Origin of the sequence: Sphaerisporangium sp. NPDC088356 (genome assembly GCF_040685555.1) — a bacterium.
Classification (GTDB): domain Bacteria; phylum Actinomycetota; class Actinomycetes; order Streptosporangiales; family Streptosporangiaceae; genus Sphaerisporangium.
Genome location: NZ_JBFBIK010000031.1, coordinates 1 through 57,671 on the forward strand (window position 1 = coordinate 1; position 57,671 = coordinate 57,671).

Annotated in this window: 55 protein-coding genes and 1 pseudogene (1 of these 56 running past the window's edge); 20 read left to right on the plus strand and 36 right to left on the minus strand. The window is 69.3% G+C overall.

The window, feature by feature from the left end:
- Nucleotides 1–493: 493 nt before the first annotated feature.
- Nucleotides 494–991, minus strand: a complete 498-nt coding sequence (locus AB0O34_RS14335) for a GNAT family N-acetyltransferase (RefSeq protein WP_363915790.1) — start codon at nt 989–991, stop codon at nt 494–496.
- Nucleotides 988–2,358: an XRE family transcriptional regulator gene (locus AB0O34_RS14340; protein WP_363915791.1), complete on the minus strand. Its 1,371-nt coding sequence runs from the start codon at nt 2,356–2,358 to the stop codon at nt 988–990. Before AB0O34_RS14340 ends, AB0O34_RS14335 begins: the two co-directional genes overlap by 4 nt.
- Before the next feature lie 514 nt (nt 2,359–2,872).
- Here AB0O34_RS14340 and AB0O34_RS14345 point away from each other — a divergent pair.
- From AB0O34_RS14345 to AB0O34_RS14360, 4 genes are all read left to right on the plus strand, one after another.
- Complete coding sequence (locus AB0O34_RS14345) at nt 2,873–3,142, plus strand: hypothetical protein (protein ID WP_363915792.1); 270 nt, start codon at nt 2,873–2,875, stop codon at nt 3,140–3,142.
- A gap of 440 nt (nt 3,143–3,582) precedes the next feature.
- Complete coding sequence (locus AB0O34_RS14350) at nt 3,583–4,587, plus strand: mechanosensitive ion channel family protein (protein WP_363915793.1); 1,005 nt, start codon at nt 3,583–3,585, stop codon at nt 4,585–4,587.
- Nucleotides 4,588–4,600: 13 nt separating this feature from the next.
- Nucleotides 4,601–4,990, plus strand: coding sequence for a globin (locus AB0O34_RS14355; protein WP_363915794.1), 390 nt, complete (start codon nt 4,601–4,603; stop codon nt 4,988–4,990).
- A 30-nt stretch (nt 4,991–5,020) separates the two neighbouring features.
- Entirely contained in the window at nt 5,021–6,562 is a 1,542-nt protein-coding gene (locus AB0O34_RS14360) for a glycoside hydrolase family 13 protein (protein WP_363915795.1), read from the plus strand.
- A gap of 60 nt (nt 6,563–6,622) precedes the next feature.
- On the opposite strand, the gene ettA is transcribed toward AB0O34_RS14360, so the two are convergent.
- The 17 genes from ettA to AB0O34_RS14445 form a co-directional block, all read right to left on the minus strand.
- Entirely contained in the window at nt 6,623–8,287 is a 1,665-nt protein-coding gene (gene ettA, locus AB0O34_RS14365; protein ID WP_363915796.1) for an energy-dependent translational throttle protein EttA, read from the minus strand.
- 10 nt (nt 8,288–8,297) lie between these two features.
- Nucleotides 8,298–9,560: a GGDEF domain-containing protein gene (locus AB0O34_RS14370; protein WP_363915797.1), complete on the minus strand. Its 1,263-nt coding sequence runs from the start codon at nt 9,558–9,560 to the stop codon at nt 8,298–8,300.
- Nucleotides 9,561–10,385: 825 nt separating this feature from the next.
- Nucleotides 10,386–11,174: a single-stranded DNA-binding protein gene (ssb, locus tag AB0O34_RS14375; RefSeq protein WP_363915798.1), complete on the minus strand. Its 789-nt coding sequence runs from the start codon at nt 11,172–11,174 to the stop codon at nt 10,386–10,388.
- Between the two features lie 127 nt (nt 11,175–11,301).
- Nucleotides 11,302–12,951, minus strand: a complete 1,650-nt coding sequence (locus AB0O34_RS14380) for a GTPase (RefSeq protein ID WP_363915799.1) — start codon at nt 12,949–12,951, stop codon at nt 11,302–11,304.
- Complete coding sequence (locus tag AB0O34_RS14385; RefSeq protein WP_363915800.1) at nt 12,948–15,758, minus strand: GTPase; 2,811 nt, start codon at nt 15,756–15,758, stop codon at nt 12,948–12,950. The genes AB0O34_RS14380 and AB0O34_RS14385 overlap by 4 nt, the downstream gene beginning before the upstream one ends.
- On the minus strand, nt 15,755–16,990 hold the full coding sequence (cobA, locus tag AB0O34_RS14390; RefSeq protein WP_363915801.1) for a uroporphyrinogen-III C-methyltransferase: 1,236 nt from the start codon (nt 16,988–16,990) through the stop codon (nt 15,755–15,757). The genes AB0O34_RS14385 and cobA overlap by 4 nt, the downstream gene beginning before the upstream one ends.
- A gap of 55 nt (nt 16,991–17,045) precedes the next feature.
- Complete coding sequence (gene speB / locus AB0O34_RS14395; RefSeq protein WP_363915802.1) at nt 17,046–18,086, minus strand: agmatinase; 1,041 nt, start codon at nt 18,084–18,086, stop codon at nt 17,046–17,048.
- A 174-nt stretch (nt 18,087–18,260) separates the two neighbouring features.
- On the minus strand, nt 18,261–19,562 hold the full coding sequence (locus AB0O34_RS14400) for a nicotinate-nucleotide--dimethylbenzimidazole phosphoribosyltransferase (protein ID WP_363915803.1): 1,302 nt from the start codon (nt 19,560–19,562) through the stop codon (nt 18,261–18,263).
- A gap of 3 nt (nt 19,563–19,565) precedes the next feature.
- Nucleotides 19,566–20,699 (minus strand): sirohydrochlorin chelatase, encoded by a 1,134-nt coding sequence (locus AB0O34_RS14405; RefSeq protein ID WP_363915804.1) that lies wholly within the window; start codon nt 20,697–20,699, stop codon nt 19,566–19,568.
- Nucleotides 20,700–20,871: 172 nt separating this feature from the next.
- Nucleotides 20,872–21,981, minus strand: a complete 1,110-nt coding sequence (locus tag AB0O34_RS14410; RefSeq protein WP_363915805.1) for a GNAT family N-acetyltransferase — start codon at nt 21,979–21,981, stop codon at nt 20,872–20,874.
- Nucleotides 21,982–22,155: 174 nt separating this feature from the next.
- Complete coding sequence (locus AB0O34_RS14415) at nt 22,156–23,328, minus strand: ABC transporter permease (RefSeq protein WP_363915806.1); 1,173 nt, start codon at nt 23,326–23,328, stop codon at nt 22,156–22,158.
- Nucleotides 23,325–24,248: an ATP-binding cassette domain-containing protein gene (locus AB0O34_RS14420; RefSeq protein WP_363915807.1), complete on the minus strand. Its 924-nt coding sequence runs from the start codon at nt 24,246–24,248 to the stop codon at nt 23,325–23,327. Before AB0O34_RS14420 ends, AB0O34_RS14415 begins: the two co-directional genes overlap by 4 nt.
- Nucleotides 24,241–24,558 carry a transcriptional regulator gene (locus tag AB0O34_RS14425; protein ID WP_363915808.1) on the minus strand — a complete coding sequence of 106 codons (318 nt, stop codon included), beginning with the start codon at nt 24,556–24,558 and terminating at the stop codon, nt 24,241–24,243. The genes AB0O34_RS14420 and AB0O34_RS14425 overlap by 8 nt, the downstream gene beginning before the upstream one ends.
- Nucleotides 24,555–24,752, minus strand: a complete 198-nt coding sequence (locus AB0O34_RS14430; RefSeq protein ID WP_363915809.1) for a hypothetical protein — start codon at nt 24,750–24,752, stop codon at nt 24,555–24,557. The genes AB0O34_RS14425 and AB0O34_RS14430 overlap by 4 nt, the downstream gene beginning before the upstream one ends.
- A gap of 134 nt (nt 24,753–24,886) precedes the next feature.
- Nucleotides 24,887–25,540, minus strand: a complete 654-nt coding sequence (locus tag AB0O34_RS14435; RefSeq protein ID WP_363915810.1) for an LUD domain-containing protein — start codon at nt 25,538–25,540, stop codon at nt 24,887–24,889.
- 46 nt (nt 25,541–25,586) lie between these two features.
- Nucleotides 25,587–26,975, minus strand: coding sequence for a lactate utilization protein B (locus tag AB0O34_RS14440; RefSeq protein WP_363915852.1), 1,389 nt, complete (start codon nt 26,973–26,975; stop codon nt 25,587–25,589).
- A gap of 35 nt (nt 26,976–27,010) precedes the next feature.
- Nucleotides 27,011–27,787, minus strand: a complete 777-nt coding sequence (locus AB0O34_RS14445; RefSeq protein ID WP_363915811.1) for a (Fe-S)-binding protein — start codon at nt 27,785–27,787, stop codon at nt 27,011–27,013.
- Nucleotides 27,788–27,875: 88 nt separating this feature from the next.
- Here AB0O34_RS14445 and AB0O34_RS14450 point away from each other — a divergent pair, with 88 nt between their 5' ends.
- From AB0O34_RS14450 to AB0O34_RS14480, 7 genes are all read left to right on the plus strand, one after another.
- On the plus strand, nt 27,876–28,568 hold the full coding sequence (locus tag AB0O34_RS14450; RefSeq protein WP_363915812.1) for an FCD domain-containing protein: 693 nt from the start codon (nt 27,876–27,878) through the stop codon (nt 28,566–28,568).
- Between the two features lie 69 nt (nt 28,569–28,637).
- Entirely contained in the window at nt 28,638–29,657 is a 1,020-nt protein-coding gene (locus AB0O34_RS14455; protein WP_363915813.1) for an LLM class F420-dependent oxidoreductase, read from the plus strand.
- A gap of 91 nt (nt 29,658–29,748) precedes the next feature.
- Nucleotides 29,749–30,060 carry a hypothetical protein gene (locus AB0O34_RS14460; protein ID WP_363915814.1) on the plus strand — a complete coding sequence of 104 codons (312 nt, stop codon included), beginning with the start codon at nt 29,749–29,751 and terminating at the stop codon, nt 30,058–30,060.
- Nucleotides 30,057–30,497 (plus strand): type II toxin-antitoxin system VapC family toxin, encoded by a 441-nt coding sequence (locus AB0O34_RS14465; RefSeq protein WP_363915815.1) that lies wholly within the window; start codon nt 30,057–30,059, stop codon nt 30,495–30,497. The genes AB0O34_RS14460 and AB0O34_RS14465 overlap by 4 nt, the downstream gene beginning before the upstream one ends.
- 318 nt (nt 30,498–30,815) lie before the next feature.
- Nucleotides 30,816–31,052: a hypothetical protein gene (locus AB0O34_RS14470; RefSeq protein WP_363915816.1), complete on the plus strand. Its 237-nt coding sequence runs from the start codon at nt 30,816–30,818 to the stop codon at nt 31,050–31,052.
- 320 nt (nt 31,053–31,372) lie between these two features.
- Nucleotides 31,373–31,624: a hypothetical protein gene (locus tag AB0O34_RS14475; RefSeq protein ID WP_363915817.1), complete on the plus strand. Its 252-nt coding sequence runs from the start codon at nt 31,373–31,375 to the stop codon at nt 31,622–31,624.
- Nucleotides 31,625–31,957: 333 nt separating this feature from the next.
- Nucleotides 31,958–32,191: a hypothetical protein gene (locus AB0O34_RS14480; protein WP_363915818.1), complete on the plus strand. Its 234-nt coding sequence runs from the start codon at nt 31,958–31,960 to the stop codon at nt 32,189–32,191.
- Nucleotides 32,192–32,337: 146 nt separating this feature from the next.
- Here AB0O34_RS14480 and AB0O34_RS14485 read toward each other — a convergent pair whose 3' ends face one another.
- From AB0O34_RS14485 to AB0O34_RS14495, 3 genes are all read right to left on the minus strand, one after another.
- A complete protein-coding gene (locus tag AB0O34_RS14485; protein ID WP_363915819.1) occupies nt 32,338–32,628 on the minus strand; it encodes a hypothetical protein in 291 nt (96 codons plus the stop codon).
- Between the two features lie 340 nt (nt 32,629–32,968).
- Nucleotides 32,969–33,205 carry a DUF397 domain-containing protein gene (locus tag AB0O34_RS14490; RefSeq protein ID WP_363915820.1) on the minus strand — a complete coding sequence of 79 codons (237 nt, stop codon included), beginning with the start codon at nt 33,203–33,205 and terminating at the stop codon, nt 32,969–32,971.
- A complete protein-coding gene (locus AB0O34_RS14495) occupies nt 33,202–33,549 on the minus strand; it encodes a hypothetical protein (protein ID WP_363915821.1) in 348 nt (115 codons plus the stop codon). Before AB0O34_RS14495 ends, AB0O34_RS14490 begins: the two co-directional genes overlap by 4 nt.
- 131 nt (nt 33,550–33,680) lie before the next feature.
- Here AB0O34_RS14495 and AB0O34_RS14500 point away from each other — a divergent pair, with 131 nt between their 5' ends.
- On the plus strand, nt 33,681–33,950 hold the full coding sequence (locus AB0O34_RS14500; RefSeq protein ID WP_363915822.1) for a winged helix-turn-helix domain-containing protein: 270 nt from the start codon (nt 33,681–33,683) through the stop codon (nt 33,948–33,950).
- 82 nt (nt 33,951–34,032) lie between these two features.
- On the opposite strand, the gene AB0O34_RS14505 is transcribed toward AB0O34_RS14500, so the two are convergent.
- The 4 genes from AB0O34_RS14505 to AB0O34_RS14520 all read right to left on the minus strand — a co-directional run bounded on the left by AB0O34_RS14505 (nt 34,033) and on the right by AB0O34_RS14520 (nt 37,405).
- Nucleotides 34,033–34,212: a helix-turn-helix domain-containing protein gene (locus AB0O34_RS14505; protein WP_363915823.1), complete on the minus strand. Its 180-nt coding sequence runs from the start codon at nt 34,210–34,212 to the stop codon at nt 34,033–34,035.
- Between the two features lie 278 nt (nt 34,213–34,490).
- On the minus strand, nt 34,491–36,047 hold the full coding sequence (locus AB0O34_RS14510) for an ABC transporter substrate-binding protein (protein ID WP_363915824.1): 1,557 nt from the start codon (nt 36,045–36,047) through the stop codon (nt 34,491–34,493).
- Nucleotides 36,048–36,237: 190 nt separating this feature from the next.
- The gene (locus tag AB0O34_RS14515) at nt 36,238–37,269 is read right to left on the minus strand and encodes an ABC transporter substrate-binding protein (RefSeq protein ID WP_363915825.1); all 1,032 of its coding nucleotides are present in this window, start codon (nt 37,267–37,269) and stop codon (nt 36,238–36,240) included.
- Nucleotides 37,211–37,405 (minus strand): putative leader peptide, encoded by a 195-nt coding sequence (locus AB0O34_RS14520; protein WP_363915826.1) that lies wholly within the window; start codon nt 37,403–37,405, stop codon nt 37,211–37,213. Before AB0O34_RS14520 ends, AB0O34_RS14515 begins: the two co-directional genes overlap by 59 nt.
- A 190-nt stretch (nt 37,406–37,595) precedes the next feature.
- On the opposite strand from AB0O34_RS14520, the gene AB0O34_RS14525 reads away from it, so the two are divergent.
- The 3 genes from AB0O34_RS14525 to AB0O34_RS14535 all read left to right on the plus strand — a co-directional run bounded on the left by AB0O34_RS14525 (nt 37,596) and on the right by AB0O34_RS14535 (nt 40,319).
- A complete protein-coding gene (locus tag AB0O34_RS14525; RefSeq protein ID WP_363915827.1) occupies nt 37,596–38,501 on the plus strand; it encodes an MvdC/MvdD family ATP grasp protein in 906 nt (301 codons plus the stop codon).
- A gap of 258 nt (nt 38,502–38,759) precedes the next feature.
- Complete coding sequence (locus AB0O34_RS14530; RefSeq protein WP_363915828.1) at nt 38,760–39,404, plus strand: response regulator transcription factor; 645 nt, start codon at nt 38,760–38,762, stop codon at nt 39,402–39,404.
- 237 nt (nt 39,405–39,641) lie between these two features.
- Nucleotides 39,642–40,319 (plus strand): hypothetical protein, encoded by a 678-nt coding sequence (locus tag AB0O34_RS14535; RefSeq protein WP_363915829.1) that lies wholly within the window; start codon nt 39,642–39,644, stop codon nt 40,317–40,319.
- Here the strand turns inward: AB0O34_RS14535 and dnaE are convergent.
- Both dnaE and AB0O34_RS14545 read right to left on the minus strand, forming a co-directional pair.
- Nucleotides 40,213–43,965, minus strand: a complete 3,753-nt coding sequence (gene dnaE / locus AB0O34_RS14540; RefSeq protein ID WP_363915830.1) for a DNA polymerase III subunit alpha — start codon at nt 43,963–43,965, stop codon at nt 40,213–40,215. The genes AB0O34_RS14535 and dnaE overlap by 107 nt on opposite strands.
- On the minus strand, nt 43,965–44,231 hold the full coding sequence (locus AB0O34_RS14545) for a DUF6504 family protein (RefSeq protein ID WP_363915831.1): 267 nt from the start codon (nt 44,229–44,231) through the stop codon (nt 43,965–43,967). The genes dnaE and AB0O34_RS14545 overlap by 1 nt, the downstream gene beginning before the upstream one ends.
- A gap of 269 nt (nt 44,232–44,500) precedes the next feature.
- Here AB0O34_RS14545 and AB0O34_RS14550 point away from each other — a divergent pair, with 269 nt between their 5' ends.
- From AB0O34_RS14550 to AB0O34_RS14570, 5 genes are all read left to right on the plus strand, one after another.
- Nucleotides 44,501–45,664, plus strand: coding sequence for an extracellular solute-binding protein (locus AB0O34_RS14550; RefSeq protein WP_363915832.1), 1,164 nt, complete (start codon nt 44,501–44,503; stop codon nt 45,662–45,664).
- Between the two features lie 11 nt (nt 45,665–45,675).
- Nucleotides 45,676–46,569 (plus strand): ABC transporter permease, encoded by an 894-nt coding sequence (locus AB0O34_RS14555; protein ID WP_363915833.1) that lies wholly within the window; start codon nt 45,676–45,678, stop codon nt 46,567–46,569.
- Nucleotides 46,570–46,600: 31 nt separating this feature from the next.
- Entirely contained in the window at nt 46,601–47,470 is an 870-nt protein-coding gene (locus tag AB0O34_RS14560; protein ID WP_363915834.1) for an ABC transporter permease subunit, read from the plus strand.
- Entirely contained in the window at nt 47,467–48,540 is a 1,074-nt protein-coding gene (locus AB0O34_RS14565) for an ABC transporter ATP-binding protein (protein WP_363915835.1), read from the plus strand. Before AB0O34_RS14560 ends, AB0O34_RS14565 begins: the two co-directional genes overlap by 4 nt.
- Before the next feature lie 69 nt (nt 48,541–48,609).
- Entirely contained in the window at nt 48,610–50,460 is a 1,851-nt protein-coding gene (locus AB0O34_RS14570) for a protein kinase (protein ID WP_363915836.1), read from the plus strand.
- A 6-nt stretch (nt 50,461–50,466) separates the two neighbouring features.
- Here the strand turns inward: AB0O34_RS14570 and AB0O34_RS14575 are convergent, their stop codons facing one another.
- The 8 genes and pseudogenes from AB0O34_RS14575 to AB0O34_RS14610 form a co-directional block, all read right to left on the minus strand.
- Nucleotides 50,467–51,801, minus strand: coding sequence for an MFS transporter (locus AB0O34_RS14575; protein ID WP_363915837.1), 1,335 nt, complete (start codon nt 51,799–51,801; stop codon nt 50,467–50,469).
- A gap of 393 nt (nt 51,802–52,194) precedes the next feature.
- On the minus strand, nt 52,195–52,881 hold the full coding sequence (locus AB0O34_RS14580; protein WP_363915853.1) for a Mut7-C RNAse domain-containing protein: 687 nt from the start codon (nt 52,879–52,881) through the stop codon (nt 52,195–52,197).
- A gap of 105 nt (nt 52,882–52,986) precedes the next feature.
- Nucleotides 52,987–53,244: a hypothetical protein gene (locus AB0O34_RS14585; protein ID WP_363915838.1), complete on the minus strand. Its 258-nt coding sequence runs from the start codon at nt 53,242–53,244 to the stop codon at nt 52,987–52,989.
- A 363-nt stretch (nt 53,245–53,607) separates the two neighbouring features.
- The gene (locus AB0O34_RS14590; RefSeq protein ID WP_363915839.1) at nt 53,608–54,462 is read right to left on the minus strand and encodes a hypothetical protein; all 855 of its coding nucleotides are present in this window, start codon (nt 54,460–54,462) and stop codon (nt 53,608–53,610) included.
- Nucleotides 54,463–54,610: 148 nt separating this feature from the next.
- Nucleotides 54,611–55,114: pseudogene (locus AB0O34_RS14595) on the minus strand (RNA-guided endonuclease TnpB family protein); the annotation flags it as partial.
- A 134-nt stretch (nt 55,115–55,248) separates the two neighbouring features.
- A complete protein-coding gene (locus tag AB0O34_RS14600) occupies nt 55,249–55,650 on the minus strand; it encodes a DNA-binding protein (protein ID WP_363915840.1) in 402 nt (133 codons plus the stop codon).
- Entirely contained in the window at nt 55,647–55,850 is a 204-nt protein-coding gene (locus AB0O34_RS14605) for a hypothetical protein (RefSeq protein WP_363915841.1), read from the minus strand. Before AB0O34_RS14605 ends, AB0O34_RS14600 begins: the two co-directional genes overlap by 4 nt.
- Nucleotides 55,851–56,093: 243 nt before the next feature.
- Nucleotides 56,094–57,671 carry the 3' portion of a GH1 family beta-glucosidase gene (locus AB0O34_RS14610; protein ID WP_363915842.1) on the minus strand. 873 nt of this gene lie beyond the right edge of the window, so the window shows 1,578 of its 2,451 coding nt (coding positions 874–2,451); its start codon lies off the right edge, out of view; it ends in the stop codon at nt 56,094–56,096.

Below are 57,671 nucleotides of genomic sequence, written 5' to 3' on the forward strand. Positions count from 1 at the left end.
GGCCGGGGCGCGCCGCGCCCTGGGGGGGGGGGGGGGGGGGGGGGGGGGGGGGGGGCGCCCCGCGATCGCCTTCCGCCCCCCCCCGCCGCTCTGATCTCGATGTCGTGCTCCGCGACCACCTCAGGAAAGCGCTCCAACGCCGGGGGAACCAGAGCGCACAGAAGGGCTCCCCCAAAGGTGTACGGCCCCCGGAGACGACGGTGCGCGTCGAAGACGGGAGCCGGCCAGGAGGCAAGGCCCAGCCCGGCGAGGACGTTCCGGCGGTCCTCCGAACGTCCTCCATAAACCCAGAGGTGGTCGGGGCGGACGATCACCCCTTGTGGATGGCACTGGCGGTACCGGTCAGGTGCACCATGCCGGGCTTGCGGACGATGATCTTCTTCATCGCTTTGCCTCCTCAGGTCTTCAGCTACAAAGACCTAATTATTCGGACAAATCGATAATCCGCAAGCATTGAACGCTGATTGCTCCGCATACCAGAGATGCATTTGATCTAACGAAGCAGTTGCGACGACGGTTGGTCGACTAGCTGCTTCTCGCCGTAAACAACGACAAGCCCCCCTCTGTCCTCCCTGCGGACTTCGCGCCAGCCGTACTTGCGGTAGAGCTCAAGAGCGGCGCCCTGAGCCAGGGTCGTGTCACCGCGGAGCCTGCGGTACCCCAGCCTGGTCGCGGCCGCCTCGAGGGCGTCGATCACCACGGTGCCGAACCCGCGCCGCTGGTAGTCCGGATGGACCCGCAAGCGGCACATCTCGGCCGTCTCATCGTCGACGCGCCGCAACCCCCCCATGGCCACGATTTCGGAGCCATCGACCTCGCCGACCAGGAACTCCCCCCGATCGGCGATGTAGATCTGGTTGATGCGCGGGATGTCATCCTCGTAGTAGACCTCGTCACCCTCGGTGATACCGACCTGTGCGAGGCATGTGCGGTGCAGCTCCCAGACGCCTTCCCGATCCGACCAGCGATACCGCCTGAGCAGAAGCGTCATGCATCGCCCTCCGGCGCCGGTGCCGAGGGGGCCGGCGTGGCTAGCATCTCCGTGAACTCCCGCAGACCTGGGATGTCACCGCATTTCGCTCTGATCGCCTGGACGAGAGCGTCGGCGCGGCGCGTGATGATGTCCGTGCGGAAGTCCCCGCCTACCTGCCTCACGGCCTCCTGGCCCATCCGCAGCGCCTCATCGCCGTCTCCCTCCAGCAGCCTGCACTGCGCCTGGTCGAACCGGATGAGCGTCTGGTCGAGCAGGTCGCCTTCGTACTTCTCCAGCGCCTGTTCGAGGATCAGGTCGGCCTCTATGGTCTGACCGAGCCGGGTGAGCGCGTCGCCCTGGTGGAAGTAGAGCTGGCGCTCGGTGTAGCCGAAGACCGTGTCCTCCTGCTGGGCGGGGGTCATCTGGGCGAACGCGGCCCGCGCCCGTGACAGCGCCCTCTTGGCCTGATCGACGACGTCCTTCTTGCCTCCGGAGTTGGCGAGCATGGACAGCGCGCGGGCCTCCACGACCGGGGCCATGGCCTTGGCCGCGCACGGCGTCTGCCCGGCCATGTCGCGGCTCTTCTTGGCGAGGCTCAGGGCCTCGCGGGGGTCGCCGTAGAAAAGGGGCACGAGGGCCTCGCGGGCCGTGACCCAGGCGCGCAGCGCGCGGTCGCCGGTCTCGTCGGCGGCCGTGCGGGAGGTGCGGAAGAACGAGCGGGCCATCCGCTGGTCTCCGAGATCGATCATGATGATGCCGGCCAGGCCGGAGAGCCGGGCGGCGAGCGCGCAGAGACGCTCCTGGAGATCCATCGGCTGGTGGCGCTCCATCGCCTGGCGGACCGTGCTGAACTCCAGGAGCACGTCGCACAGTTGCCGCAGCGGCGGCGTGTTCATGTACTGCCGGCCGAAAGAGGCCGCCGCCTCTTCCCAGTGATCGAGCATGGCCGGCGAGACCGTGGTCGACACCAGGGTTTCGTCCATGCGCCTGCGGATGCCATCGGCGGCACCGAGCACCGACTCGTTCATCAGCACGGTGTTGCCCGCGATCAGTTGCAGCAGCGTCCTTCGTAACACGTTCTCCTCCTCCTCACCCCCGTCCACAGAGGGGTCGCTGGGCGGCTTGATCCACAGCTCGCGCGATTCGGGGGAATTGTCCGGTTTGACCTCTTGCAGGCCGCCCCGCACGACGCCCGGCATCCTGTGGCCATGACCACAGATGCACGGGCCGTCGTAGCCGAGAGCGGGCGGTTCGACCCGGTAGACGGAACAGAGGTAGTGGAGGTACTCGGGACCGGGGCGCTTCAGCCCGCTCTCGTAAGCGCTCAAAAGCGTTTCCCCGATGCCGGGCGCCGGTTTGCCGTCACGCTCGAACAAGGCGCGCACCTGTTCGATGACATCGGCAAGAGCGATGCCATGGGCGAGACGGTGAGATTTGATTCGAGTTGTCCCGAAATGGGGTGTGCACTCTTCAAAAATCTCTTCGGCGATTCGGGGAGTACTACGCCCGACCGCCAGGCCACGCGCCCGGGTTCGCCGAGCTAACTCCGTTTCCTTGTGCTGTCTGCCGGACATACCGGCCCCTCTCTCGCGGCCAGCGGCTCGTCCTGGTCAGGTATCCGACCGGTCCCACCTGCGCCGACGCGGCATCGCGTTCGCGCTACGCTGCGTCTATTGAGAATGATGGACCAGCTAAGACGAGACGTGAATGGAGTATTGAAGCTGCTGGCATAGAATCGTCCCCCGCCGGGGGTGTTCTTTCAACCCACTTGAAATATCCGCTTACCCGGCAGGCCCCTAAGGTTCGTTGACCTGGTCGGCCGAGGTGAGTCAGATTTGGCCAACCAGCCCCGATTCACCGGCATCATCGCCGCCGAATCGGACTAGAGGAAGGCTCGAAGTGGACGACGGCTTCCAACACCTGGAACGACTGGTCGACGAGCTCGACGCTCGGGGGCTGCTCGCCCGGGTGGTGCACACACAGTCAGGACGGGTGTTCGTCCGCGTGATCAACCCGAACGCCACCAGCCTCGCCGAGAACGTCACGTGCCGGCCGCAAGCGACCCCCGCCTACTACTGGTGGTCATGGGGCGAGCGCATGCACCAGGTCGACGATCCGGCGGGAGCGGCGACCAAGGTCGCCCGAGTGCTGGCCGCGGTGAGCCAGTAAGTCACAGGCGGACACGGTGCAGCGCAGTCACCGCGTCCACCTGTGTCCACCGCGGCTCTCCGGAGCCGGCGGGGTGACCGGTGCGGAGCGCTCAGGCCTCGTGGAGACACGACCGCCTGGACGCTGGGCACCCCGCCGGCTCCGCAAGAACGGCCACCGGCCCCGGATCTCGTCCGGGGTTCGGTGGTGATCGGGGACCTCCCCGATCGGAAACGGTGCGGGACACGCTTCCGGGTGCGTGTCCCGTCCCGGGCCGCCCGTCACCGGGGTGTCCGGGTCCGCCCTCCGCGGCCCCGGACCCGGGCACTCCCGTCTTCCCCGGCGTAACGTGACGGCGGCCGGGCCGGTCGGCGAACTCAGTTGGGTCAAGTACCGTTCCGTCTAGGTCAAGTACCGATAATTGTGTTCGCCGACCGACCCGATCCGAAGGGGATCACTGAGTGTTCCTGTCCGTTCTAGATCCCTCGCCCGCGCCGACCCCCACCGGTCTGTCCGATATCGCGGGCCAAGCCGCGGACGCCGTGATGGCCACGTGCGGAGGCGGCGGCGGCAAAGACGACGTGCTCTGCGTGGCACTCTCGAACGTGCTCCCCGCGGGCTGGGCGTCGCCGGTGGCCTGGGTGATCAGCCTGGTCCTCATCGTGGTGGCCGCCCTCATCGTGCGCGCGATCCTGCACCGGCTGATCGGCCGCGTGATCCGGAGGGCCGCCGACGGGGTGATGCCGGAGCGCCTCCGCGTCAAGACCGTCACGATCTTCGACGGCACCTCGGCCGTGCTCAGCGAGCGCCGCCGCCAGCGGGCCGAGACCCTGGGCTCCGTGCTCAGCAGCCTCCTCTCCGTGGTGATCTTCGGTACCGCCGCGCTGATGATCCTCGGCCGCTTCGGCATGGACCTCGCCCCCGTCCTGACCAGCGTCGGCATCCTCGGCGTGGCCGTGGGCTTCGGCGCCCAGGAGCTCGTCAAGGACTTCATCGCCGGCATGTTCATGCTGATGGAGGACCAGTACGGCGTGGGCGACCTGATCGACACGGGAGCGGCCGTCGGCACCGTCGAGGCCGTCACCCTGCGCATCACCCGCCTGCGGGACGCCGACGGCCGTGTCTGGTACGTCCGCAACGGCACCATCACCCGCATCGGCAACGAGTCGCAGGGCTGGTCCCGGGCGCTGGTGGACGTCCCGGTGGCCTACAACGCCGACATCTCCGGCATCCGCGACCTGCTCAAGAAGGTCGCCGAGGAAATCTGGGAAGACCCCGACTTCCGGGATGTCGCGATGGTCGAGGAGCCCCAGGTGTACGGCCTTGAGCAGATCTCCGACAAGGCGATGATCTTCAGGATCACCGTGAAGACCGTCCCCGCGCACCAGGCCGAGGTGGCCAGGGAGCTGCGCCTGCGGGTCAAGTCCGCGCTGGACCACGCAGGCGTCGCCCTCGCCGGGGTCTGAGTAGGCTGGGAACGTGTCCGCTACTCCTCCGGAATCCCTGTCCTTCTACGACGCCGTGGGCGGCTCCGAGGCCTTCGAGCGCCTCGTGCACCGCTTCTACCAAGGCGTCGTGGAAGATCCCCTGCTGCGCCCGCTCTACCCCGAGGAGGATCTCCACGGGGCCGAGGAACGGCTGCGCATGTTCCTCATCCAGTACTGGGGTGGCCCGAACACCTACGGCCAGCAGCGTGGCCACCCCCGGCTGCGCATGCGGCACGCGCCGTTCGTCATCGGCGAGGCCGAGCGCGACGCGTGGCTGAAGCACATGCGTGACGCCGTCGACTCCCTGGAGCTGCCCGAGGAGCTGGAGACCAAGCTCTGGACCTACCTGCTGTACGCGGCCCAAAGCATGGTCAACGCATAAGTCCCCCGATCAGGGGGCAGCCAAGGACATGTGAATAGCTCCCCTTGGTGGCGAGACGCCGTCGTTTACGAAATCTACGTTCGAAGCTTCGCCGACGCCTCGGGAGACGGGGTCGGCGACCTGGAGGGGATCCGTTCCCGCCTGCCCTACCTGGCGGAGCTGGGCGTGGACGCGGTCTGGCTGACCCCCTTCCAACCCTCCCCCATGGCCGACGGCGGGTACGACGTCGCCGACTACCGCGGCGTCGAACCGCTGTTCGGCACGCTCGCCGACTTCGACGCGCTGGTCGCCGACGCCCACTCCCACGGCCTGCGGCTGATCGTCGACATCGTTCCCAACCACAGCTCCTCGGCCCATCCGTGGTTCCAGGCGGCCCTCGCCTCGCCGCCGGGCAGTCCCGAGCGTGACCATTACATCTTCCGGGACGGCGAGGCGCCGCCCAACAATTGGACCTCTGTGTTCAGCGGGCCCGCGTGGAGCCGCCTGCCCGACGGCCAGTGGTACCTCCATCTGTTCGCGCCCGAGCAGCCGGACTTCAACTGGCGCAACCCGGAGGTCCACGAGGAGTTCCTCGACGTCCTGCGGTTCTGGCTCGACCGGGGTGTCGACGGCTTCCGCATCGACGTCGCGATGGGCCTGTACAAGGACGCCGAGCTCGCCGACGTTCCCCCCTCGGGTGAGGGGTTCATGTCCCGGTCGCCGATCTGGAGCCAGCCGGAGGTACACGAGGTCTACCGCGAGTGGCGGAAGGTCCTCGACTCCTACCCCGGGGACCGCGCCGCGGTGGGAGAGGTGTGGACGGACACACCCGAGGACCTCGCCCTGTACGTACGGCCCGACGAGCTGCACCAGAGCTTCAACTTCGCCTGGCTGGAGGCTCCGTGGTCGGCCACGGCCTTCCGTAAGATCATCGAAGACACGCTGGCCGCCGTCACGGCGCCGACGTGGGTGCTCTCGAACCATGACGTGGTCCGCCACGTCACCCGTTACGGCGAAGGGTCCCTGGATCCGGAGGCCGGGCTCGCGCGCGGTCGCGCCGCCCTGCTGACGATGCTCGCGCTGCCCGGGTCGGCATATCTCTACCAAGGAGAGGAACTGGGCCTCCCCGAGGTGAAGGATCTTCCCCCGGAGGCGCGGCAGGACCCGATCTTCAAGCGCTCCAAGGGTGAGCTTCCGGGGCGTGACGGGTGCCGGGTGCCCATCCCCTGGTCCGGCACCGCCGAGCCGTACGGGTTCTCCCCGGAGGGCACGCGTCCCTGGTTGCCCCAGCCCGCGGCGTGGGCCGCGCTGACCGCCGAGCACCAGGCCGGCGACCCCCGCTCCACGCTGTCGTTCTACCGCCGGGCGCTGGCGCTGCGCCGGTCGCTGCGGGCGTCCCTGCCCGGCTCCGTCAGCTGGCTCGACGCTCCCGGCGACGTGCTGGCCTTCTCACGCGGCGAACTGGTCTGCGTGATCAACTGCGGCCAGGAGCCCGTACCGCTGCCGCCGCACGGCGGAATCCTGATCTCCAGCGGTGAGCCGGACGAGGCGTCCCTGGCCCCCGACATGGCCGTCTGGCTGCGGGCCGTCTAGGGGCGGGGCGAACGGATGGGGCGAGCACGGTGACCGTGCCCGCCCCGCCGGTGTTCTCGATCAGTCGCGCGTGAGCTTGCGGTAGGTCACGCGGTGCGGACGTGCCGCGTCGGCGCCCAGCCGCTCGACCTTGTTCTTCTCGTAGTCGGCGAAGTTGCCCTCGAACCAGAACCAGTTCGAGCCGCCCTCCCACGCGAGGATGTGGGTCGCGATGCGGTCGAGGAACCACCGGTCGTGCGAGGTGATCACCGCACAGCCCGGGAACTCCAGCAGGGCGTTCTCCAGGCTGGACAGCGTCTCGGTGTCGAGGTCGTTGGTGGGCTCGTCGAGCAGGAGGACGTTGCCGCCCTGCTTGAGCGTGAGAGCGAGGTTAAGGCGGTTGCGCTCTCCACCTGACAGGACGCCCGCGGGCTTCTGCTGGTCGGGTCCCTTGAAGCCGAAGGCCGCGATGTAGGCCCGGGACGGCATCTCGACATGGCCGACCTTGATGTGGTCGAGCCCGTCGGAGACGACCTGCCAGACGTTCTTCGCCGGGTCGATGTTGCCCCGGCCCTGGTCTACGTACGAGATCTTGACGGTCTCGCCGATCGTGATGTCACCCGTGTCGGGCGTCTCGGCACTCATGATCATGCGGAACAGGGTGGTCTTGCCCACACCGTTCGGACCGATGATGCCGACGATGCCGTTACGGGGCAGGTCGAAGGAGAGATCCTCCATGAGCAGCCGGTCGCCGAACCCCTTGGCGAGGCCCGTGGACCGGATTACCGTGGTGCCGAGACGGGGCCCCGGCGGGATCTGGATCTCCTCGAAGTCGAGCTTGCGGAACTTGTCGGCCTCGGCGGCCATCTCCTCGTAGCGCTGGAGACGCGCCCGGCTCTTGGTCTGGCGGGCCCGGGCGTTGGAGCGCACCCACTCGAGCTCCTCCTCCAGGCGCTTCTTGCGCTTGGCGTCCTTCTGGCCCTCGACCTTGAGACGGGCCGCCTTCTGCTCCAGGTAGGTGGAGTAGTTGCCCTCGTAGGGGTAGCAGCGGCCGCGGTCGAGCTCGAGGATCCACGTCGCCACCCGGTCGAGGAAGTAGCGGTCGTGTGTGACGGCGAGGACGGTGCCGGGATACTTCTCCAGATGCTGCTCCAGCCACTGGACGCTCTCAGCGTCGAGGTGGTTGGTGGGCTCGTCGAGCAGCAGCAGGTCGGGCTGCTCCAGCAGGAGTTTGCACAGCGCCACCCGGCGGCGCTCACCACCCGACAGCGTGGTCACGTCGGCATCCGGCGGGGGGCAGCGGAGGGCGTCCATCGCCTGCTCTAGCTGGCTGTCGACATCCCACCCGTTGCGGTGGTCGAGCGCGTCCTGCAGCTTGCCCATCTCGGCGAGCAGCTCGTCGCTGTAGTCGGTCGCCATGAGCTCGGCGATCTCTTCGAACCGGGCGCGCATGGCGAGGGTCTCGGCGACGCCCTCCTGGACGTTGCCGAGCACGGTCTTGGACTCGTTGAGCGGGGGCTCCTGCTGCAGCATGCCGACCGTGAAGCCGGGCATGAGCCGCGCGTCACCATTGGACGGCTGCTCCAGGCCGGCCATCATCTTGAGAAGCGTTGACTTACCAGTGCCATTGGGGCCCAGCACACCAATCTTGGCTCCGGGCAGGAAATGCAGCGTGACGTCGTCGAGGACGACCTTGTCGCCATGCGCCTTGCGCACGCGCTGCATCGTATAGATGTACTCGGGCATGCTCCTAAGACTAGGGGATAGCGCCGTCGGAGTTGTCCGCTCGCGCGGGGGGCCCGTGCGCCGGGGCGACCGGAAGGCAGATGCGGTCGCGGCCGAGCTCCTTGGCCCGGTAAAGAGCCAGGTCGGCCGCGGCGAGCAACTCGATCAGGTCATCGCCGTGAACGCTCATGATCGCCACTCCGGCGGAGATCGTCACCGTGATCATCGCGTCGTCCACGGGAATGGCCATTCGGCCGACGCGGGACCGCAGCCGCTCGGCGACCCTGCGAGCCTCGGTGACGTCGGCGCGCGGCAGCAGCACCACGAACTCCTCGCCGCCGAACCTGCCCACGACGTCGTAGTCGCGGAGCTGGCTGCGAAGGGCCGTGGCGACGCCCGCGAGGACCTGGTCGCCGACCAGGTGGCCGTAGGTGTCGTTGACCCGCTTGAAGTGGTCGATGTCGACGATCAGGAGGGCGAGGGTGTCGCCCGTGCGACGGGCCCGGACGATCTCGGTGTCGGCCTCCCGCTGCCAGGCGGTGGCGTTGAGCAACCCGGTCTTGGCGTCGGTGCGGGCGGCGGCCTTGAGCTGGGCGTGAAGCAGGCTGCGTTGCAAGAGCACCACCGGAGGAAGCGTCAGCGCCAGCAGGACGGGGCTCAGCCCACAGGCCATGGCCACCAGCACTCCGAGGCACAGCTCGACGACGTCGAGGAGAACCCGCTCGCGGTCCCACAGGACGTCGTGCCAGCGGGTGTCGGGATCGGCCATGTGAAGCGCCACGGCGATCAAGGCGGTGTTGAGCACGGTGAACAGCACCGCGCATCCCACTGCCAGCGCCATCGGGCCGCCCGACCCGAATGACCGCCCCGTCGGATCACGCACGAGGGAGTGGAAGATCACCGAGGCGACACCGGCCGCGAGCCCGATCGCCGCCGCGCTGAACACCCGGCGGTAGACCACGGTCGCCCGGACCCGGATCTGCAGCAGGAACTGCAGGGGCAGGGGCGCCAGCAGGGCATAGACCGGCGGAAGCAGTAGAGCGACCGGGAGCCACCACGCGGACAGCAGGTCGCGGGACACACCGGCCGGCATGCCGAGTCGACGGGTCGCCTCGATGCAGACCGCTCCACAGGCCATCAGCGCCACGAATGTCATGAGCTCTGACCAGCGGAACTCGGTGTGCGCGGCGAGGAACCCCGCCGCGGACAGGGCGAGCCCCACGGTGGCGCACAGATAGACGACCAGGGCGGTGGGCTGTGCCAGCAGCGGCCATCGGTCGGCTAGCGAAAGCATGCCGCCGCGTGGATCGACCGAGATTTCACCGGACGCCGTCATCACATCCCCCAACGAGCGCTTCCATCGGGACTGGTTCGCTGTCTCGACTCTACGTCTCACGATGTGTAACACAATAGTCGCGGAGTGTGCGGCTCGCGATGGGAACCGCTACGTTGTGCACTGCGGCCGTCTCGGTCCGTTGGCCATGAAGTGACCGCTGTCTGTTGAGCGGCCCCCCTGCGGGAAAGGAGCAGCCATGGTGCGAGGCATCATCTGGACCTGATCACGCGCACGAACACCCCAGCCCAAGACGGCCGCGCCTGGCTCGACACAACCCGGATCACCGCAGGGTGGAGCCCTCCGAGAAGGCCACCGCCCAACCCGGCGGCCCGAGCCCTCCCACGAGGCCACCAGCCACCCAGCCCGAGCCCCTTCCACCCCGCTGTGGGTCGAACCCCACGAAGCCGGCACGCCGACCACCCGACGGGGGGTCAAGCCCCGAGGAAGCCGGCACCCCGACGACCCTGCGCAGGTCGAGCCCCTGAAGTCGGCGCGCCGGCCACCCGGCACAGGCATGATCCGTTGAGCTGGGTGCGCCCCTCAACCGGGCCGAGGGCAGGACCGTCGAGGCGGGTCCACCACCCAACCCGGCACAAGGCAGGACCGTTGAGGTGGGTGCGTCGGCCGCGCTTCGGGCGTGGGGCACGGCCGACACGTTCCCACTGGATGGCGCGGCCGACACGTCCCCCTGGATGCGCGCGGCCGCCACATTCCGCTCGATGCGCGCGGCCGCTACGTCCTCCTGGATGCGCGCGGCTGACATGTCGCGCGGGATGAGAGGGCTCAGGCGGCCAGACGCCCGGCGGTCTCGCCATCGGGCCACGACTCCGCGCCAGTCGGATCTTCTGCCGTGTCGCCCCCGCCTTCCGCGTGAGAGAGCAGGGAATCACCGTCTCCAGCTGATCCACTGAGCGAGAGCTCGGACTCGTCCGACTCGGCGAGGGCCAGACCCGCTCCCGGGAACTGGTCTCCGGTGGAGCTGGATGCGGCAGAACCGGCGAGGGCGAACCCTGAGGACCCGCCGACCGGGCCGTCGGCGCCACTGATCGAGCCCACGCCCTCACTGATCGAGCCCACGAGCTCACTCATCGGGCCCACGAGCTCCCAATCTCGGGTGCTGGAGGCGAGCCGCTCCCGCGCCACGTCGTCGAAGGCGGGTGTCGAGGCTCTGCGCTGGGCCTTCTCGAAGCGGCTCACGCCACGCCTCAGATCGTGGCCGACCGATGTGGCCTCGACCTCGGCGAGGAACCGCCGCTCGCCGTCACGCTCGTACGAACGGATGCGCAGCTTGCCGTGGACGACGATCGGCTGCCCGATCTTGATCGACTGGGCCACGTTTTCGGCCAGCACCCGGTAGCACCGGACGGCGTAGAAGGTGGTCTCGCCGTCGTGCCACGACTGGGACGCCTTGTCGAACACGCGTCGCGTCGAGGCGAGCCGCAGCGATGTGACACGGGTGCCGTCATCGAAGTGGTACTGCCGGGGGTCGGCGGCGACGTTGCCGTTCAGCGTGATGTAGATGTCGTTCATCGTGCCTCCCATGGCGGGCCGGCGGACGGTCTCCGCCGACATGGGAGCCAGCTTGTCCGGCCCGCCGCCCACCACGACCGCCGAACGGCGTTCTGTGGACTACCCGCCACACACCACGACCCACCTGTGGACAACCCACGGCCGAGGCCGGGGGTTGCGGGGGCGTGGGTTAGCGGCGGCCTGCGGTCAGAGCGGCGAAGAAGTCGTTGTAGCGCCTGAGCTCCTGCTCCACAGGCTTGATGACCATGTCCTTGGAGACCGCCGAGATGCGCCGGCGCATCTCCCGTTCGAGATGGTCACGCTCCTGGCCGGCGCCCAGCACTACGAAGTTGCGGCTGGCGATGGCCGACAGCAGGCCCAGCCCGAGCACGCTGACCATCATCAGCCCCAGCCACGGCAGCGCCGAGACGTCACCCATCAGGCCGGTAGGCTCGCGGCCGACCTTGAAGACCCCGTACAACAGGATCGCCCCGGCCCAGCCGACCCCGGCGGCGAACAGCACGACCAGGAAGTACTGCCAGATCTTCAGCAGCCACCACCAACCGGGCACCCGGTCGAGTCGCGGGGCGATCTCGGTCAGCTCTCCGGAAAGGACCTGCGGCACCCTGTTCAGCTGGGAGCGCGCGGCGTCGCGGACACCGTTCCGCCAGGCCTCGGGCATGCCGGAGCTCAGACCGTCGGCCAGCGCCTGCACGGCGTTCTCCACCTCGGCGGGCTGGGCGCTGACCGAGGCCGCGGTCACGGCCTTGACCTCGTCACGTATGTTGCCGAGGCGAAGGCTGTTCATGGGGTCGGGCCGCAGCCGTGAGGCCCAGCGGGCGTACGGCCAGCCCACCCAGTCGATGGAGCGCACGCCGTAGACGTTCTCCATCGCCTCCCCCACGGCCGGCACGCCGACCGCGTCGCACAGGGAGTCGGTCAGCCCCTCCTGCCTGGCGAGGTCGACGGTGGGCTGCACGGCCATGGACTCGGGCGCGGGCATGACCTTGGTGAGCTTGCCCATGATGCGGTCGAGATCGGCCTCCAAGCGCTGCACGGCGGCCCGCCGGTTGGAGACGGACTCGGCGAGCACGCTCTTGAGGCTGTTCACGCCCCTGCCCGTGGTCGCCGACGTGGGGACGATGCGCGGGTGCTGCACGCCTTCCCGCTTCAGCAGGTCGGACAGGTCGACCACGCACTCGGCCAGCTCCTCGGGAGCGAGCCGGTCGGCCTGGTTGAGCGCGAACACGGTGATCGCCTCGTGCCCGGCCAGTTCGGCGACGTACTTGCTGTGCGTGGCCGCGTCGGCGTACTTCTGAGGGTCGAGCACCCACACGATCAGGTCGACCACCTGGATCAGGCGGTCGGCCTCGTGGTCGGTGATGGCCCTGATGGAGTCGTGGTCGGGCAGGTCGAGCAGGATCAGGCCGTGGAGCTGGCTCTCTCCCCTGTCCAGGGCGCTGGCGCGGGCGAAGCGGTGCCGCCACTGGATCTGGAGCCAGTCGAGGAGCGGCCCGGCGCCGTCCAGACCCCACACGCACGCGTGGGTACGCGCGGTCGTCGGCCGGCGCACGCCCGTCGGAGACAGCTCCAGCCCGGAGATGCGGTTGAACAGTGAGGACTTGCCGCTGCCCGTGCCGCCGGCGAGGGCGACCACGGTGTGGTCGCCGGAGAGCTTGAGACGGTCGCCCGCGCGGAGCAGCAGCTGCCCGGCCTCGGCGATCAACGCGGGATCGACCCTGCCGGGGCCGAGCTCCACGATCCTCGCGAGGGCCGAGAGCCGGTGGCCCAAGTCGCTGCGCGTATCCATCGTCCCGGCACGAACGCCGCTGACACTCATCGGGCGACCTCAAGGTTGTACGTTGCCTGGTAAAGCCGCTTGGCGGCGGCCTCGTCGGGGATCCCCGCCTCGTCGAGCACCTGGACGTATCGCAGCGTCTCCTCGTCGAAGAGCACGCTGATGCGGGCTCGCAGGTCGCTGCGGGCCCTGGTGCCGATGGCGCGCAGCGACTCGGCGCCGAGCACCCCTCGCAGCAGGCGCTCGGGCAGGGTGCCGGTGCCGGAGGACGCGGCGACGTCGGAGCTTCCGTAGCCGAGCAGGCCGATCATGAAGACCAGCGAGAGCGACTCCTCGTCGAAGGCGACCAGCTTGGCGACCGATCGCTTGGCCACGCCGCCCGAGTGGATCAGCGCCACGACATGCTCCTGCCAGGCCCCGATCGTACGGCCCACCCGGCGCACGAACTCGTCCGACGGACACCCGAGGCCGGGAGCGGCGGCAAGGCGGTCGCCGACGCCGTCGCGCTGACGCCACCGGACGACGACCTCCTCGGCGGCCCGCTGACCCGCGGAGACGATCACGGATTCGAGCCCGGAGCGGAGCGCGGTTTTGAACGCGCGCAGCCGCGCGGGGGCCTGCTGGCTGGTCTTGGTGCCCATCCGGCCGGGACGGCGCAGGTGGAGGGTCTTCATCAGGTCGCCGGAGCCCGCGAAGTCCTGCCAGCGGGCGAGGACCTCACCGCGCAGCAGCGATCCGTCGGTCGTCGCCTCGTCGATCTCCGCCAGCGCGCCCATATAAGCGGCGTCCACGTCGGTACGGAGCTCTGCCCGGAAGGCGACCTGGGCCTCCAGGTGCCGTGCCAGCGCGGGGACGCGGCTGCGGAAGCTGTTCAGGACGCCGTCGAGGGTCACCTGGACCGCCTGCGAGCGGCGCTGGTCGTCGACCGACAACTCCGTCAGCCACATGCGCAGCTCGGCGACCTCCTCCTCGGGAAGGCGCCCCGCGGTCACCGTCGACTCGTTGATGACGAACCGCTCGACGTCGCCGAGGCCGTACTCCTGGAGCATCCGGGAGAAGTGTTTGTCGATCACCTCGCGGGACCTCACCGGCACGCGCGAGAGCACGATGGCCAGGCGGGCGCCGCGTTCTTTGGCCAGGCGTAGCAGGTTCCACGCGGGCGCGTCGGCGTAGCGTGTCGCGGTGGTGACGAAGACCCACAGGTCGGCGGCGTCGAGCATGCGGTGGGCGACCTCATGGTGGGTCTCCACCACCGAGTCGATGTCCGGAGTGTCGAGCAGGGCCACACCCTGGGGAAGCCGCTCGGTCGAGGCGAGGACGAGGGTGTCGAGGGACCCGTCGGGAGTCGGCCGGTCGACACGGATCATGCCGCCGAGCACGTCGCCCTTGGCGAACCAGTCGCGGTCGTCGGGGTGGCAGGCCAGTACGGGGGTGCCTGTGGTGGGCCGGCGCACTCCCGTGGCGCTGACCTTCGCGGCGGCGAGGGTGTTGACCAGGGTCGACTTGCCCGCCCCCGTGGAACCGACGACGGCGATCAGAGCCGGCGCGGTGCTCATGTGCACGCGCGGGATCACGTAGTCCTCGATCTGGGCGAGGATCTCGACCTGGGCCTTGCGCGCCTCCTCGACCCCGGGCACGTCGAGGCCGAGCCGCAGCCCGGTGACGCTGTCCTTCAGGCCCGAGAGCGCGGCCGTCAGCTGCCGCGAGACGGGCTTGGGCAGCGGAACCTCTCGTACGTGCTCCGACGTCTGGAAGCCCTCTTCGCCCTCTTCACCGTCATCGGAATCGAGGGAATCGCTGGATCCGTCCGCGTCGGCCGCCTGCTCGGACCCTGCCGGCTCCCACCCACCCCGCGACCCCGGGTCACCGGGGCTCGACTGCGGCTCACCATTGGCACTCTGGGGCTGCGTCTCCTTGAACGGATCGAACGAAACGCCTTCGGGCTCCGGTAGGACGTCCTCACGGTCCACGGGGACGTCCTGCGGAACCGGCGAGACGTCCTCAGGACCGGCGGATACGTCCTCCGGGTCCACCGAGACGTCCTCAGGACCGGCGGAGACGTCCTCCGGGGCAGCGGAGACGTCCTCCTGCACGGGTAAGACGTCCGGTGGGTCGGCGGAAACGGTCTCCGGCGTGGACCAGACGTCCCGTGTCTTGGTAGGAACATCCTCTGGCGGCGAGGAAACGAGGTTCTCCTTGGCAGAGGGGGTGTCCTGCGCTGATGAGACGTCCTGTGTCTCGGTGGAGACGTCCTGTGTGGGCGGGAAGTCCTCGGCCTTGGTAGAGGCGGCCTCGGTGGAGACGGCCTCGGTTGCGGCCCAGATGTCCTCGCGTGTGGAGGAGGCGTTTCCCGCGTCGGAAGAGACGTCGGCCGCTTCCTCGGTTGTGGACGAGTGCTGATGAGCTTCGGTCTCGGGTGACGCCGCGCCGTACGCGCCTGCGTCACCGGTCGCGACCTCAGTGGTCTGAGCCTTGATCGGAGCGAAAGCATTGAACCCGGGCCGGTCAGGGGCGGCGTCAGTCGTACCGGTGTCGCCGGTCGCCACCTCGGCGGCCTGAGCCTTGACCGGGGCGAACACGTCGAACCCAGCCGCTCCGCTATTCGTGGCGCCGTCACCACCTGTCGCGTCGCCGGAACTCGTCGCGTCGTCGTCGGCCGCGGTGTCGGTGTGGCCTGTCGCAGGATCGCCGGCATGGCGGAGGTCGTCGTCGCCGGCGTTGATCGCCTGGAACGACATCGTCTGCTCCTCCGGGGTCTCGGGGACGCTGTCCTTCCCCTCGATCACCGCGTCACCCGACTGCTCGGTGTGCTCATCGGCGCACTCCGTCTTCTTCGCAGTCGACTTCACGGAACCCGCTCCGCTCGAACCATCTCGATCTCCTGGCCGACCCTGACGACGTCACCGACGACCACGATCGCCGGCGGCCGCGTCCCAGCGGCGATCACGCGCTCCGCCACCGTGGAGAGGCTGGCATAAAGAGCTCGCTGGGTCGGAAGAGTACCGTCCTGTACCACCATCACGGGGGTTTCCGGCGAACGTCCGTCTCGTATGAGCGTGTCAGCGATCATGGCTATTCGTTCAACAGCCATCAGAAGTACCAGGGTTCCCGGTGATCTCGCCAGTCCCGCCCAGTCAACAGTTGATTTCGGATCATCCGGCGCCACGTGAACGGAGATGACGTGGAACTCCTGGCTCACTCCGCGGTGGGTCACCGGCACCCCGGCGGCGGCGGGCACGGCGACCGCGCTGGTGACCCCGGGCACCACCACGACGGGGATGCCGGCCCGCGCGCACGCGAGCATCTCCTCGCCGCCCCGGCCGAAGACGAAGGGGTCGCCGCCCTTGAGCCGCACGACGAACTTGCCCTGCCTGGCGTGCTCGATCAGCAGCTCGTTGATCTTCTCCTGCGCGAGGTAACGGCCGTAAGGGATCTTGGCGGCGTCGATCAGCTCGACGTCGGGCGCGAGCTCGTCCAGCAGGGCGCGGGGCGCGAGGCGGTCGGCCACGACCACGTCGGCCTGGGCCAGGAGCTGGCGCCCGCGCACGGTGATCAGGCCGGGGTCACCCGGGCCGCCGCCGACCAGCGCGACGCCGACCGGCTTGGTGCGGTTACGGCGGGCGTCGACCGTGCCGTCGCGCAGGGCGCCCACCACGGCGTCGCGGATGCCGGCCGCGCGGCGCGGGTCGCCACCCGCGGTGACGGCCACGCTGATCTCGTCGACCCGCCCGCTGGCGGGAGTCCAGGCGGCGGAGGCGTCGCGGTCGTCGGCGCGTACGCACCAGATGCGTTTGGCCTCGGCCTCGGCGGCGATGGCCGCGTTGACGGATCGGCTGTCGGTGCACGCCTGGACCAGCCATGAACCGTCGCAGTCACCGACCTGGTAGGACCGGCGTTCCCACGTGATCAGGCCGTCGGCGATGAGATCGTCAAGAGCCGGGGTCACGCTCGGGGAAACGAGGGTGACCGACGCACCCGCGTCCAGCAGGGTGGGGACCCTGCGCTGGGCGACACGGCCGCCGCCGACGACGAGCACGCGCCTGCCGTTGAGCCGAAGACCGAGCAGGTAGGGCGACGACATGGGACGGTGTTCCCTTTCCCGGGAAGAGGCAAAACCCGTTGTCCGTGAGGTAAACCTACAGGCCCTCCGCCGTTGGAGGCGCAGTCAGCCTTCCTTCCAGAAGGGGCTTGCGGGGATCCCAGGGCTCGCCCCCCGCCTCCACCTCGCGCTTGCGCGCGATCGCCGACAGTGCCTCGAGGATCACGCGGTTCCCGAGGTAGGCGGTGATCTCCGCGTGGTCGTACGGCGGGGCGACCTCGACCACTTCCAGGCCGACCACCGGCAGCTCGTAACAGATGCGCCGGACCGAGTCCAGAAGCTCCCGCGCGGACAGGCCACCGGGCTCGGGGGTGCCCGTGCCGGGCGCGTGGGCGGGGTCGCACACGTCGATGTCCACGGAGAGGAACACGCCGTCGCACTCGTCGGTGGCGATGGCGAACGCCTCTGTCAGGCATTCGGTGAGACCGCGCTCGACGATCTCGGTCATCTCGTACGAGCGCATGTTCTGCTGGGCCATCCAGCCGAGGATCTTCGGACCCGGCCAGTAGCCACGCAGGCCGATCTGCAGGAACCTGTCCCCGCGGATCGCCTCCGACTCGATGAGCCGCCGCATCGGCTGGCCGTGCCCGTACAGGTGGCCGAACTCGATGTCGCCGGTGTCGGCGTGGGCGTCGAAGTGGATCATGGACACCCGTCCGAACCCGTGGTGGCGGGCTACGCCGCGGGCGTCGGGCAGCGCGACGGTGTGGTCCCCGCCGAGGACGAGCGGGATCGCCCCGGACGCGGAGATCGTGTAGACGGCCTCCTCGATGTTCCTGATCGAGCCTTCGATGTCGCCCGAGTAGCACTCCACGTCACCGGCGTCCAGGACCTTGAGATCCCGCAGGGCGTCCACGCGCAGGGCCATGCTCGGCCGGGAACCGTCGTGGGGCAGGTAGCAGGCCTGCCGCAGAGCCATCGGGCCGAAGCGCGCGCCGGGCCGGTTGCTGGTGCCCCCGTCGAAGGGCGCTCCGACGATCACGACGTCCGCTCCCGCGAAGGTGTCCGGATCGCTCAGGTCGCAGCGTTCCACACCGAGGAAGGTGATGTCGGGTCCGAACATCGGGCCGTAGCGCATCAGGGTCCAATCATGCTCTGTAGCAGAATGTCACCATTTAACCGCATTCACACAAAATGGAACGCGTACGAGGTCATCGCACTACACGGCCTGGTTTCAGGCTCGATGTCCGGGAGCACCGCGTTCGAGGTGTTCGATGCTCCCCGGACGACTCTCTCGCCGCAGGGACGGGCGCTAAACGGCGTCGAGGCCGGCTTGGGCGTCCTTGTCGGTGACGCCCGCGGAGTCGAAGGTGGCCACGTCGTGCATGACCCGTACGGCCGCGCTCACCAGCGGATACGCGAGCAGTGCCCCCGTGCCCTCGCCGAGCCGGAGCTCCAGATCGACCAGGGGACGGAGGCCGAGGTGGTCGAGTGCGATGGCGTGCCCGGGCTCGGCCGAGCGGTGCCCCGCCACGCAGTAGTCGACGGCGTCGGGTGCCAGCGCGGCGGCGGCCAGCGCGGCCGATCCGGCGATGACCCCGTCGAGGATGACCGGCACGCCCGCCGCGGCGGCGCCGAGGACGAACCCGGCGATCGCGGCGTGCTCCAGCCCGCCCACCGCCGCCAGCCTGCGCAGAGCGTCATCCACGGCGGCCGACCCGTGCGCGACCCGCTCAGCGGCATCCGCCATGCCGAACGCCGGACCCTGCCCGGCCGGACCCGCGCCGTCCACCGTCTCGGACGCCGAACCATGACCGGAGGCACCCGCGCCGTCCACCGTCTCGGACGGCGAACCATGACCGGAGGGACCGGCGCCGTCCACCGTCTCGGACGGCGAGGCGGCACGGCCGGGTGGGAGGGTGGAGATGCCGTTGACCTCAAGGCCGCGGCGGACGATCTCGATCTTGCGGCTGAGGGTCGCGGTGTCGGCGCCGGTGCCCCTGCCGGTGGTCTCCGCCGCGTCGGCGCCGGTGAAGGCGCAGATGAGGGCGGCGGACGCGGTGGTGTTCGCGATGCCCATGTCACCGGTGATCAGGCAGGCGGCCCCCGCTCCGATCAGGTCGCGGGCCACGGATATGCCGGCTTCGATCGCCGCCACGGCCTGGGCGGGGGTCATGGCCGGGCCACGCGACAGGTCGGCCGTGCCGAACGCGACCTTGCGGGAGACCAGGCCCGGCGCCTCGGGCAGGCCGGAGGCGACGCCGACGTCGACCACGGTCACCGACGTGCCGACCTGCGCGGCGAAGGCGTTGGCCACGGCCCCGCCCGCGAGGAAGTTAGTCACCATCTGGGTGGTGACCTCCTGCGGCCAGGGGCTGACCCCCTGGGCGTGCACGCCGTGGTCGGCGGCGAAGATGGCCAGCGCTGCGGGCGTCGGAAGCGGCGGCGGGCAGGCACCCGCGACGCCGGCGAGCCGCACCGCGACCTCCTCCAGCACGCCGAGCGCGCCACGCGGCTTGGTCAGCCGATCTTGGTGTGCCCGCGCGTCGGCCATGGCCTGCCGGTCGGCCGGCCGGATCGCCGCCAAGGTCTGCCGGAGGATCTCCACGCTCATCGGTCAGACCAGCCCGTCGACCATCGCGGCCTCGTCGCGGGGGAGCATTCGCACGGCGGGCTTGCCCACGCGGATGACATCCTGACCGCCTTCCTCCAGGGAATCGACGCGGGTGACGCCGTCATCCAGGGGCTCGACACCGTCCAGAGACAACTGCACGCCCACCTTCTCCAGAAGCTCGTCCCCAGCCTGGCCTGAAACCAGCGGCTCCGCAATGCCCAGGACGCGTTCCTCGGCGTCCTCCAGCGGCCACAGGTCGGCGGTGCCGAGGATCTCGTCCTCGGCGTCCGCGACCGGCTCGGCACAGCCGGGGCCGGGCGCGGAGAGGTCGGTCGCCTCCAGCACCTCTTCGTACCGCTCGATGATCAGGTCGGCGAGGCCCTCGCAGTCGCCGATCACCTCCGCGCAGCGCACGTCGAGGTCGATGTGCCCGGCGGCGTAGGCGAGGGCCTCGGCCCAGATGCGTTCGAGCACTCCCCCGGCGAACAGCAGGTAAGGGAGCACGACGACCCGCTTGGCGCCCAGGCGGCGGCAGCGCTCGATGCCCTGGGCGACGCTCGGCGGGGCGTCCGCGACGTAGGCCGTCTCGACGGTCAGCAACTCGGGGGCGTGCGTCTCCCAGAACAGCCGCGAGACCCGGTGCACCTCGGCGTTGGCCCCGGTGTCGGCCGATCCGTGGCCGACCAGGACGACGGCGGTCTCGGCGGGCGACACCGGCTCCCACGGCGCGTCGCCGTGGTCGTCGGTCATGGAGACCGCCGCGAGGCGGGGCATCTCGGCGAGCGCGTCGGCGAGGCGCTCGGCCATCAGCGCGAGCACCTGCGGCGAGGCACCGAGGGCCGGGCCGTGGTCGCAGGTGAGGGTCGGATGGACCACGCGCGCCCTCGCGATCGCGGCGGGGATGTCCTCGCTTTCGCCGAGCGCGAGGGGAATCGCCACCAGGCGGTGGTGGCCCCGTGCGACCAGCGAGGCGACGGAATCGCTCAGCGACGGGCGTCCCTTGGCGACGAACCCACCTGACACATCCGCCACTAACTGGTCGAGTCGGCACCGCAGCCGGTGGACGAAACGGCCGAACTCTGCTGCACCGGTGTCATCGTGGGCGCCGTGCCCTATGAGAAGGAGCGGCGGCTTCATGTGGATCTCCGATACTTTGACCTGCGGATATGTTGGTCGGGCCGAGAGGATATCCGAATCTGTCAATCCATGGACATCGCTTTGCGGAGCATTTGGTCAAGACAAGACCGACCGTTCATCATGATCTGGGCCGGCCGGTCGCCCTGCGAGGCGTGTGGCCGCCGGCCTTACCTCAGGCCGTCTCGCCCTTGAGCAAACTGAACAGCACGGCGTCGGAGATCCCCCCGGACACGGGCAGGGCCCGCCGGAGCACCCCCTCCTCGACGAACCCGGCCTTACGCGCGACGCCCTGGCTCGCGACGTTGCCCACGGCGGCGAGCAGGGTGACGCGGTGGAAGCCCCGCATCATGAGGAAGGTGGTGACCGCGCGCGTCGCCTCCCAGGCGAAACCCTGGCGCCGCGCCCACGGCGAGATCCAGTAGCCGACCTCGACGTCCCCGCGCTCCCAGTCGGCCCGCTGCACGCCGGCCGATCCGGCGAGGCGGCCTCCCGCCTTGGGCTCGATGGCGAACTGCACGCCGTTCACGGAGTCGGCGTGGGCGAACCTGGTGCACCAGTCGTAGGCGCGCTGGAGGTCGTACCCCTCGGCCCAGGGCATCCAGCGATTCATCTCGGGGTCACGGTCGACGGCGGCGAAGACGTCCCTCGCGTCGGTGCCGGTGAAGGGGCGCAGGATGAGGCGCTCGCTCTCCAGCCGGACGCCGGTGCCGAAGCCGCGGCCGTTCATCGTGGGCGGCCCCATGACGATGTCGCGGGATAGCAGCCCGAAGACCACCAGGTCGTGCGGCCCGTCGTCCTCGAAGCCCGCGCCGCGCAGCACGCCCTCGCGGGTGAAACCGGCCTTCTCTGCGACCCGGAGGGAGGCGGCGTTGTCGAGGTTGGCGCGCAGCTCGATGCGTCGCAGGCCGCCCTTGGTGAGCATCCACTCGGTCAGGCCGCTGACGGCTTCGGGGGCGTAGCCACGGCCCCGGTGCGCGGGGTGGACGCCGTACCCGATCTCGGCGGTGGCGGCCCCCCATACGGTCTTGAACAGGCTGACGGCGCCGACGATCGCCCCTTCGGCGACCATCGCGAGGTGGATGCCCTGCCCGGATCGCCACAACTCGTGCACGCCGTACGACAGCCACTGGGCCACGCCGGACACGTGCCCCGGCACGCCGGGCGGGAGGAAACGCGCCCCGGACTCGATGATCGCACGGACCCGGTCGGCGTCGCGGGGGCCGAAGGGCCGTATGATCAGCCGCCTCGTCGTGATCGTCAAGTGCTGATCGAAACCGGTCAATTCCATCCCCCTTGTACGGACATATCAGCTCACCGCACATTGGGGGTTGTCCGCAACTTGAAGGGCCCTTGGTGGAGGGACAAGGTCGGCCGACCCCCAAGGACCCGATTTTCTCACGTCACACGCGTCACAGATGACAGCTCACCACCCGGCCGCGACGCCGGTCTCGCCGGACTACGAGGCGGAGCTCAGCGCCTCCCGCCACCGCACCCGCGCGCCCGTACGCAGGACCGCGCGCTGGTAGATGCGGCCGCCGGCGAGCAGCATGACCGCCGCCGCGAGGAGCATCAGACCCATCGCCAGGCCCGTCTCCCAGAGCGGCACCTCGATGACGGCCGCCCTCACCGGCATGACCATGCCGGAGAACGGCGGGACGATCGAGAGCACGTGCGTCAGCGTCCCGTCCGGGGACTGGACCGCGAGGAACCCGATCAGGTAGCTCACCATCAGCAGCATCGTGGCGGGCGTCAGCACGCCGCTGAGCTCCTCCTGCCGGGACACCAGCGAGGCGATCGCCGCGTACATCGCCGCGTAGAAGGCGTAGCCGAGCAGGAACCACACGATGGCCCCCGCCACCACGCCGTACGTGCCGTCGGGCAGCTCCGGCACCGCGCCGGTGACCTGGGCCGCCACGAGACCCACCGCGGCGATCACCAGGATCTGCGAGAGCCCGAGCACGCCGAGGCCGATGACCTTGCCCGCCAGGAGCTGCCACGGCCGTACCGCGGTGAGGAGGATCTCGACGATCCTGCTGCCCTTCTCCTCCACCACGCCCATGGCCACCCAGGTGCAGATCTGCATGAGCAGCATGAACAGGATGACGACGATGGTCACCGCGATCACGGTCCGGACCGTGGCGTCCTCGCCGCTGCCGTTGAGCGTGACCTCCTTCATCGGCCGCACCTGCTGCGCCTGCCCGACCTTGGCGGGATCGAGGCCGGCGGCGGTGAGGTTCTCCTCGGTCGCCACCATGCGGTGGGCGGTGTCGAGGATGACCGAGAGACCCCGGCCGACCACCGTCTTGGAGATCACCGTCGCGTTCTCCACGACCGCCGCCTCGACGTCGCCGTCCGCGACGGCCTTGCGCGCCGCCGCCTCGCCGGCGTAGCGGGTGACCTTGATGGTGAGGTCGGCCCCTGGCTGGACCTGCGCGGTGAGCGCGGCCTGGAGCCGGTCTGTCTGCGTGCCCACCAGGCCCACGGTGTAGTCGGTGCCGCCGCCCATCAGCTTCGGAAGGGCTGCCAGCACGGCCACCAGCACCGCCGTGACCAGCAGGCCGTAGCGGTATCCCTTGGTACGGCTCCGCACGCTGATCTCGCGCCGGGCGACCAGAGCTACGGCGTTCACGCGACCACCTCACGGAAGATCTCGGCGAGCGAGGGCTCCTGCCATCCGAAGTGCTGCACCCTGCCGGCGCTCGTGGCGACGCGCAGCACCTCCTGGTCGTCGGCCGGCGTCAGGATCACCTCGTCGTAACGCCCGGTGGCCTCCGCCTGGGCGAAGTCCCCATGGGGCGGCCGGTCGGTCTTGGAGATGATCTCTCCAGGGAGCCGGTCGGCCCACCCGGACTCGGCGCCGGTCACGACGACGCGCAGGCGCTTGCGCGACTCCCGTGCGCGCAGCTCCGACACGGTGCCTCCGGCGATCATGCGGCCGGCCTTGATGATGCCGACCGAGTCGCACAACCGTTCCACCAGGTCGAGCTGGTGGCTGGAGAACACGACCGGCACCCCCGCGGCCGTGCGTTCGGCGAGCACCGCGGCCAGGGCGTCGACCGCGATGGGGTCGAGGCCGGAGAACGGCTCGTCGAGCACCAGCACCTCGGGCTCGTGGATGAGCGCCACGGCCAGCTGCACGCGCTGCTGGTTGCCCAGCGACAGGCTGTCCACGTTGTCGCCGCGCCGCTCGGTGAGCCCGAGCCGCTCGATCAGGGCCTCCGACGACCGCCGCGCGGCCTCCGCGCCCATGCCGCCGAGCATGCCGAAGTACTCGATCTGCTCAGCGACGCGCATCTTGGCGTACAGCCCGCGCTCCTCCGGCATGTAGCCGAACCTGCGGCGGGTCTCGAAGCCGGCCCGTCTGCCCCTCCACCGGACCTCGCCGCCGTCGGCGGCGAGCACGCCCATCACGATGCGCATCGTCGTCGTCTTGCCCGCGCCGTTGGCGCCGACGAAGCCGAACATCTCGCCGGGGCCCACCGTGAGGCTCACGCCGTCGAGGGCCACCGTGTCGCCATACCGTTTCCTGAGCCCGTCCACCTCAAGCATGGGGGGATCCCTTCATGATCTTTTCGAGTACGGAGACGTACTCCTGGAAGGCCTCGCGCCCCTTGGGGGTGAGCGAGAGCCACGTGCCGGGCTTCTTGCTGACGAAGGCCTTCTGGACCTTGACGTAACCGGCCTCTTCGAGGGTCAGCATGTGCTTGGACAGCAGGGAGTCGCTGACCTCGATCGTGTCGCGCAGGAACCGGAACTCGACGTTCTCGGCGGCGGCCAGCGCCGCCATGATCGACAGTCGCACGGGCGTGTGGATGAGCGGGTCGAGGTGGTGCCGGGGGTGGGCTCCGTTCCCGGTCACCGCTCGCGTTCCCACGTGTGCAGGCGCCAGCCCGCGTACAGCACGGGCGTCGCCGCGGCGACCGCCACGGCGAGGCCCGTCGCGCTCCACCGGGCCGAGGGGCTCTCGGGGACGAGGGAGGTGAAGAACGCCGCGCCTACGCGGCCGATCTCCTCGAGCGCGGCGTCGGCGCTCAGATCGTCACTGGCGTTCATTGGGCTTCTCCCTCCTTCATGCGTTCAAAAACGTATCAAGTACTCAACTCCCATTCAAGTGGTGTCTACTTGTTCAAGATATGACGAACCCCGGCACGGCCGTACGGGCCATGCCGGGGGTGTCGCCTCGCGGACTACGGGAGGATCTCGGCGATGATCACTTCCAGCGTGCGGGGGCCGTGCACGCCCTCGACGCGGTTCAGCTCGATGTCGCTGGTCGCCGAGGGCCCGCTGATCCACGTCAGGGGCCGTACCGGGTCGAGGCGGGCGACCGCCTCCGGCACGCCGCTCACCACCTGCCCGGCCCGCACCACGCACAGGTGGTAGTCCGGCACGAGGGTCAGGGCCCTGCGGCCCTGGCCGGGGCCGGCGTCGAGCACGATCGTGCCGGTCTCGGCGATCCCGACCGCACAACCGGTGACCACGCCGTCCGCCGTTTCCAGACGGGCGGCACCGAGCGGCGGATCGTCCAGGAGCCGCTCCAGGCCGGGCGCGGCGGCCAGCCACTCTTCCGGCAGCCCGTCGGGTACGACCACCCGCCGCGCTCCCCGGGCGGACAGCGCCAGGGCGACGGTGGCGGCGACCTCGCGCTCCGGTACGACGTGCACGATCGCCCGGTAGTCACGGACCCGCTCGGCGAACAGCTCGGTGATCAGCTCTGGGGGCCCGGACACGTGGCGCGTCCGGTACCCGCGGGGGATCTCCACCTCGGGCGCGCCCGCGACGGCCGCGCGGATCCGGGAGAGGATCCGGTCGCGGGAGCTCCGCGTCTCGGACGGACGGCTCATCGGTGCCCTCCCTCGGCGTGGTTCCCGGACGGACGGGACGGACGGCTCATCGGTGCCCTCCCTCTGTGCGGTCCCACCAGTCGCGGAACGACTCCTCAGGCACCTGCGGGACGTCCCTGGTGTCCGTCCACGCCGCGCCGGGACCCGGCAGATGCCTCTTCGGCACGAGCTTTCTGAACCGGCTCGCCAGGCGCTGGGCGCGCTCCAGCCGTACCGGCGTGTCGAGCACCCATCCGGCGGCCTTCAGCCCGAGCCGCTCGGCCGGGCCGTGCGGCGACCTGGCGCGCAGGTGCACGAGCACCTCCGGGATGTCGATCGCGACCGGGCACACGTCGTAGCACGCGCCGCACAGGCTGGAGGCGTACGGCAGCGAGGCGTCGAGCTCGGAGGCCATCCCGCGAAGTTGCGGGGTGAGGATGGCCCCGATCGGCCCGGGATAGACCGAGCCGTACGCGTGGCCGCCGACGCGCTCGTAGACGGGGCAGACGTTGAGGCAGGCCGAACAGCGGATGCAGCGCAGCGCCTGGCGCCCGATCTCGTCGGCCAGCACCTTGGTGCGGCCGTTGTCGAGGAGCACCAGGTGGAACTCCTGGCCCTCGGTGGCGCCCGTCCACATGGAGGTGTAGGGGTTCATCCGCTCGCCGGTGGAGCTCCTCGGCAGCAACTGCAGGAACACCTCCAGGTCGCGCCAGGTCGGCAGGACCTTCTCGATGCCCACCACGCTGATCAGCGTCTCCGGCAGCGTGAGGCACATGCGGCCGTTGCCCTCGGACTCCAGCACCACGAGGGTGCCGGTCTCGGCGACCACGAAGTTGGCGCCGGAGATGCCGACCTTGGTGGAGAGGAACCGCTCGCGCAGGTGCAGGCGCGCGGCCTCGGCGAGCGCCCTCGGGTCGTCGCTCAGGCTCTCGGGAGCGGGGCGGCCCCATTCGGCCATGTGCTCAAGGAAGATTTCCCGGATCTCCGAGCGGTTCCGGTGGATGGCCGGCACCAGGATGTGGGATGGCCAGTCGTCGCCGAGTTGCACGATCAGCTCGGCGAGGTCGGTCTCGTAGGCGGTGATCCCGGCTTCGGACAGCGCCTCGTTGAGGCCGATCTCCTGGGTGGCCATCGACTTGACCTTGACCACCTCGGTCTGGCCAGTGGCCCTGACCAGGCCGGTCACGATCTCGTTGGCCTCGGCGGCGTCCGACGCCCAGTGGACGTGGCCGCCCGCCCCGGTGACCGCCTCCTCCACCTGGAGTAGGTAGCGGTCGAGGTTGCGCAGCGTCTCGTCCTTGATCGCCTTGCCCGCCGCGCGCAGCTCGTCCCAGTCGGGCAGCTCCTCCACCACGGACGCCCGCTTGGCGCGGATCGTGTGCGTCGCCTTGCGGAGGTTGTACCTGAGCTGGGAGTCCTGGAGTGCCTCCTCGGCGTTCTCCGGGAAGGCGGGCATGCCGAGGAAGGTGCCGGGGGCCTCTCCTTCGCGGGTCACTGGTCCGACTCCGTGGTGGCCAGGATCTCGGCCAGGTGCATGACCCGCACGCCGGCGCGCATGCGGCTGAGCGTGCCGCCGATGTGCATCAGGCAGGAGTTGTCGGCGGCACAGAGCACTTCGGCGCCCGTAGAGATGATATTTCCTACCTTGTCGGCACACATGGCTGCCGAAACGGCCGCGTTCTTCACCGCGAAGGTGCCGCCGAAGCCGCAGCACTCCTCCGCGCCGGGAAGGGGCGTGAGCTCCAGCCCTCGCACGCTCTGGAGCAGCCGGGTCGGCTTGTCCCCCACGCGCAGCCCGCGCAGCGAGTGGCATGTCGGGTGATATGTCACCCGGTGTGGGAAATATGCGCCTACGTCGGTGACGCCGAGCACGTCCACCAGGAACTCCGACAGGTCGTACACCTTCGGGGCGACCTCGGCCACCTCCTCCGCGAACGGGGAGTGCCCGCCGTGCGCCCCCGCGAACGCCCCCGCCCGTGTCGCGCCCATGCCCGCCGCCAGCTTCGGGTACTGCTCGCGGACCATCGCGGCGCACGAACCCGACGGGGCGACCACGGCGTCGTAGCCGCGGAAGACGTCCAGGAAGTGCCGCGCCAGCCGTACGCCCTCGTCGCGGTATCCGGTGTTGACGTGCATCTGACCACAGCAGGTCTGGGCCGTGGGGAACTCCACCTCGCAACCGAGGCGGCGCAGCAGCGTCACGACCGCCTTCCCCGTGCCCGGGAAGAGTGTGTCGTTGACACACGTGACGAACAGGGCTACCCGCATCGGACCCCTTCCTTGCGTCACTCCGGCCGGAGTGGAGTGGTGAAGCCGAGTATGGTCAGACCATACTCCAGGGCAGAAGGAGGGTCACGTGGCGGGCAGGGCGCGGCGGACACGCGCGTTCGAGGAGGTGCTCCTCCAGGTCGAGCGGCGGATCGCCGAGGACGGGCTCAGGGTGGGAGACCGCCTCCCCGGCGAGCGGCAGCTCGCCGAACAGCTCCAGGTCAGCCGGGCCTCGGTGCGCGAGGCACTTCGCGTGCTCGAAACGCTGGGCGTGGTGTCGTCGCAGGCCGGCCGGGGGCCCGACGCGGGGGCGATCCTGACCTCCCGCCCCGACAGCGCGCTCACCGACCTGCTCCGCCTCAGCCTCGGCCTGTCCAGCCTGTCGCTGCGCGAGGTCATCGACACCCGCCTGATGATCGAACGCTGGTCCGCCGAACACGCCGCGGCCTCGCCCGCGGTGGCGGCCGAACCCGACGCGATGGCGGAGGCGATACGGGCGATGGAGGCGGCGGCGACCGCCGAGGAGTTCGTGGAGCACGACATCGCCTTCCACGTGGCCATCGCCGAGGCCTCCGGCAACAGGCTCGTCGCGGCCGTGATGCGCGCCCTGCGCGGCGCGATGCGCCGGTACGCCATCGAGGCCGTCGAGGGCCTCGGCGACACCGGCGCGTTACAGGGGGACCACCGCCGGATCCACGCCGCGATCACCTCGGGCGACGCGGCGGCGGCCGTCGAGGCCGTGACCGCCCACCTCGCCCACGCCTACCCCGAGCTCTTCTGACCCTCGACCCGCACAGATAGAACGTGTTCTAATGCGGGCGGTGGACCGTACTCCCCCGGAGGTCTGGACATGAGCGGTGACCTGAAGCTCGGACTGAACGTCGGCTACTGGCAGCGGAACGCCGACGACGCCACCGAGGTGGTCCAGACGGCCGAGCGGCTCGGCTACGACTCGGTGTGGACGGCCGAGGCGTACGGGTCGGACGCCTTCACCCCTCTGGCCTGGTACGGCGCCCGGACCAGCAGGATCAAGCTGGGCACCAGCGTCGCGCAGATCTCGGCGCGCGCGCCGGTCACCACCGCGATGACCGCCATGACGCTCGACCACCTCACCGGAGGCCGGTTGCTGCTCGGTATCGGCGCATCCGGTCCCCAGGTCGTGGAGGGCTGGTACGGCCGGCCGTTCCCCCGGCCGCTCGCCCGCACCCGCGAGTACGTCGACATCATGCGCAAGGTGTGGCGCAGGGAAGAACCGGTTACCAGCGACGGTCCGCACTACCCGCTGCCGTACCCCGGCGGAGCCGAGCTGGGCAAGCCGCTCAAGCTGATCACCCACCCGCTGCGGCCGGAGATCCCGATCTACCTCGGCGCGGAGGGGCCCAAGAACGTCGCGCTGGCCGCCGAGATCACCGACGGCTGGCTGCCGCTGTTCGTCTTCCCCGAGAAGATCGAGAGCATGTACGGCGAATCCCTGGCGGGCGCCAGGCCCGGCTTCGACATCGCGGCGATGGTGCTGGTGATGATCACCGGCGACGTCCAGGCCGCCCTGAACGGCGTCAAGATGATGCTCACGCTCTACATCGGGGGCATGGGCGCCAAGAGCCGCAACTTCCACGCCGACATCGTCGGCCGCATGGGCTTCGCCGACGCGGCCCAGAAGATCCAGGAGCTGTACCTCGCGGGACGCAGGGACGAGGCCTTCGAGGCGATCCCGGACGAGCTGGCCGACGGCATCTCCCTGGTCGGCCCGATCGGCCGCATCCGCGAACGCCTCCAGCTGTGGCGCGACAGCCCGGTCACCAACCTCCTCGTCATGGGCCCCCGCGACGAGCCCACCCTGCGCTCGATCCGCGACCTGGTACTCGGCTGACCGGCGTTCAGGCCACCGATCTATGATCGCCGCCGACGAGAAATGATATCACTTTCAGAAGTGATATCATGCGCCTATGAAGCAGCTCCTGTTGAGGGTCGACGACGAGCTCCACGCACGCTTGCGCGAACGCGCGCGGCGGGAACACCGCTCCATCAACGCGATCGCCAACGACATCCTCGCAGTCGCCGCGACGATGGATCCGGATTCGCCTCAGGACCGGCTGAAGTCCCGAGCCGCGGCACTCGGAGTGCTCGCTCAGCGAGCTCCGCGCGACCCCGGCGACGGGACCACCGCATCTGCCCCGCACCATCCCGTGGACATGGAGCGGATCGTCCGGCTCACGACAGGCTGGGGCCCCCAACTCGACGAGATCATCGCCGATGATCGTGACCGCTCATGATCGTCTACGCGGACTCGTCGGTACTGGCCCGCGCCTACCTTGCCGACGAGCCCTACCACGCTGAGGCGCGATCTCTGCTCGAAGATCCGGATGTTCTTATGGTCACGGGATCGTGGACCGACATCGAGGTGAGTGGCGCCCTCGTACGGGCCGCACGCGGGCACAGCGGAGATCTTCAGGAACTCCTGCGCGCCTGGGACAGCCACACCAACCCGGAAGGCGGGCTCATCACTCTGCTCACCGCCCCACAGGAGCAGGTGGAGGCACGGGCGCTTCACATCGTCCGCCGGCACGGGCTGCGAGCCATGGACGCCTGGCATGTGTCCATCGCGTCTTTGGTGGTTCCGGAGCTGGCTGACGGCGACAGTTACGGTTTCGCGTCCCGCGACAAGGCTCAGGCCGAGGTCGCGGCAGGATACGGCTTCATGCCCGTCTGAGCGGCGGCGCGAATCCGGTGAGGCGTGGGAACAGGCGGTGGGCGTTGCGTGTGATCAGGCCCCGCCAGGCCCGCGCACCGGTCCATCGGCTCCAGGTGCGCCGCTGGGCTCCAGCCGGGCCAGCCGGGGCCAATTCCTAGATGGCGCTGAACGTTTCAGGCCTGCGGCGCCTGTCTTCGGGGCCGCTCCAGGTCAGATCCGCCGGAGTCGGGGGCCGGTAGGCGTGGCCTGTCTCTGGGCGACCGGCGATGCGACGCTTCCTGTGCTGCCTCCGGAGCGCTTCCGGATATGTACTTCTGTCACCCAGCAGGAGAATTCATGCACAAGGTAAGAAATCTGCTCCTCACGGTCGCCCTCGCCAGTGGTCTGGCGGTCTCCCTTGGGGCGATGCCGGCGCAGGCCGCCACCCTCCGGAACGTCTACTACGACTCATCCGACTGCTACCGATACGGCAGCTACGGCGTCCAGAACGGTTTGTGGACCTCGTACACCTGCACCTTCGTCAGCAACGGGTCCAGCACGTGGCCGTACGGCTTCTGGTTCCTCTACGCGTGACCTCCCTCCGGCGGCCCTGCCAGTAAGGAATTCCCTACCTCCTCCCGCGGCCCGGCCAAGGGAACTCCCCGCTCTTTCCGGGCAATCAGGGAGCATCACCTGGCCGGGCATCAGCACGTCGGTTCGCGCCTGGGCCGGGGGCACCGGGGGCAGCCCCTTCCACACCGAAGGGACGGTCCGGTTCCGCGCCCACTACGTCGACCACGGACGCCCCGGCCGCATGGAAGGTCGGTCGGTATTCCTTTTGGGGAATTGTCGGTCAGCGGGCCCTTCTCGCAAGGTGTGAAGGAACACGGACACATCAGGTGAGGAGAAGCAGTGTGAGGGCGCTTCTGGAGGCCTCTACGCCTGAGGTCAAGGAAGTGCCTCCGGCTGTCTTCCAGGCCCCGGAGATCAAGGCTGAGAAGCCTGTGGAGATCGTGAGCGAGACCCTGTTCGACCTCCCCCCGGCGAGCGGCGGGGTCGCTCCGGTGACAATCGTTCTGGGCGCCCACGGGATGAAGTTCGTTCCGCTCGTCACTCCCAGCGAGATCGACTGGGACGCCATCCTTGAGATGGAGGCCGCTGCCTAGCGGCCTCTGGAGAGTGCTCCCCGGCCACGCGCCGGGGGGCTTTTTCCTGCCGCATCGGCTCCGGTTTCCTGAACCCCAGCGTCTGCTGCACGTAAATCTAACTTCCCCCTGACCTGGACAAAGGGTCTTTCCCTGCCTTGCGCGGTTCGGCTCGAATAGTGGACTGAATTCAGATGGCCTTGATCTTGCGGTGTCATTTCTGGCAGTTTCTTGTTGCCGGTGTCGTGGGCGAAGCTATCAGTGATCTTTGACGTTCCGTGACAGCGCAATCACGGACGAAGTACATACTTGTCCACGTATCCCCCTTCGACCTCAAGTCAGGATTCGTGGCCGATGTTCCTCCCGCAGTCCCCCCGCTGGCAGCGCGCCGTCATCGTCGCCCTGCTCATCGTTCCCTTGCTCGTGATCATCCTCCTGAGCTTCCCTGTTTGGCTCTCCTGGCCCTGGCTGAAGCAGGACCGGCGCACTGACGTACTCAACCTGGTGGAGAAGGTGACCGACGCCTTGAAGGCGTTCGTGGCCGAGTCGAAGGACAAGGATGACGACCATGAGGACGCCACCAAATAGAGAAGCCGCCGGCCACGATCGGTCGGCGACCGCACATGCCCCCGCAGGAAAGAAGAAAGAAGTTCATCCGTCACGTACGTGGGCACAGGAAAGGCCCCTCCCCGGATCGGGAGGGGCCACGTCCATCCACCACTCAAGGAAGCGGATCACTCACGCTTCCTCTGCTTGCGTAACCAGCGTCGCCACGCGGGAAGCTCAGGAGGCTTGTCCACTTCCCCGCCTGGCTCGTCATCCGATTCTTCCGCACTGTCGTCTGTGCGGTAGGTCAGTGCTAGCTCACCAACAAATCGGTTCTTCCAAGTGATCTTTGCCACGCGCTGGGCGTTGCCCACCAGTATGACTAGAAGGACACCTAGGAACGTCGTCGCTATGACTGCGACCACTGGAAGAATCAACCTTCCAGGGCTGCTGACCGCGTCTGCGATCGCAGCCCCCATGGTGCGCTACGCCTTACCCGGGTTCAGAGATTTCGAGGACATCCCCGCCCCTTTCCCTAATCGAATTCAAATAAATTCGGGGGGTCTGAAGCCCATGAGCGACCTAGGTTGTCGCCCCGTCTTCTCGGCGTATCTCTGCTTAGTGGAGCGCATAAAAATCTCCCCGCACTATCCACGTCGGCAGTCGTCCCCACCATGGCGGGGACCGAATCACACGCGGGACCATTCTACGGAAAACCGGGCTATTCGCCACTCAAACGACATAACCCCAGATCAGGGCATGAAGAAGCCCCCGAGCACTCCAAGAACCCAGGGGCTTCTCGTAGGACTTCTTAGAGCCCTACGTCTGCGGGGAGATCCACGTCTCAGCGGGGTTCAGCTCGTACGACGGCTCCAGGTCGAACTCTCCGGTCTTCGCCCCCCGCAGGAACATGACCCACTCGGAGTAGGTGAAGAAGAGAACGGGCGATGCGTCGCCGTGCTTAGAGTCCCTCACTTTCACGCCGTCGATGGTGACGGCGACCTCGACACATTGGTCCGTGCTGTAGCTCCCCGAAGCCTTCCGCCACTCAGTCACCTGCTCATCTCCTCAAGCAAGGAGAGAAGCACGTCGGCAACCGCGAGAGGGCTACCGACCTCCGAGACCGTGAGCCGATGAACCCCCTGCGGGCTGGCGGGGGGTTGCGTCCGTGAGCGCGGCTGATCCACTTCGACGGTGCCGACATGATGGCGTCCGGCGTACACGTCCAGTTCTGGCCTGCCACGGTTGATGTAGGTGTGCCGACCACCCCGCATGGACAGGTGGTAGTGGTTCACAAGCCTCGTGGTGAACCCTCTTGCCCGAAGTTGTGCCGCCACGTCCCCGAGAGCCTTCGCCTGCTCCTCGACTGTCTTGGCGTTGATGAACTCCGATCGCTCCATGCCCTGCCTTCCGTCGTGCCCTGCTGACGGGGCCAGACTAAGTAAACATGTCCACTGCTGTCCATGGAGGTCTCTAGATATCCAGTGGTAGGAGCGACTTGGCACTCCTACCTAGGGTCGTGCATGTGCGTGTGTGGACCGAAGAGGACTGGGACCCTGCCCTCTACAAGTGGGAGCAGATAGCCGACGTGATCCGTCAGCGGATCATCGCTGGTGAGCACGACAAGCCTGAGGACCGGCTGATCTCAGAAGTCGCGCTACGGGAAGAGTTCGACGTGGCGCGCGGCACCATCAGGAAGGCGATCGAAGCCCTGAGGGCAGAGGGCTGGATCATCACCAAGGCCGGTAAGGGTTCGATCGTCGTGCCGAAGGACGACAGGCCCGAGCCGCCGACACAGTGAAGGCCCCCGGCGAACCAGGGGCCTTCTGCCTTCAATCGCTGTGTCAGCAGGACGACGGAAGGCAGAGCTAAGCGTAGCGGTGCTAGGGCTGTCCAACGGGCCTAGATTCTGCCCATTCCTCTAGCTTTGACCGAAGCACCTTGAGCTTGACGCCGTGCTTCACCCACGGAATTCCGTGCTCCCGCCCTTCACGGCGGCACCATTGTTCAGACTCGTTCAAGAAGAGCGCGACTTCCTTAACGGTCATGTAGCAGTCTTCCATTTCTGGCACTGTTCCTCGCTTGCCTGTCGCTTATCTGGCGACTCTAAGCAGAGCGCGCACCAGAATGTCGTTATCGCGTTAGTCTCGCCACGTGATTACTTCGACCGGATGTCCATCTGACGTGTATCCGTCCGCGTTGGCTCTCCTGACGCCTTCACTTAGTCGCGTGCTTGTCATTATAAGGATACCGGCATGGTCAGGAAAATTAATCCGCCGACAAGCACCGTCGAGGTCTGCTAGCTTAAAGACGCTATTAGGCGACCACTGTCTTGTTTCAATCAAAACGGTTTTGCCTGTGGGGGCGTTGATCCCCATCGGGACGGAAGGGGCCGGTTCCACGGCCTTCTCTTCCTTCGGACCTTCACGCACAGGACCTGGCCGGACGCTACGTCGCGCTCTGGAACGAGCCGGACGCGGACCTGCGCCGCAAGGCCATCGAGGAGCTGTGGGCGCAGGACGGCGCCCACATACTCCATCCGCCGAAGGAGATGCGGGACCTCGCCGCCGAGCTGGGCTTCGACGCCACCACCCTTGAAACTCATGGGTACGACGCGTTCGAGGTCCGGGTGACCCGCAGTCACGAGGAGTTCGTCGCCCCCGGGGAGTTCACCTTCCGGCCGGGCAAGGACAGCGCCGTCCGCCTGCACGACATCGTCAAGCTCACCTGGGAGATGGTGCCCGTCGGCGGCGGTGAGGTCGCAGGCGGCGGCCTGGACATCCTCGTCCTCGACAAGGACGGCCGCATCAAGACCGACTACATGTTCCCCGGCCTCTGACCCACCCGGCCCAGTCCCTCCATAACCGCTGGGGAGGGGCCACAGGTGTCGGAGGACACGGGCTGTCAGACCGCCGCCTTGCTGAGGTGGGGCCTGGCGGCTCCGATCCTGAGGGGGCTCGGGCCTGGCGGGTTCCTTCCTCCGCGACTCCGGCGTTGTCAGAGCGGTGGAGACCACGGCTTCCAGGTCGGGGGCGGTCGTATCGGAGACGTCGATCGGGCGGCGGAGGAAGTTGGCCGCGTACAGGATGTCGGCGGCCTCCTGCTGCTCGGCGAGGAACTCCGCTCCTGCGGGCTCCAGCCGCCAGGGCAGGCGGGCGAGGCCGATCTCCCAGGCGTCCACCGAGCCGCCGACCGCCTCCACCATGAGGTGGGCCGCCTCCCTCGGATTGGCCCACACCCAGTCGTCGGCCTGCTGGAGCGCCCTGACCAGGGTGGCGACCGCGTCCGGGCGGGTCTCGGCGAAGTCGCGCCGGGTGAAGAACACCGACCGGTTCGAGATCACCCCCGCCGTGTCCGCGAGGGTCACGGTCTTCCCGGACGTCTCCGCCTTCACCAGGTCGGCCCCCTGGGCCACCCATGCGGCGATCTCGCCCGTGCGCAGCCACCGTACGGCCTCACGCCCGACCGCGCGGGGCTCGATGTCCTGGTACGAAAGGCCGGCCTCGGCGAGGAGCTTGGCCAGGAAGTGGGTCTGCCAGGAGCCGGCACCGAAGGCGACGGGCCTGCCCGCGAGATCGGCGACCGAGCGGATGGGGCTTGACCGATGCGCCGCGTTCTCCGGGCCGGGCGCGGCGATCAGGAGTGCTCCGTGGCCGGGGCGGGGGGCGGAGGCCGCCGCGTAGACGATGGGGAGCCCGGCGGCCTGGGCGGTCAGGGGTGGGGTCGATCCGGTGCCGCCGAAGTCGATCGCGCCCTCGGCCAGCAGCTCGCCGGTCCGCGTGCCGTCGTCGTAGAAGTACAGCTCCAGCGGCTCTTCGAAGGTGTCGAGGACGTGATCGAGGCGCGAGAGGAAGAACAAGGACGGATTGCCGTTGTGCACGCCTATTCGAATGGTCACAGGTGAACTCCCAAGTCTCGTCCCAGGATGGACACCGGAGGGGAGGGCTGCCAACCCCTTAACGCCCTCCACCTCCGATGCATCCGGATACGGCGGCCATCCTCGCGAGCGCGCCCCGCTCTTCGCCGTATCCCGCTTGTGACCCCCACAGCATTCACACGGTCAGTTCCTGGTACGTCCGCCGGCGCCTTCATACGGTCTGCTCCTGGTACGCGCGCCGGCGGGCGTGGGCGCTCGCGAGCGGGGTGTGGTCGGCCCAGGAGGCCACGTCCACGGCGGACTCCAGGAAGCCGTGGGTCCACAGGAAGCGCTCCTGCTCGGCGAGGAGGGCGAGCCGCTCGGCGGACAGGTCGATCGTCAGGTCGGGCAGGCGGTACGCCCCCGGCGGCTGAGCGTCCCCGGAGAGCGTCGGGGCCTGGTCAGGATAGGCGGACGCCCATTCGGCGGCGTCCAGCAGCACCCGCAGGAACCGCGCGACGAGGTCCGGGCGGACGTCCAGCAGCAGCTGGTCGGCGGTGATCGGCCTGACCGTGCCGTCGTTGATCCTCACCCGCTGGTCCGGGTGGCCGTCGAGGTCGATCGCGACGTGCAGGCCGTATCGCCCGGCGGCCTCCACGGCCGCCGCGCCCTTGACGTACACGGCGTCGATGTCGCCCCCGGCGAGCGCTTCGAGTTCCGGCTCCCACTGCCAAGTGTCGGGCCTGGGAAGCCCGACAGGGGTGAAGGCCCGCTGCGAGGTGCCGAGCACGGCGGGCCCGGAGATCCGCCGGCCGGGGACGGACCTGGCCGGGACGTCGATCAGGTGGGCGTCGTTGAGCGTGAGCCCTCCCGCCCATAGGGCGCCCTGGAAGCCCCGGAGGGCCGTCGCGCGGCGGACGTCCACGGGAGCGCCCTTGCGCAGAGGCAGGCCGAGGCGCCGTCCCCGCAGGTCCTCCGGACCGCGGATGGTCACGTACGGCCGCGTGAGGATGGCCTGGCGTTCCTCGGCCCAGGTCAGGCCGATGAGGCGGGTCGTGGCACCGCGCGATCGCGCCCACAGCGCCCGTACGTTGCCGTCGTCGTGGAACAGAGTCCTGAGCGCGCGCTCGTGGCGATGCCCCGCCGAGGCGAGGGGGCGTACGGCGATGCCTTCGGGGCTGAACTCGTCGTCGAGCCAGCCGAGATCAGCGGCGATCCCGGTGGCGGTGGGTCCGGGGCGGCGATGGTACCACAGCTCCTGCACTGTCTTCTCCTGTCGTGGTCGATCGGCCGATGGGCGTCTCGGCACGACAGAGAGCCCCGGTGACCCTGCACAGATCGACGTGTCGACGGGAAGTCAGAAAGGCGGCGCGGTCCACTCTTCCAAGGTAAACGCTCACCCTCGCCTTTACAACTATTCCTACTGGTTTTATGGAGAATTGCTTTCCAAGCCATCCACAAGTCCGTGGATCCGCCGACAAGCTGCGATCAAGTGATCCACGTCATCGTGGAACGTCCAGGGGATCGGTGACGCCGCGGCGGCGGGCGAGGGGGGCCGGCCGTGCCCACGCACGAGTGGAGAAAGCATCAATGAGCAGCACGGTGCTCATCCTCACCGAGGATGGCGACACCCAGGCGCGGCACGTCGCCCGCGCTCTGGCGGGGCGAGGAGCCGACACGCTCGTCCTCGACCCCGGATGGTTCCCCGGCGTCGCCCGGATCTCCGTCGCCCTGGACCCCTCCGGGTCGGCCCGCCGGACGCTCCTCACCGACGAGCGGCGCGTCGACCTCGACCGGCTCACCTCGGTGTGGTTCCGGCGCCCGGGGCCGCCGCTGGGCGATCCGGCCGGCGACGGCCCCGTGCAGCAGAACGGGCTCGCCTCCGACGTATGGGACACGCTCGACTGCCTCGCCGTGCCGGCGTCGCGTGCGGTGATCCAGCGCGCCCAGCGCAAGCTCTACCAGCTCTCCGCCGCGGGCCGGCTGGGCTTCGAGCTGCCCTCCACGCTGATCAGCACCGACCACGACGAGCTGCTGGACTTCTACCTCGCCCACCAGGGGCAGATCGTCACCCGGGTGCTCAACCGCCCGTGGGCCATCACCGAGCGGAACCCGCAGGAGGAGGTGCCGATGCTGACCGACCCGAAGGGCACCGGGCCGTTCCCTCTGGTCGCGCAGGCGCAGGTGCTGCGCAGGCTCGCCTTGCGGGTGATCGTCACCGGCTCCCGGGTGTTCGCCGCCGAGATCCACTCGCCGAAGAGCGTACGGCGGCTGCGCCCGCACGCCCTGCCCGACGACGTGCGGCTGCGCTGCCAGAACCTCATGCACGCCCTCGGCCTGTCCTTCGGGACGATCGACCTGACCCTGACCCCCGAGGGCCGGTACGTGTTCCTGGAGGTCAACCCCGGAGGCGGCTTCCTGCTGATCGAGGAGATCACCGGCATGCCCGTCACCGAGGCCCTGTGCGACCTGCTCCTGCCGGCGTCCCCGGCATAGCCCCTGGGCTGGGAAAAGAAGTGGCCCTCGTAGCCGGTCGCCCGCTCGAGGCAACCAGCGTTCAGGCGTGGCGGCGACAAGGGGTCATGCGGCGTGCTCGGTGCACAGGCACCCGACGCCCCGCTCGATCCACCCCTGGCCGACCCACTCGGGATGCCGAGGAGGACGACCGCAGGGGGCCGAGTTCCGCGGCCGGAGCCCCGCCCGCACTGGACGAACCGGGCGGCGGCCCGCCCGCTTGCTGGCAGAATCGGGCGGGTGAGGGTACTCGTCGCGGACGACCAGGAGCTCGTGCGAACCGGATTCAAGATGATCCTCGACGCCCAGCCGGACATCGAAGTGGTCGCGGCCGTCGCCGACGGGGCCGCGGCGGTCGAGCAGGCCCGCCGCCTGCGGCCCGACGTCTGCCTGCTGGACATCCGGATGCCCCGGCTCGACGGCCTGGAGGTCACCAGGATCCTGGCCGGCCCCGGCGTGCCCGACCCCATGCGCGTGGTGATCGTCACGACCTTCGACCTCGACGAGTACGTGTACGGCGCGCTGCGGGCGGGCGCCTGCGGGTTCCTGCTCAAGGACAGCGGGCCGACGCTGCTGATCGAGGCGGTCCGCGCCGCCGCCAACGGTGACGCGCTGGTCTCGCCGTCGGTCACCGTGCGGTTGCTCGCGCACCTCGCGAGGCCCGTGGCCGTCCCGGCGCGGGCTCCGAGGGAGGCGCTGACCGAGCGCGAGCTGGACGTCGTGCGCCTGGTCGCGCGGGGCCGTACCAACCAGGAGGTCGGCGGCCAGCTGTTCGTCTCCCTCTCCACGGTGAAGACGCACCTCGGCAGCATCCAGGCGAAGCTCGGCGCCCGCAACCGCGTCGAGATCGCGGCGTGGGCCTGGGAGTCCGGCGTCGTGCGCTGAGCCGCCGCCGCGAGCCTCGCGCCGTAGGGGCGAACGGATGCTATGGACATGCGTCGACCAAGCTTTCACGCGCGCTCCCCGGGCGCGGATAAACCTCAGATCATCTCGTGTATATACAGGATCTTCTCCCTCGCCTCGCCGATTAGCGGAGAGGTCTCCTGGATAGGACTGAGGCAGGCGTCGCGCTACGTCCCAGACGAAACCCGACCTATCAGCGCATGCCGGGGGGAGACAAACATGCGCTATTCCCGATCCGCAGTGGGCAGGTCGGCGATCGGCGTCTACCTGGCGCTCGCCGCCCAGATCGCCACCCTCACCTGCCTGGTCGTCTTCGAGGAGGCGCGGGGCAAGCTGCTCGCGCACCAGGTGGCGGTGCTGGGAAGCAACCCCCACGCGCCGGGCGCCGAGGCCGTGGTCGGCGCGGTGACGTGGTTCGCCGTGCTCATACTCCTGGTCGTCTCCACGACGGTCGCCGCCGGCTTCTCGTACTTCGCGTGGCTCCGCCAGGCGGGGGCGACCCCGCGCATGATCGCCATCGCGTGGTTCGTGCCCGTGCTCAACCTCGCGGCGCCGGCGCTGCTCGTCCACGCCCTCCGTGAGGACGCGGGCCTGCGCGAGGGCCGCCGCCGGGCCTGGCTCGCGCTGGTCGCCGCGTGGTGGGCGTGCTGGCTGGCCATGGTGTTCCTCATCCTGATACGGCTGCCGGTCACGCACTCGCCGCAGGGCAGGGACCTGACCGGGCTCGGCCCGTCCGAGCTGGTGGTCGCGGTGCTCGCCGCCCTGCTGTGCGCGGTGACCGTCAGGGAGGTCACCGAGGCGAGGATGAGCGCCCGCCCTTCGGGGATCGCGCCCCGCCTGAAGCTGCTGCCCGCGCTGCGGTCGCTTCCCCGGCACACGTATCCCACCGGAGACTGACCTCTTTGGCCTCCCTTGATGGGGTGGCCTCCTGCGTGGGGGTGAGGTCCATCGTGTCCCTGCGAGGGGTGAACGCCATCGGGCCCGAGCTGCCCGGGCTGGCGTGCCAGAGCTTGCGCGGCGGGATTCGCAGGCCGGGAGGGGCGCCGTTGTCGGCGTAGGGGGAGAGCCGGTACCCGTTGCCGTACTCGATGGGACGCCCGCCGACGCTCCCCGTCTCCTCGCGGACGACGCCCAGCATGGCCCACACCTCGTCCATGCCTCCGGTGCGCCAGGCCTCGTCCACGTCGACGAGGTTCCAGCAGTCCAGGGCGCGCAGGGACACCGCCCGCGCGCCGACCCGCCGTACGACCCCCTTGGCGACCATCAGCCACGACCCGAAGATCGTGGCGGCGCAGTGCCCCTGCACCGACTCGAAGAAGGTCAGGTCGATCGGGCCGGTCGAGTCGTCCAGCGTGGTGAAGACGACCCGCTGCCCCGAGCGCACCGCCGGGGTCTGCGTGGCGACCTTCACCCCGGCGACGAGGATCTCGGCGCCGTTGCGCATCCTGAGCAGCTCGCTGGACCTGACGACGCCGATCGCGTCGAGCAGCTCCTCGTGGAAGCCGATCACGTGGCGGCTGACGTCCATGCCGAGGATCTCCAGCTCGGCCTGCACGGCTTCCGCCTCGGTCATCTCCGGGAGCTCGCCGGGCTCGATGCGCTCGGTGAACCCCATCGGGAGCTGCACGGCCGGAGCCCTCTTCTCCCGCTCCTTCGGGGCGATGCAGGTGGTGGCGGTCCTCTTCCCCTTCCCCGCCGTCACGCCGGTGGAGGACGCCCGGTCGAGGGCGCCGACCTGGGCGAGCAGGTCGCGCCTGGTCAGCTCTCCCGGACGCCAGCGCGGGCCGCCGGGGTGCAGCCCGTACAGCGCGTCGACGCCGCCGACCTGCACGATGCGCTCGGCGACCGGCCTGGACGGGCGGGCGCGCTCCCAGAAGTCGGCCAGCGAGGTGTACGGCCGGCCCGCGACCATGCGTTCGACCTCGGCCTCGCTGATCCCCTTGACCGACGAGAACGGCACCCGCAGGCCGTACCCCTCCCCGATCCGCCGGGGCGGGAGGCCCCCAGGGACGTTCACCGGTTCCAGGAGGCCCAGCGGCCCGACCGGCTCCTCGTCCAGCGGCTCACGGGGCTCTGTGCCGGCTTCCGGGTTCTGACGCCGTTCGACGAGCCAGGTCCTGCCGGAGTGGTTGACGTCCAGCGGCAGGACCTCCACCCCGCACTGGCGGGCCTCGTCGAGGATGACCCGGTTGGGGTACATGCCGGGCTCGTGCGTGAGCACTCCGGCGAAGAACGCGGCCGCGTGGTGCCGTTTCAGCCAGGACGACTGGTAGGTGGGCAGCGCGAACGCCGCCGCGTGCGCCTTGCAGAACCCGAACGAGCCGAACGCGTCGAGCACCTTCCACGCCCGGTCGGTCGTCCCCCTGTCGAACTCGGGGAGCACCTCGCCCTCCCACCACGCCAGGACCCGGTCACGGCCCTCGGGGGTGCCGAGGTCGCGGCGGATCCTCTCGGCCTCCGACAGGCCGCAGCCGGTCATGATGTCGACGATCCTCAGGACCTGCTCGTGGAAGACGACGACGCCATGGGTCTCCAGCAGCGACACCCTGAGCTTCGGGTGGGGATAGTACGGCTGGCGCCAGCCGTGCCTGGCCTCCAGGTACGGGGTGACCATGTCGGAGTTGACCGGGCCCGGCCGGAACAGCGAGATGTCCACGATCAGGTCGTGCATCGTGCGGGGCTCCAGCTTGGCCACCAGCTCGCGCTGGCCGGGCGACTCGATCTGGAAGCAGCCGAGCGTGCGGCCGGTGCAGATCATGTCGTAGGTCGCCCGGTCGTCCTGCGGGACGCCCCTGTCGAGGTCGATGTCCTGGCCGTCCACCCGCTTGATCTCGCTGAGCGCGTACGCCATCGCCGACTGCATCCGCACGCCGAGCACGTCGAGCTTGAGCAGCCCGGCCTCCTCGACGTCCTCCTTGTCGAACTGGCTCATCGGGAACTCCAGCAGGCTGCGCTCGACGGGGGTGCGGTCGCGCAGCCCGGAGTTGCCGACGAGCACGCCGCACGGGTGCAGGGCGATGTGCCTGGGCAGCCCGTCGAGCTTCTCCGCGAGCCGGAACATGGTCGAAAGCGCCCGGTCGTTGAGGCCGCTGTCGCGCAGCTCGGGCAGGTCGGAGAGGGCGGAGCGTATCTGCCTGGCCCTGATGTGCGGGAACGCCTTGGCGATGACGTCGGTCTCGTGCGGCGGCAGGCCCATGGCCGCGCCGACGTCGCGGATGGCGCTGCGCGCACGGTAGGTCTCCATCATGGAAACGCAGGCCACCCGGCTCTCGCCGTACCGTTCGAGGATCGCCCGGTAGCAGTCGAGCCGCCGCGCCGACTCCACGTCCACGTCGATGTCGGGCAGCCCCTTGCGGCCTTCGGACAGGAAGCGCTCCATCAGGAGGCCGTGGTCGAGCGGGTTCACCTCGCCGATGCGGATGAGGTAGTTGACCAGGCTGCCCGCCCCCGATCCCCTGATCGCGCAGCGGACGCCCATCTCGCGGATCATGTCCGTGATGCCAGACACGACTATGAAATATCCGGATAGCTGCTTCCGCTCGATGATGTGCAGCTCGGACGCAAGGCGCTCCCGCGCGTCGCTGGACCGTTCCAGCCCGCGGTCCACCAGCCCGTCCTCACACAGGTGACGCAGCAGCGGGACCGGGTCCCTGCCGACCTCCGGCAGGTGGAGCCGCTCCTGCCCGCCGCGCAGCGCCAGGACCTCCAGGGGTTCGAGCACGCATCGCTCCGCGACCTCCCTCGTACGGGCGAGCAGCCCGCGGGCGCGATCACGGTCGCCCTCGCAGATCCGCGTGGCCACCTGCCACATCTCCTTGCCGCTCTTGAGGTAGGCGTGCGAGGCCGAGTGCTCCAGGTGTCTCGGGTGGAGGGGTACGAGCTTGCGCGCGGCGTCGAGCACGTTGCCGACCCGGTAGTCCCCCGGGTCGAGGTGGCGCACGGCGTTGGTCAGCACGGCGGGCACCCCCACCGACTCCGCGAGCGCGAGCATGCGCAGGGCGGCGTTCGCCTCGCGGTAGCCGTACTGGTCGACGACCTCGACCACCACGCCGGGAACCGCGGCCCGCCACGCGAGGAGCAGCGCGCGGGCGTGCTCGTCACGGCGCGCGGCCAGCGCCCGGCCGACGTCGGACCTCGGGCCCAGCATGACCAGCAGCTCGCTCGCGTGCGAGGCGACCAGGTCACGGGTCACCCGGGGCTCGCCACGCTCCCCCGCGTAGTGGGCGGCGGTGGTGAGCCTGCACAGGTGCGCCCACCCGCCGCTCCGCGCCAGCACGGTGACGCGGACCTCGCCATCGTCCTTCCCCTGGGCCTTTCCCCGGCCACCGCCGGGGCTCCCGAGCGCGAAGTCGACGCCGACGACGGGCCTGACGCCGGCGTCGGCGCACGCCTGGACGTGCTTGACCGCGCCGTACATGCCGTCGCGGTCGGTCAGCGCGAGGATGTTCATCTCGTGCTCCACCGCCCGCTGGACCAGCTCGCGGGGGAACGCCGAGCCGTACCGCAGCGAATAGGCGGAGGCGACGTGCAGGTGAGGGAACATCAGTCCCACGCCCTGAGCAACAGCCAGCCGCCGCTCGCGGTGTCGAACCGCAGCTCGTAGGAACCGATCTCCTTGGAGGGACTCGCCTCGACCCGCCAGAACCGGCGCTCGCCCGGATCGTTCTCGGAGACCTTCCACCACTCGCGGGAGGTCACCCAGTGATCGAGGATCCGGTGGACGACGTAGAGCCGGTCACGCCACACGAAGCGGGCGGGCTCGTCGTCGCGGGTCCACACCTCGATGGGATCCCCATAGATTCTGCTCAAGGCGCTTCTTCTCCCTGGGCCTCTCGAACTTGTCGGCACCCGGGGGAAGACGGGCGGTGCTACATCGAACATATGTTCTCAGGGCCCGGAGGGCAAATCACCACCGCCCTGGGACCGGCGGGGCGGGCAGGCAGGATCTTGGTGAACCATCGAGGCCCAGTTCGTCACCGTTTGTTCACATAACTACACCGGAATGCAGCAAAGTAGATGCAAGTTGTTGTCCCACCTCACTTATCTTTCTCCCACACCTCCGAAAGTGGGAGCAAAGCGTGCATTCACCCCGAACGCGTATGGTCGGCCTGGCGGCCGTGCTTACCGTTGCTACATCCCTGGGCGCGGCGTGTGGTGCCGCACCGACGACCAGCTCTCAGACCGGCGCCTCCGGCGGCGGGAGCGTCGCGAAGACCGCGACCTCCGCCACCGACCTCGGCGGTCTCGACAAGCTCGTCGAGGCGGCCAAGAAGGAAGGCCAGCTCAACGTCATCGCCCTCCCCCCGGACTGGGCGAACTACGGCGAGATCATCCAGGCGTTCACCACCAAGTACGGCATCAAGGTCAACAGCGAGAACCCCGACGGTTCCAGCTCCGACGAGATCAACGCCGTCAAGACCCGCAAGGGCCAGGACCGCGCTCCCGACGTGCTCGACCTCGGCACCGCCTTCGCGCTCAGCGGCGCCGCCGAGGGCCTGTTCGCCCCGTACAAGGTCCAGACCTGGGACAAGATCCCCGAGGGCCAGAAGGACGCGAACGGCACCTGGTTCAACGACTACGGCGGCTACGTCTCCATCGGCTGTGACGCCAAGCGCATCAAGGCGTGCCCGCAGACCTTCGCCGACCTGCTGAAGCCCGAGTACAAGGGCAAGGTCGCGCTGAACGGCAACCCGACCAAGGCGGGCTCCGCCTTCGCCGGCGTGTTCGCCGCCTCGCTCGCCAACGGCGGCTCCTTCGACGACATCCAGCCCGGCCTGGAGTTCTTCAAGAAGCTCAAGGCCGCCGGCAACTTCAACCCGGTCGAGTCGACCCCCGCGACCGTGCAGAACGGCGAGACGCCGATCAGCATCGACTGGGACTACCTCAACGCCGGGTACACCGAGCAGTTCGCCGCCAAGGGCGTCGACTGGAAGGTCACGGTACCCACCGACGGCAAGTACGCCCAGTACTACGCCCAGGCGATCAACAAGGACGCCCCCCACCCGGCCGCCGCGCGGCTGTGGCAGGAGTTCCTCTACAGCCCCGAGGGCCAGAACCTCTACCTGAAGGGGTACGCCCGCGCCGTGCTGCTGCCCGCCATGCAGACCGACGGCACGGCCGACGCGGCCCTGGTCGACAAGCTTCCCAAGGTCGACGGCACGCCCGAGTTCGCCAGCGACGCCCAGGTCACCAAGGCCAAGGAAGTCCTGGCCACCGGCTGGGGCGCCGCGGTCTCCGGCTGAGCTGTACGCACATGACTGAAACACACGCGACGGCTCCCGCCGACCTCCCGCAGGCGAAACCTGCCGGGGGAGGCGGGGGCCGTACCCGCTCGAAGGGATGGACGGCGGCGCTTCCCCTGCTGCTGTTCGTCGGCCTCGCCTTCGGAATCCCGGCGGTCGCGCTGCTCGGCGGGGCGTTCACCTCGGACGGCTCGCTCAGCACCGCGAACCTCACCGCGTCCCTCCAGGGCGCCTACCTCACCGCACTGCTCGGCAGCGTGAAGCTGTCCGCGCTCGTCGCGGTGGCGGGGGCCGTCCTTGGGACCTTCCTCGCCCAGGCCGTCGTCACCTCGCGCTTCCGCGCGCTGCGCGAGGCCGTGCTGACCGCCTCCGGGGTGCTCGCCAACTTCGGCGGCGTCCCGCTGGCCTTCGCCTGGATCGCCACGCTCGGCAACTCCGGCGTGCTGACCACGCGTCTCGGCCTCGGCGACCACGGCTGGAGCCTCTACAGCTTCTGGGGCCTCGCCCTGGTGTACCTCTACTTCTCGGTGCCGCTGATGGTGCTGGTCGTCGTCCCCGCCCTCGACGGGCTGCGCCCGCAGTGGCGCGAGGCGGCCCAGAACAACGGTGCGAGCGCCTGGCAGTTCTGGCGGTACGTCGGCATCCCGGTGCTCACGCCCAGCCTGCTCGGCGGGGTGGTGCTGCTGTTCGGCGGCGCCTTCGCGGCGTACGCGACCGCCGCCGCCATGGTGGGCACGGTCGTCCCGCTGGTCACCCTCCAGATCGCCGACGCGCTGACCGGCAACGTGCTGATCGGTCACGAGAACGTCGCGCTGGCGCTCAGCTTCGACATGATCGTGGTGGCCGGCCTGGTCATGGCGGTCTACCTGCCCCTCCAGCGCAGGAGTGCCCGATGGCTGCGCTGACGCCCGCCCGTCCCGAGTACAGGAGCGCACGATGGCCGCGCTGACGCCCACGGTGCTCCCCGATGTCGGCGCGCCCGCCGCCCCCACCGGCCGCCCCCGGCGCGTGCGCGTCTGGCGCGGCGTGGTGCTGGTGCTGGCCGCGTTGTACTTCGTGACGCCGCTGCTGGCGTCGTTCGTCTTCACCGTCAACGACCCCACCGAGGGCTTCACGCTCGACGCCTACCTGGAGATCTTCTCCGCGGAGGGGTTCGTCCAGAGCCTGCTGCTCTCGCTGGGGCTGGCCGTCGCGACGATCGTCGTCGTGCTGGCCCTCACGCTCCCGGCGATGCTCGCCGTACGGCTCAGCGCGCCGAGGCTGCGGCCGGTGATGGAAGTAATCTGCACCCTGCCGCTGGTGGTCCCGCCGATCACGTTCGTCGCCGGCATCAGCACGGTGCTGCGCTGGGGACCCGACTACCTGGCGACCACGCCGTTCTACCAGACGATCATCGCCATCCAGAACCCGTCGTTCCCCGTGGTCCTGGTCATCGCCGACGTCGTGCTCGCGCTGCCGTTCGTCTACCGGGCGCTGGACGCCGGGCTCGGCGCGATGGACGTCCGCACGCTGGTGGAGGCCGCCAGGAACTGCGGGGCCTCCTGGCCGCACGTCATGTTCCGGGTGGTCGTGCCCAACCTGAAGGCGGGCCTCGCGAGCGCGTCGTTCCTGACCCTCGCGCTCGTGCTCGGGGAGTACACCGTCGCGCGGCTGCTCGGCTTCCAGCCGTTCTCCGTGTGGATCGTCACGATCTCCGGTGCGAACGCCGCCATGTCGGTCGCCGTATCCATCTTCAGCCTGCTGCTCACCTGGCTGTTGCTGCTTGTCCTTTCCACCGCCGGCACCAGGCAAAGGAGTGGTTCGTGAACGGGGCTCGGGTGGAGTTCCGAGGGCTTCGCCGTACCTTCGGCACCGCCGTCGCCCTCGACGGCCTTGACCTGACCGTCGAGCCGGGCGAGCTCATCGCCCTGCTGGGCCCGTCGGGCTGCGGCAAGACGACGGCGCTGCGCTGCGTCGCGGGCTTCGAGACCCCCGACGCGGGAGCCGTGCTGGTCGACGGCGAGGACATCACCCGCGTCCCGGCCAACCGCCGCGACGCCGGGATGGTCTTCCAGTCCTACAGCCTCTTCCCCAACCTGAACGCCCGCGACAACGTGGCGTTCGGGCTGCGGGTGCGCAAGGCGCCCACGGCCAAGCGGCACGCCCGTGCCGCCGAGCTGCTCGAACTGGTCGGCCTGCCCTCCCACGGCGACCGCTACCCGCACCAGCTCTCCGGCGGGCAGCAGCAGCGAGTGGCACTGGCCCGCGCGCTGGCGCTGGAACCGCGCGTGCTGCTGCTCGACGAGCCGCTGTCCGCGCTCGACGCGAAGGTCCGGGTCTCGCTGCGCGAGGAGATCCGGCGGCTGCAGCTGTCGCTGGGCATCACCACGATCTTCGTGACCCACGACCAGGAGGAGGCCCTCTCGATCGCCGACCACGTCGCGGTGCTCAAGGAGGGAAGGCTGGAGCAGTCCGGTCCGCCCGCCGACATCTACGACCGTCCGGCCACGCCGTTCGTGGCCGAGTTCGTCGGGACCATGAACCACCTGCCCGGCCGGCTCGACGGCGAGGAGGTCGAGGTCATCGGGCAGCGCCTGCCCGTACACGGCCGGCGGCCGGACTCCACCGACGTCGACGTGCTCGTCCGCCCCGAGACCGTGCTGGTCACCCCCGCGGAGGACGGGGAGGCGCTGATCGTCACCTCGTCGTTCCGAGGCGCGTCCGTACGGCTGCGCCTGCGCCTCGGCGACGGGACCGAGATCCTCGCGGACCTGCCCGGACACGACGCCGTACGGCTCGCGCCCGGCGGCCGGGCCACCGTGCGGCTCGTGGAGCGGCCGGTCCTCGTCGCGGCGCGGACGGCTTCGGCTTCGGAGGCTCTGCCTGCGGCCGGGTAACGGGCCCCGCGGGCGTCGATCTCGATAGGGTGGCGGTCGCGTACAGGTGCATAGCGGTAAGGCGACGTGGTGAACAACCTAAGTCCGAGTGAACCCCCTCAGATCGGCCGCTACCGGCTAGTCGGCCGGCTGGGCCGCGGCGGGATGGGCACGGTCTATCTCGGCCAGGACCACACCGGGCAGCGGGTCGCCATCAAGGTGATCAACGCGGAGTACAGCCAGCACGAGCAGTTCCGCGTCCGCTTCCGCCGCGAGGCCGAGTCCGCCCGCCGGGTCCGCCGCTTCTGCACGGCGGCGGTCCTCGACGCCGACCTCGACGGCGACCAGCTGTACGTCGTCACCGAGTACGTCGAGGGCCCCAACCTGCACGAGGCCATCCAGTCCTCGGGGCCACTGCGAGGCTCCAGCCTGGACGCGCTGGCCGTCGGCGTCGCCACCGCGCTGACCGCGATCCACAGCGCGGGCATCGTGCACCGCGACCTCAAGCCGTCCAACGTGCTGCTCTCCCCGGTCGGCCCCCGGGTCATCGACTTCGGCATCGCCCGGGCGCTGGACACGCTCAGCGGGATCACCGGCACCGGAGAGCTCATGGGGACGCCCCGGTACATGGCGCCCGAGGTGCTCCGCGGCGACCCCGCCTCGCCGGCGTGCGACGTGTTCTCCTGGGGGTGCCTGGTGGGCTTCGCGGCCAGCGGGCGGGCTCCGTTCGGCGGGGAGTCGCTTCCCTCAATCGTCTACCAGGTGCTCAACACCGAGCCCTCGCTTGAGGGGATGGAGCCCACGCTCCGGGCACTGGTGGCCGCGACGCTGGACAAGGAGCCGCTGCGCAGGCCCACGGCCCAGCAGATCCTCGACCAGATGGTGGGGCGTACGACCCCGGAACGCGCCGAGCACACGGTGATCCAGGCCTGGCAGCGGTCCCCGACCCTCCAGGGGCAGGCACCGACGATTCCCGGCCCGGCTCCCACCCACCAGGGACAGGCGCCCACCCACTACGGCCCGCCCCCGACCGTTCCCGCGCAAGCCCCGACCTACCAGGGGCAGGCCCCGACTCACCACGGGCAGGCACCTCAGGGACAGGCGCCTCAAGGGCAGGTGCCGGCCGTCGCCGGGCTGGATCCGGCGCACTATCGCAGGCCCGCGGATCCGGCGGCTCGCCGAAAGCGGCTCATCGGGGTCGGCGTGGCGGCGGTGGTCCTGGTCGCCGCGGCCGGGCTGGGCCTGCGCGCACTGCTCGCGCCGTCCGGTCCACCGACGGACCTGAGCCCCCTCTACCGGGACGACTTCAACGACAGCGGCACCGGCTGGGGCGGCAGCGAGTACACCGGCGCGCAGTACGGCATGTACGGATACGCGCCGGGCGGGTTCTACGGCGTGGACGTGAACGACGACGGCGCCGAGAAGCTGGAGAAGGCCCCCATTCCCTTCGTCCCCCAGCAGCCGGCCACCCCGGATCCCTCCGCGACCCCGACCCCGACGACGCCCGAACGCCTGCTCCTCACGGTCACCACGACCATGAGGGACTTCAAGGGCGTCGGCGAGTACGGGCTGTACTGCCGGGCCGACCAGGAGTACAGGCAGAGCCGGTACGAGTTCCTGCTCACCCAGGACGGCCAGGCACGTATCCGGCGGGTCACGAAGGGCACGGGCGGCAACCTCACCGCGCCGGCGGCGGCCGACGTCACGAAGGGCGCACCGGCCCGGCTTCAGGCGGAGTGCGCCAGGACCACCGAAGGCGTGCAGCTCAGGATGTGGGTGAACGGCGAGATGGTGCAGTCGTTCGTCGACAACTCCGGAAGGCCGGCGAGCCTCCCCAACGGCGACGTCGGTTTCCTTGCCCGGGTGCCCGAGAAGTCCGGAGCCTCCCTCAAGATGTCCTTCGACGACTTCACGGTCGAGGGCCCTGCCAAATCGAGCTGACGCCCTCTACGGCGCCGCCGGGACCGGTGACGGCACGCGGTTGAGCTCGGCGGCGTGGGCGATCTCCTCGCTGATGACGTCGCGCCCCGGCCACCTGGTGACGGCGACCGCCATGAGAAGCAGCCCGCACAAGGCCCAGGTTCCGACCACGATCGCCACGGGGAACCTCTCGGCGAACGCCCCCGCCGCGAGTACCGCTCCCGCGTGCGTCAGCTGGATCCCCCCTTGCATGATCCCGAAAGCCCTGGCCCGGTAGGCGTTCGGAAGCATCTGGACGAACAGCCCGTTCAACGGCACGAGAACCGTGTTGACCGCGCAGGCCGCCAGCAGCACCAGCAGGAGCACCACCCCGAACGGCGGCACGGCGAGGACCGGCACGAGCATCAGCGGGCCCGCCACCAGGAGCGGCTTGAGCAGTTTCAGGCGCCGTTCCGGACCCGTCACCCTCGTCACGCACGCCCCGATGACGGCCCCGATGGGCAGTGCCGCCATCAGCAGGCCGGTGACCTCGGGGCCACCCCCGAACTCGGGCGCCCACGCCGCCGCCAGGCCCTCCGGGACGATCAGGATCGCCACCACGCTGAACACCACGAGGGCGGTCGGCCTCATCACCCGGTGCCCGAACACCAGCCGCAGGCCGTCGACGGTCTCCCTGAGCAGCGACCGCCGGTCGACCTGCGCCACGGGAAGCGGCCTCGGCCGCACTCCGCGCCACAGCAGCAACGTCGAGGCGCCGAACGTCGCGGCGTTCACGAGCAGCGCGCTGTGCCCGTCGATGGCGGTCACCACGCCGCCCACCGCGTACCCGGCCACCTGCGCGGCCTGACCCGCCATGTTCTGGAACGAGAGGCCGACCACGTACCGGTCCCCCGTCAGCAGTTGTGCCACCATCGCCGAGCGGGCCGCCTGGAACGGCGGCGTGAGAAGCGAGGCTCCGAGCAGCAGCAGGAGCAGGGCCGGAAGCGGCACGCCGGGAAGGGCCATCGTCCCCAGTATCAGCATCCTGGCCACGTCACAGATGATCATGACCCGCCGGTACGGATAGCGCTCGGCGAGCGCGGCGAGCACCGGCCCCCCGGCCACCCAGGGCAGGTAGCTGATCGCGAAGCCGATGGCGGACAGCAGCACGGAGCCGGTGTCGCGGAACACCAGAAAGGTCACCGCCACCTTGGCGAAGTAGTCACCGACCCACGAAAGGACCGCCGCGCCGAACAGCGCGCGATATTCGGCGACCCCGAACACCTCCCGGAACGTCGCCGGCCGATCGGCCCCACGGGCATGGCGGGTGACCGTATCCGCGGGCACGGCCTGTCTCTGCACCTCTATCAGCTTCTCGCTCACCGGCGCTCAGTCCCTTATGCATCCAAGGTCGCAGGTGGCGTGGTCCAGCGTGGGAGCCCGTGTCACACCTGCTTGACGGGCGTAGCCGCGTATAACGTCAGGCCGATTTCTCCCATTTCGACATGTGAGGCTACAAACAGTCATAATTCCAGAACGGGACGGAATCCGAACCTTTTCGCCGACCGATAGGGGTACACCCCAACTGCGGCGTACCGTCCCACGCCTCCGATATTCGATGCCGCTATCGCCTCATGCCGGGAATAACCCCTGGTGCACGGCGAGCGGCGCCCCGACCCACGCGGCGGCGCCACCTCCCCCCGAAGTGCGGAGTGCGCCGACGCGGTGCTACCTCCCTGAGCCGGGAGTGCGGCGCCGGTGTCACTTCCCCTGAGCTCAGAGCGCGGCGGCGGCGACGATGCGCCCCGCCTCCTCGACGATCGCCTCCAGCCGGGCTCCATGCGCGCCACGCCAGTAAACGTGATCACACACAAGGCACCGCGCGAACGTGTCATAACTCCGGCGGGTGCCGGGCCGCAGAAGGCCTTCTACCTCGTCCTTCGCCACGGGTGACAGCGGGCCGTTGCACGCCGTACACCTGGTCCAAGGCGCAAGCGGGGGCGCGAAACGCTCAAGCACGTCGGCGAACTGCCGCTCCGGCCGCGCGCCCCGGACGTACGCGCCCAGCCAGAGGCTTCTGCGGCGGAGCAGGCCGCGATCCTGCGTGAGCAGCACCCGCCGCTCGGCATTCGCGCGGACGATCAGAGCGTCGTCATCGAGATCGTTCTCATAGGCGGTGTCGACCCCTACCAGCCGCAGCCGCCGCGCGAGCGTCCCGAGGTGCACGTCAAGGAGAAACCGCTGCGCGGGAACGGCCTGTGGTCGCCGCACCGCGAAAACGCTCACGACCTCGCCCGCTCCCGGCCGGTACGACGGCGTCACCTCCCGCCCGCCGGCGACCAGGCGCCCCACCTCCGGCAACGGCACCCCGAGCGACTCCACCACATGCCCCAGCGAGGACGTCCCGTCGTAGCGCACCCGCACCTCATCACACCGATGCCGGGCCGCCAGAAACCCCCACAACGCCCCCTCAACCCGCAATCCCAACTCCCCCACATCCCCAGCATGCCAGGCCAGCCGCTACCACCTATGAGCCCCGGCTACGCCCCGACCGCAAACTCCGGGTCGTCAGAAGAAGAGGTCCTCGATCACCACGGCGGTCGCGGCGCGCTGGATCCAGGCCTCAAGCTGCGCCAGATCCTTGTGGGCGAGGATGCGGCTCCGCGTTTCATCCGAAATCAGGACCCCTCGACCAGACAGGACGATGCAGAGCGCTTCCGCCTTTCCCTCGACCCTGCCCTCCTCCTTTCCCGCAGCGACGTATTTCTTCGCGAAGTCGCTCTGGTACTCGTAGGTTCCCGCATCCATCAATACCTCCATATGCATCCCAGCCACCTCGGGCGGCGTCATCAGCGGCAAACTAGGTAGAGCCGAGCCCGCTGTGCGCGTGAACTCCGGATGGGAGTCGCCGCAGGTGCCTGGGCGGGGTCGACTGGGGAGGCGGGGCGGGAGAACGAGAACCGGCCGAAGGCGTCCGGCTCTATTCGCCCGAAGCATCGCCCACTTAACCGGGGCACCTACTGGCCCAAGCCCCGCACCCAGCACCGAAACGTGTGTCAGCAGCCCACAGCGCCAGGGGGCGTCGAACTCGCCGTTCCTCACGCCATCAAGGAAGCAGTCCCACTGGAAGGCGGTGCAACGGATGACCTGAGCATCAGGCTTGCGAGTGGGACGTACGTCAACAGGTCGTCAGGAGAAGAGATCCTCGATCACCACGGCGGTCACGGCCCGCTGGATCCAGGCATCGAGCTGTGCCAGATCCTCGCAAGCCAGAATACGGCTACGCGTTTCATCCGAAATCGAGATGCCGCGACCGGACAAAATTAGGAAGATTGCCTCAGCCCGACCCTCTGCTTTTCCCTCGGCGACGTATTTCTTCGCGAAGTCGCTCTGGTACTCGTAGGTTCCCACGGCCATCAATACCTCCATATGCTTTCGAGCCACTTCCGGAAGCGTCATCAGCACAAAATCAGCGTACAGCCGTGCCCGTCGGACATCGACGACCGCCAAGGCGGCCAACAGCGCCTCCAAAACCGGCTGAGCGTCGATACCACCGCCGTGGGCCACCGCCGACAGCACTGCGAGCTCGGGCGCATCGACCGCCTCGGCGGGATCGGTCACTACCGGAACCACGCCCGGGCCGGCGACCATCGGAGCGAGTCTCCAACCCGGATGACCCATCTCGATCGGCATCGCGCACCATTTCGCGATACTGGCGTCGGTACACACGACCAGCAGAACTGTCGGACAGCGCATCCGCGCCCGCACCGACGCCAGATACACCGGCCAGCTCCACCGCTTGCTCTTATCCCTGCCCCGCTGCACCTCCACCACGACCGCGAGCACCGGATCACTGTCTGAGAACACCACCACCGCGTCCGCCTGATACTCCACCGGTGGGCACTCGGTCAGATCCCCGGACTCGACCCTGGCCTCACGGTAGCCCGGCACCGGCATGCCCAGGGCCTCGACCAGCAATTCAGCAGCCAATTCCGGACGATTTTTGAAAAGTAGGATCAATGCTTCATGTTCTTGCGACGGCACGGCAAGGAGGTTACTACAGAGATAAAGAGCGAGCAAAAGATTGTCGGAATCGCCATTTAACTAATTCGAACACCCGAAAGGCGTATTTTCCATTCAAATCCCCACTTAACTGCTCCATCAAGGAGTCCTCAGACGATGAAAGTCCCGCACAGACCTCTCCCCCACGGAACCACCGGTCGACAACGACCAGTTCACGCCCGTACCAGGCCGTCTTGTACTCCAGCATCGAGCGCAGTTCCCGCCACGAGGCGTCGGAGATGGCGCGGGCCAGGGAGTGGTTCTTCACCATGTTGCGCACGGTGAGATCCTCGATCACGACCGTTTGGTTCTCACGGACGATCGAGGTGGTGAGCTCGTGCAGGAAATCACGCCGCCGGTCAGCGATCCGCGCGTAGACCTTCGCGACACGGAGTTTCGCCTTCTGCCGGTTGGCGCTGCCCTTGTCCTTACGTGCCAGGGCGCGCTGGGCTCGGGCGAGCTTGCGGCGGCCGGCCCGCTCATGCCGGGGGTTGGTCACCTTGCCGTGCTCGTCGGTCACCCCATCGATCGGGCGCGACAGCGTGACCAGGGCGGTGATCCCGGCGTCCACCCCGACCGCGGCCGGGGTGGGATCCAGCGGGCGGATCGCGTCCTCGCACAGCAGGGACACAAACGCTGAAGGTTATTGATGAAGCTCGGCGGATTCCGGTGCACTCATGATCGCATCTCCTCGGCGGCCGTCCGGCTAGGTGTAGGGACTCACGTGCCCGAGCCGAAGGCGAGGACTGCCAGGCGATCTCCAGCGCTTTAGAGACCGATCAGTCGCACGCGGCCACCGCACAGCCTGGCCATGTCGTCGATGTCGGAGGTCACTATCGCAACCGGACCAGGCTGGCGCAGTGCCGTCTCTGCCACGGTTGCGTCGACCGCATACTTGTGGCCGTGCAAACCCGCGGCTTTGAGCAACTCAGCCGAGGCCTTCGCCGCGTCTTCGGTCACCGGCTCGACCTTGACCCGAGACAGCGTCCAACGCAACTTAGGCATGTTCACCCGAGTGTGGCTGACTTCAACGATGGTGTTGGCGCCGACGACGAGATCAGCCGCCGTCTCGTGGAACAGCTGCAACATCGCAAGGAACTTGCGATCCTCGGCAATCCATGCGGACAAACCCTGAGAGTCCAGAACGACGGTCTCCAAGTGCTCGGTCACGCGACGTCCGTCTGCCCCGTGGAACGAACGGCACCAAAGATCCTGGCTCGAGCCTCGGACAACTCCTCTTCCGTGAAGGCCCCGTGCTCCTCCTGATGGCGACGCAGATCCTCACCCAGGAGTTGGTGCCGGATCTGTCGCGCCACCGCCTCGGCGACGTAGCCGGAGACATTGTCGGTGAGCTTCCTCAGCTCGGCCACCTGCTCGTTAGGAAGGGTCACCGTGATACGCGTGGTACCGGACACAGGGCAAGCATACCGTGGTATGCGCCACGTGGCACGTCCGCATCCCGCTGAGCGGAGCTGGGGCCAGGCACCAGATGGATTGCGCCAGGGATCATCCTGAAGCGTTGGTGGGTCGAAGGGGGGCCCGTAGGCCCCCTGGGAAGTGCTGCCCGAGCCGGAGGCGAGGACCATGATGGTCGGCGCCTCCGGCGACGAGACTCAGGTGGAGTTACGGATGATCAGTTCGGTGGGGAGGATGGTGGCGGAGACGGGGCCGCCGTCGATGTGGCGGAGGAGGAGGCGGACGGCCGCCAGGGCCTGGTCCTCTCTGAGGCTGTTCACCGTGGTGAGCGGGGGGATGGTGTAGGAGGCGGCCTCGATGTCGTCGAAGCCGACGATTGCGACGTCTTCGGGGACCTTGCGCCCCATTTCGTGCAGCACGCTCAGGGCTCCGATCGCCATCAGGTCGTTGGCGGCGAAGACGGCGTCCAGCGCCGGGTCGTCCTGGAGGAGTTGACGCATCGCGACCGCTCCCGACGCGCGGGTGAAGTCGCCGATCGCGACGATCGACCGGCGTCCGCCGTCGCGCAGGGTGTCCCGGTAGCCCTCCAGCCGGGACTGCGCCGCGACGCTGTCCAGCGGGCCGCAGATCATGGCGATGCGCCGCCGTCCCGTGCCGAGCAGGTGGGTGACCGCCGCCACGGCCCCGCCGGCGTCGTCGCTGTCGATGTACGGCAGGGCCATGGGAACCGCGGGCCTGCCCAGCGACACGGTGGGGATGCCCGTACGGGCGAGCGCGCCGAGCAGCGGGTCGGCGCCGCGCGTGGAGACGACCACGACCCCGTCCACGTGCCCCGCCGCGACGTACTGCTCCACCCGGAGCCGGCTGCGCGCGGAACCGGCGAGCATGAGCGTGACCTGCTTGCCCTGCTCCTCCAACGAGTGGACGGCCGTCCGCACGACCGAGGAGAACAGCGGATCGTCGCTCCCCCCTCCGGCGCGGAAGCCACCCACGGCCCCGGCACGGGAGGTCGGGGTGGGTGAGTCGAGGACGACGAGGCCGATCGTGTCGGTGCGCTGGGTGACGAGGCTGCGGGCGGCCGAGTTCGGCACGTAGCCGAGCTCGTTGACCGCGTGCATGACGGTCTCGCGGAACTCGTCGCTGACCGTGGCCTGCCCGTTGATCACCCGCGAGACGGTAGACCTGGACACCCCGGCCCTGGCCGCGACCTCTTCGAGCGTGGGGCGCCGGGTGCGTTCCCTCCACAGCCCGTTGCGCTGGATCACCTCGCGGTACCACCGCGCGCTGTCCTTGAGCAGGCGCCGCTGCGTCGTGAAGTCGACGTGCACGATGCCGAAGCGCTTGTTGTAGCCCTCGGCCCACTCGAAGTTGTCCAGCAGCGACCAGACGAGGTACCCCCGAAGGTCCGCCCCGGCTTCGATGGCGGCGCGCGCGGCCCGCAGGTGGCCCTCCAGGAAGGCGGTGCGGTCGGCGTCGTGCACGCGCTCGCCCGACACCACGTCGTCGAACGCGGCGCCGTTCTCGGTGACGAGCAGACCCACCTCGGGATAGTCACGCGCCAGCCGTACGAGGAGCTGGGAGAGGCCGGTCGGGACGATGGCCCAGCCCGTGGCGGTCGTCGGGGCGTAGGCGCCGGCGAACTCGATGTCCTCGGTGCCGGGGTAGGCGGGGTTGGCCGGCTCTCCCGGCCCTGACCGTACGACGCAGGGGGTGTAGTAGTTGATCCCCAGCAGGTCGATCGGCTGGTTGATGATCGCGAGGTCGCCGTCGTGGAT

Excerpts from the sequence above, each read along its gene's own strand:
- AB0O34_RS14560 (WP_363915834.1), top strand. The coding sequence starts at position 46,601 with ATGGCCGCGCTGACGCCCACGGTGCTCCCCGATGTCGGCGCGCCCGCC.
- AB0O34_RS14405 (WP_363915804.1), bottom strand. The coding sequence starts at position 20,699 with ATGAAGCCGCCGCTCCTTCTCATAGGGCACGGCGCCCACGATGACACC.
- AB0O34_RS14400 (WP_363915803.1), bottom strand. The coding sequence starts at position 19,562 with ATGAGCGTGGAGATCCTCCGGCAGACCTTGGCGGCGATCCGGCCGGCC.
- AB0O34_RS14480 (WP_363915818.1), top strand. The coding sequence starts at position 31,958 with ATGTTCCTCCCGCAGTCCCCCCGCTGGCAGCGCGCCGTCATCGTCGCC.
- AB0O34_RS14555 (WP_363915833.1), top strand. The coding sequence starts at position 45,676 with ATGACTGAAACACACGCGACGGCTCCCGCCGACCTCCCGCAGGCGAAA.
- AB0O34_RS14485 (WP_363915819.1), bottom strand. The coding sequence starts at position 32,628 with ATGGGGGCTGCGATCGCAGACGCGGTCAGCAGCCCTGGAAGGTTGATT.
- ssb (WP_363915798.1), bottom strand. The coding sequence starts at position 11,174 with ATGTCGGCGGAGACCGTCCGCCGGCCCGCCATGGGAGGCACGATGAAC.
- cobA (WP_363915801.1), bottom strand. The coding sequence starts at position 16,990 with ATGTCGTCGCCCTACCTGCTCGGTCTTCGGCTCAACGGCAGGCGCGTG.
- AB0O34_RS14585 (WP_363915838.1), bottom strand. The coding sequence starts at position 53,244 with ATGCATATGGAGGTATTGATGGATGCGGGAACCTACGAGTACCAGAGC.
- AB0O34_RS14420 (WP_363915807.1), bottom strand. The coding sequence starts at position 24,248 with ATGCTTGAGGTGGACGGGCTCAGGAAACGGTATGGCGACACGGTGGCC.
- speB (WP_363915802.1), bottom strand. The coding sequence starts at position 18,086 with ATGCGCTACGGCCCGATGTTCGGACCCGACATCACCTTCCTCGGTGTG.
- AB0O34_RS14335 (WP_363915790.1), bottom strand. The coding sequence starts at position 991 with ATGACGCTTCTGCTCAGGCGGTATCGCTGGTCGGATCGGGAAGGCGTC.
- AB0O34_RS14380 (WP_363915799.1), bottom strand. The coding sequence starts at position 12,951 with ATGAGTGTCAGCGGCGTTCGTGCCGGGACGATGGATACGCGCAGCGAC.
- dnaE (WP_363915830.1), bottom strand. The coding sequence starts at position 43,965 with ATGTTCCCTCACCTGCACGTCGCCTCCGCCTATTCGCTGCGGTACGGC.
- AB0O34_RS14465 (WP_363915815.1), top strand. The coding sequence starts at position 30,057 with ATGATCGTCTACGCGGACTCGTCGGTACTGGCCCGCGCCTACCTTGCC.
- AB0O34_RS14505 (WP_363915823.1), bottom strand. The coding sequence starts at position 34,212 with ATGGAAGACTGCTACATGACCGTTAAGGAAGTCGCGCTCTTCTTGAAC.
- AB0O34_RS14495 (WP_363915821.1), bottom strand. The coding sequence starts at position 33,549 with ATGGAGCGATCGGAGTTCATCAACGCCAAGACAGTCGAGGAGCAGGCG.
- AB0O34_RS14470 (WP_363915816.1), top strand. The coding sequence starts at position 30,816 with ATGCACAAGGTAAGAAATCTGCTCCTCACGGTCGCCCTCGCCAGTGGT.
- AB0O34_RS14455 (WP_363915813.1), top strand. The coding sequence starts at position 28,638 with ATGAGCGGTGACCTGAAGCTCGGACTGAACGTCGGCTACTGGCAGCGG.
- AB0O34_RS14525 (WP_363915827.1), top strand. The coding sequence starts at position 37,596 with ATGAGCAGCACGGTGCTCATCCTCACCGAGGATGGCGACACCCAGGCG.
- AB0O34_RS14430 (WP_363915809.1), bottom strand. The coding sequence starts at position 24,752 with ATGAACGCCAGTGACGATCTGAGCGCCGACGCCGCGCTCGAGGAGATC.
- AB0O34_RS14435 (WP_363915810.1), bottom strand. The coding sequence starts at position 25,540 with ATGAGCCGTCCGTCCGAGACGCGGAGCTCCCGCGACCGGATCCTCTCC.
- ettA (WP_363915796.1), bottom strand. The coding sequence starts at position 8,287 with ATGCCCGAGTACATCTATACGATGCAGCGCGTGCGCAAGGCGCATGGC.
- AB0O34_RS14535 (WP_363915829.1), top strand. The coding sequence starts at position 39,642 with ATGCGCTATTCCCGATCCGCAGTGGGCAGGTCGGCGATCGGCGTCTAC.
- AB0O34_RS14370 (WP_363915797.1), bottom strand. The coding sequence starts at position 9,560 with ATGCTTTCGCTAGCCGACCGATGGCCGCTGCTGGCACAGCCCACCGCC.
- AB0O34_RS14445 (WP_363915811.1), bottom strand. The coding sequence starts at position 27,787 with ATGCGGGTAGCCCTGTTCGTCACGTGTGTCAACGACACACTCTTCCCG.
- AB0O34_RS14440 (WP_363915852.1), bottom strand. The coding sequence starts at position 26,975 with ATGCCCGCCTTCCCGGAGAACGCCGAGGAGGCACTCCAGGACTCCCAG.